Here is a 57,671-nt window from a genome sequence, read left to right on the forward strand (position 1 = left end):
AGGGCAAGGCCGCCGATCCGGACAAGACCGTCAACGAGATCCTCGACCAGCTCGAAGCGGCCGCCAATACCAAGAAAGCCTCCCCTGCGAAGAACAAGTTCTTCGCGGACGACGCGGCCGACGACAAGACGCTTTCCCCTTTCTTCTGCAGCCCGATCAACAAATGACCGATTTGACGTCCCTGACGCTCGCCGAGGCCCGCAAGGGTCTCGCGAGCAAGACCTTCACGTCGCTGGAACTCACCGACGCCCATCTCAAGGCGATCGAGGAGGCGCGGGCGCTCAATGCCTTCGTGATGGAGACGCCGGACCAGGCGCGCGCGATGGCGCGCGACGCCGACGCCAAGATCAATAGAGGCGAGGGTGGGCCGCTGGCCGGCATTCCGCTCGGGATCAAGGACCTGTTCGCGACCAAGGACGTCCGCACCACGGCCTGTTCGAAGATCCTCGGTAATTTCGTGCCGACCTACGAGTCGACAGTGACCTCGCAGCTCTGGCGCGATGGCGCGGTGATGCTCGGCAAGCTCAACAATGACGAGTTCGCGATGGGCTCGTCGAACGAGACCTCGTACTTCGGCCCGGTCGGCAACCCCTGGCGCCGCGAGGGCTCCAACACCACGCTGGTGCCGGGCGGCTCGTCCGGCGGCTCGGCGTCGGCGGTGGCCGCGCTGCTCTGCATGGGCGCGACCGCAACCGATACCGGCGGCTCGATCCGCCAGCCGGCCGCGTTCACCGCCACCGTCGGCATCAAGCCGACCTATGGCCGCTGCTCGCGCTGGGGCATCGTCGCCTTCGCTTCCTCGCTCGACCAGGCCGGGCCGATCGCGCGCTCGACCCGCGATGCGGCCATCCTGCTGCGCTCGATGGCCGGCCACGACCCGAAGGACACGACCTCGGTCGACATCCCCGTGCCGGACTACGAGGCTGCGATCGGGAAGTCCGTGAAGGGCATGAAGATCGGCATTCCCAAGGAGTATCGGCTCGACGGCATGCCGGCCGAAATCGAGAAGCTCTGGAGTGAGGGTCGCAAGTGGCTGGAAGCCGCCGGCGCAGAAACCGTCGAGGTGTCGCTGCCGCACACCAAATACGCTCTGCCGGCCTATTACATCGTGGCGCCGGCGGAGGCGTCCTCCAACCTCGCCCGCTACGACGGCGTCCGCTACGGCCTGCGCGTGCCCGGTAAGTCCATTGGCGAGCTCTACGAGAACACCCGCGCGGAAGGGTTTGGTGCCGAGGTGCGCCGCCGCGTCATGATCGGCACCTATGTGCTGTCGGCCGGCTATTACGACGCCTATTACATCCGGGCGCAGAAGGTCCGCACCCTCATCAAGAAGGACTTCGAGGACTGCTTTGCGAGGGGCGTGAACGCGATCCTGACGCCGGCGACGCCGTCGGCCGCGTTCGGCATCGGCGAGAAGGGCGGCGCTGACCCGGTCGAGATGTATCTCAACGACATCTTCACGGTGACGGTGAACATGGCGGGCCTGCCGGGCATCGCGGTGCCGGCCGGCAAGGACGGACAGGGGCTGCCGCTCGGGCTGCAACTTATCGGCCGTCCGTTCGACGAGGAGACGCTGTTCTCGCTCGGCGAGGTCATCGAGCAGGCGGCGGGACGCTTCACGCCGGTCCGGTGGTGGTAAGCGTCGCCGAGTTCAAGACGAGTCTCGCGGGCGACGCGCCCGCGGCCGGCCTGACGCCGGTGCTCACCGGCTTGTGGTGGCTGGCGAAGGGCGACTGGGACCGGGCGCACAAGATCATCCAGGACGAGACCGGCCGCGACGCGGCCTGGGTGCACGCGCATCTGCATCGCGTCGAAGGCGATCTCGGCAATGCCGCCTACTGGTATCGGCAGGCCGGGCAGCCCGTCGCCAAGGATGCATTGGATATCGAATTTGAGCGGATCGTCTCCGCGCTGATGGGGAGTTGAGGGCCATGACGGCAACCAGCGGCAAGCTGATGAAGGGCGCCACCGGCGACTGGGAGGTCGTGATCGGCATGGAGATCCACGCCCAGGTCACCTCGAAGTCGAAGCTGTTCTCGGGCGCCTCGACCGCGTTCGGCGGCGATCCCAACAGCCACGTCTCGCTGGTCGACGTGGCGATGCCGGGCATGCTGCCGGTCATCAACGAGGAGTGCGTGCGCCAGGCCGTGCGCACCGGGCTTGGTCTGAACGCCAAGATCAACCTGCGCTCGGTGTTCGACCGCAAGAACTATTTCTATCCCGACCTGCCGCAGGGCTACCAGATCAGCCAGTACAAGGACCCGATCGTGGGCGAGGGCGAGGTCACGGTCGAGCTCGACGGCGGCAAGACCGCCACGATCGGCATCGAGCGCCTGCACATCGAGCAGGATCCCGGGAAGATGCTGCACGACCAGTCGCCCTCGCTGTCCTATATCGACTTCAACCGCTGCGGCGTGGCGCTGATGGAGATCGTCTCCAAGCCTGATATCCGCGACGCCGAGCAGGCCAAGGCCTATGTGACCAAGCTGCGCTCGATCATGCGCTATCTCGGCACCTGCGACGGCGACATGGAGAAGGGAAGCCTGCGCGCCGACGTCAACGTCTCCGTGCGCAAGCCGGGCGGCCCGCTCGGCACCCGCTGCGAGATCAAGAACATCAACTCGATCAATTTCATCGGCCAGGCGGTCGAGGCCGAGGCGCGGCGCCAGATCGAGATCATCGAGGACGGCGGCGTGATCGAGCAGGAAACCCGCCGCTTCGATCCCGACAAGGGCGAGACGCGCTCGATGCGCTCCAAGGAGGAGGCGCACGATTACCGTTACTTCCCGGATCCGGACCTGCTGCCGCTCGAATTCAGCCAGGCCTTCGTCGACGAGCTGAAGGCTGCGCTGCCGGAGCTGCCGGACCAGAAGAAGGCGCGCTTCATCGCGGATTTCGGCCTGTCGCCCTATGACGCCTCCGTGCTGGTGGCCGAGCGCGAGAGCGCTGCGTTCTACGAGGCCGTCCTGGAGGCGCTGTCCGAGCGGGCACGCGATGGCAAGCTCGCCGCCAACTGGGTGATCAACGAGCTGTTCGGCCGGCTCAACAAGGAGGGCCGCGACATCGCGTCCTCGCCGGTGTCGGCTTCCCAGCTCGCGGCGATCGTCGCGCTGATCGGCGAAGGCACCATCTCCGGCAAGATCGCCAAGGATCTGTTCGAGATCGTCTGGAGCGAGGGCGGCGACCCCCGCGAGCTGGTCGAGAGCCGCGGCATGAAGCAGGTCACCGACCTTGGTGCCATCGAGAAGGTGGTCGACGAGATCATCGCCGCCAATCCGGACAAGGTCGCGCAGGCGAAGGCCAAGCCGCAGCTCGCCGGCTGGTTCGTCGGTCAGGTGATGAAGTCGTCGGGTGGCAAGGCCAACCCGCAGGCGGTCAACGATCTCCTGAAGAGCAAGCTCGGCATCTGAACGACGATCGCCCGTCTTCGTTCCAGCGGCGCGCACATGGTGCGCGCCGTTTGTCTTGGCGTCGCGGTCCGGCGAATCGCCGCACGCGATTCGCAAAAAAGCCACCATTGCCGAGCGTTCGAACGCACACGAGGGCGTGTGCAATGAAAATTTTTTCATTGCCAAAATTTACGACTCAGAGTCCGCGCGTTGCTCTCACCATGCGAGTCTGCACGCCGACACGCCGGCGTCGTCGCGTGCGCCGTGCCGTTCAGCCGTTCAGAAAAATACTTGCAGCACAGGCTTTTTGCGCAATCTCGATTAGTTGCGATCGCGGCCTTGCGCAGGGAGACGTTTGTATTTTCTCGATCGATCGACGCGCTGCTTCGCGCGTTTCGTCAGCCGCACACGCGCGCGCCTGTCAACACTTCCTTAAGCCGGAAGCTGTTTTTTTTCACTCGTTGGTGTATCGATGAGGAGTGCAGCTCGATTCCCGAGTGCACGCATCGACTAAGCCATCTCACATCGGAGGGCAACATGGCCAAGAAAGCGAAGAAGGCGAAGAAGGCAGTGAAGAAGGTCGCGAAGACCGCGGCGAAGAAGACTGCCAAGAAGACCAAGAAGGTCGCCAAGAAGAAGTAACTCTCGCAGTCCTCTGCGAGATGAGTCCGGCAACTGATGCCGGCACGTCGTTGGAACGCAGGTCGGCATAGCTCCTCGAGAGCCGGGCGGATCTCCTGAAGCTCCAACAGACGATAGAGGGTGTCGGCGAGACATCAGGTCAACGGTCGGATCGAACTCGAGAGCGGCTTCGCTCGCGGTACGGTCCGGCAGAAGAAACAGGATTTCTTCGTTCGGTGCAGATCGCGTTTCCGGTCTGCAATCTCACGAGCGGCTATCAGCCAGAGTGGGATCTGATCCTGACGTGTTCGCCGACGCCCTCGATCCTTGAGCACTGCGCCTTTGGCGACTGTGTGCCTCCAACCTTCCCATAGACGAACGGCATCATCATCGGCAGCTCGGCGCAGCCGTGCTCGTACCGCGCTGCGCAATCCCGCGCACGTGCTGTCGAGACGTGTCCAGTCCCGGTGCGGCTGTTGACCAACGGCGTGGTGCGCTCCGCGCCAGCGCGGTGAGGCGCTTTCGCGGATGGTTATGAGTTTGCCAAACAGAACGGTAAACCGCTCTTTGCCGAGTTGAAGAATCCATTTCGAATCAATGCATTGAAGCCGGCCCGGGAAAATGCGGGGCTCCGCGTTCAGGGCTCGTTCAGCACGATGTTTAAACTGCCTTTCAAACTTGATCGGTCATCCTTCGCGCATAAGCCGCGAGACGGCATGGGGATAACCAGGCGTTGAACAGTTGGACGGGGGCGTGCTCGGGTGACCGGCCGCCTCCTCGAGCGAAGGAGAGCGACGATGTTTCAGGGACAACTCAATTTTGATGACGTGACCACCGCGGAGCAGGGCGCCAGCGGCGATGTGCTGTTCGAGCTCGGCATGCTCTATGCGAGCGGTCGCGACGGCATGGTCGATCTGATCGCCGCGCACAAATGGTTCAATCTCGCCGCCCTCAGGGGGCGCGTCGACGCCGTGGCAATGCGCCGCGAGGTCGCCGAGCAGATGTCGGATGCCGAGATCGCGACCGCGCAGCGCGAGGCGCGCGCCTGGATGACCGCGCACTGAGCGAGCTAAGCCGCGGCTTGGCGGATCTCGCTTTCGGCGCGAGCATGCCGCACGCGCCAGTGTTGCCGGCCGCGAACCGGGGTGCTGGGGTGGCCACCCGCGCCCGATCGTTCATTCTCGTCGGAAGCGGGCCTCGTCGCGCGCCGATAAATCTCCTATCTGTCGTTCGGTGTGACGCAGGCAAGCGGGATTGACGGCATGGGCCAGGCACGGCGACAGGCGCGGCGGCAAGAGCTGATCGACTGCCATGACTGCGGCAGCGGTGTCTCCTTCAGCGCAGTGGCGTGCCCGCATTGTGGATCGACCGAGCCGGCCGGGCCTGCGGTGCAGAGCCGGCGCGAGTTGAAGCGTCTGCGGGTCGAGGCTCATAATGACCGCCGCCTCGTCGTGGTGACCGCCCTCTGTGCGGGTCTCGGCGCCATCTATGGTGCCGTGACGGGAGCAGGAGGCGCAGCGTCATGGTGGGCTGCGCTCGGCTATGGGTTCGTCGGCACCATCATCGGCGTGCCCGCCGCCTTCGTGATCAACATCAGCCGTGGCTTGTTCGATTGAACCGCGCGTGATTGAGCGGCAACCGTGATCACGACGGCCACGGTCCGTTGCGATCCGGCAGGTGCGTGAACGGCTCGGCGTTGAGGCGGATGATCAGGGGGAGGGGCTGTTGGCCGCGCCCACGGGCGGCTGGCGGAGACGGAGGGATTCGAACCCTCGATAGGGCTTTACAACCCTATAACGGTTTAGCAAACCGCCGCCTTCAGCCACTCGGCCACGTCTCCGGCGAGGGTCGGTATGCCCGACGCCGCGCTGAGCCGCAAGCGGCAGATTGCATGCGGTTTCGAAATCCTCACAGGGCCGCGGCTTCGCTGGACTGGTGTGGACGGTGCTCTTCACCTTCGGCCATCGATGCGAGCTGAGCCTGCCGTTGATCGGCCGCGGCACGGCGTGGAAGTCGACGGGCGGCGCCGGCCCTCTCGATGGTCCCTGACACGGAGGACCCCTAATATAGAGGGTCGTCTGCAAAGGCGGCCGGTGGCAGGGGCGCAGACGGCATCGTCCTCCAACCCGATTCTCGTTCAGCGCGTGGCTGGATTCGTGGCCCAGACGCCTGACTTGGGGCGGGTTCCTGGCGGGCGAGTGCTCGCGGCCTTGAGCACCCCAAATTGCGTTGTCACAAAACGACAACATAAACAACCACTTAGGTGTTCCCGCAGAACCACGGTTCCGTGCCTTTTGTGCAACACCGGTCCGAAAAGGCGCCGCTCGAGCGCCGCAATGATGGTTCCTTTGTTGCGTGTGCAAAGGCCTTCGGTAATTCTGCTCGCACGACGAAGGGGGGCATCCCAACGTCGTCCCGTTTAGGTCGTTCGCTCAAGTCCCTCGCGTTCATGCGGGTGTGTCCGATAGCGCGAAGCGGCTGAGCGACGGGTCGAAGAGGGATAACGGGTCCAACCCCAAGGGTGTCTCTCACCCAGCGGAGGCGGAACCTTCCCTGACTGAGCAACTTGGAGGTTTAACATTATGAACACGATCAAGAGCCTTGTCCTGGGCTCGGCGGCCGCTCTCGTCGCCATGTCTGGGGCTCAGGCAGCTGACCTTCCGATCAAGGCCAAGGCGGTCGAATATGTGAAGGTCTGCTCGCTTTACGGCGCTGGCTTCTACTACATCCCCGGCACCGACACCTGCATCAAGCTGGGCGGCTACCTGCGTGCTGAAACGTCGTTCGCCAGCAACGGCCAGTACAACAACGCCGTCAACGGCGTTGCCGGCGGCATGAACCGTAACAGCAACTACTACTACAGCCGCGCTCGTCAGGACCTCAACATCGACACGCGCACCGCGACCGAGTACGGCGTGGTCCGCACCTTTGCTGACCTGACGTTCACCTGGACCAGCGGCACCTACGCTGGCTCGGGCTCCGCGACCGGCGCGACCGCCTACTCGACGGCTGGCGCTCCTGGCGCTCAGGCCGACGGCAACATCGCCCAGGGCGGCATCGGCGTGTACTACGCCTTCATCCAGTTCGCTGGCTTCACGATGGGTAAGGCCGTGTCGCAGTTCGACGCGCCCTGGACCAACTACCCGGGCAACAACTTCGACGGCCTGTGGGGCGGCGGCGGCACCGTGACCGGTGTCAACCAGTTCACCTACACCGCCGACTTCGGCTCGGGCATCACTGCGGCGATCTCGGCGCAGGACGCGACCCAGTACTACACCACCAACATGTGGAACGTGTCGGGCATCACCGCGGCCGGCATCATCGGCGGCTCGTATGGCACCAACAACTTCGGTGGCAACGTTTCTCCGGACATCGTCGGCATGGTTCGTGTCGACCAGGCTTGGGGTCTGTTCCAGGCGTCGTTCGCGGCGCATGACAACCACACCGGCTACTACGGCGCCACCGAGCTCACCGGTCACCCGGCTGACAAGTGGGGCTGGGCTGCTCAGCTGGCCTTGTCGATCAAGAACATCCCGACCGGCCCCGGCGACACCATCAACATCCAGGGCGTCTACACCAACGGTGCGAGCCGCTACAACGCTCAGAGCCTGGTGCCGACCACCTACGCGATGTACGGCGGCAGCAGCACGGCTGGTGTCTACGGCACGCTCGGCTTCGCTGGCGTCAGCGATTCGGTCTTCGTGACCGGCGGTGAGCAGCAGCTGACCACGACCTACGGCTTCCGTGGCGCCTACACCCACAACTGGAGCCCGACCTGGAACTCGGCGATCTACGGTTCGTGGGCTGCCGTGAGCTACAACAGCACTGCCAAGGGCCTGATCTGCGGCAGCGCGGCGATGGGTGCGATCGCGGGCGCAGGCTTCACCTGCAACCCCGACTTCAACATCTCCTCGCTCGGTTTGATCACCCGTTGGACCCCGGTCAAGAACCTGACCTTCTCGGCCGACGTGGCCTGGACCAACCTGGACCAGAAGTACTCGGGCAACATCGTTTCTCCGGCCACGACCACGACCTCCAAGCCGGCTGCGGTCTATCAGCTCAAGGACCAGAACTCGGTGTCCTTGCTGCTCCGCGCTCAGCGCAACTTCTGATCCTGATCGTCTGATCGGGTTCAAGAGCCCCCGGCAGGAAACTGCCGGGGGTTTTTGCTTGTGTGCGGGCGCCCATTCCGGCGCGGCACCGGGTCTGGTTCGCTCAAGCAGCGATCGATGCCAAATCGGCGGATCGAGGCAATTGAGCAAGGGATCCAATTGCCTGTGGCTCGAAAATCGCATTCGTTTCAGTAGTTTGGCTGCGTGCTGGTATTTTTTTAAAAATGGTGTTGAAAACAGATGAGTTGATAAGCTAATTTTGTCACGCCTGAGTAATCATTCACCACCGACGCAAGACGACGATCATACGATGTTAGACCCCAGGAAGCCTCTGGCGATGCCCCGCCGGAGGCTTCTTCATGTCGGGATCTCCTCGCCGCCCAGCATCTGACGTTGCGTCTCGATTGCAGAGCCTCGGCGTGATCTCCGCAGGCCGTGCCGTCAGCGCAAACATCGATCGTCTCTCCAAAAATCGTTGCGCATCGGCTTGACCGGGAAATGCCGGATGGTCACCATGACCGCCAGATGACGGGGCCACACCGTCACGCCAGTGAGGAATGAGTCCAAAGATGAGTTCGGAAGGCTCTGTGGGAGTGCTGCGTCCGTGGTCCGACCAAGACGATCTGGCGGGCGCCATCACGCGGCTGCTGGAAGCGCGGCCCGAGGGCCGGGCCGAGCTTGCGGAATGTCTGGCGGTTGCGCAGCGGATCGAGGCCAGCGACGACGAGTCCTGGTACCGCGAGTGGATGCAATGCGCGGATGCGATGAAGGCTGCCGCCGCCGACGCCGTGAGCAGCGGCCGTCCCGAGCTGGCGTTTCGCAAATGGTCGCGCGCGATCGATTGTTATGAGGCTGCGGCCTGTCCGTTCAGCAGCTCACGCTCCCGCCAGGCCGTCGTGCTGTCCCGCATGCGCGAATGTGCGCGCGAATTCCTGCGCGGTGCCGATCCGCAAGGAGAGGTCGTCACAATTCACTGGCGCGCCGACTACGCGCTCGAAGCCTATTTCCTGCCGGCGCGTTGCGAGGCAGGCAGGGCGCCCACCGTCATCTGCATCGGTGAGCCCGGCCGTCGCAAGGAAACCTCCCTGTTCAAGCTTGCAGGCCATGCGGAGCAGCGCGGCCTGGCGCTGCTGGTGGTCGATCTGCTGGGCAGCGGACCGGACTGCCGCTTCGAGGAGATCGTCGGCCGTCGCGATCTCGAATCAGCCATCGCAAGCGTGATGGACTACGCGACGTCCCGTGACGACGTGGACGAAGGCCGGATCGCGATCCTGGCGGATGACTGGAGCTCGTCCTTCGTCGCGCGCGGCATCGCACTCGATCCGCGCTATGCTGCAGCGGTCTGCGACGCCGGCTTGTGGGATATTCACGAGCGCGTCTTCCTGTCGCGCCGACCCGGTGCGGGCGAGCGGGGCAGGCTGTCGATCGCCAGCGATGGGCTGGCGGCCCGGCAGATCATGTGTCCGCTGCTGGTGACGGTGCCGGAGCGTGGCTGGCTGCGGGCCGACATCGCAACCCGGCTGATCGCGCAGATCAAGCGCGAGCACCCGGACATCACTCTGAAGATCGTCTCCAGCGCGGGCGCCGATTGGCTCGAGGCCGATGCCTTCGTCTTCGACTGGATCGCCAAGCGTCTGGCCGGGTCTCAGCGGCCTCCAGGCTGACGCGACCGCATGTCTGTTCCAGCTCCCCCGTAAGAGGCGGTCGGGCCGTGACCGCCTCGGGGGGCTCAGAGTCCCATCGTGAGTCGCGCGCTGGCCTTCTCGAAACGGTCCTTGAGGCCAGCCAGCTTGTCCGTGAAGGTCGCCAGCTCGCGAGCGTCGAATTCCTCGAAGATGAAGCTGAAGATCTGCGCCTGCTGAGCTTCCAGCTCGGCGAACTGCTCCGAGGTCTTGGTGGTGAGCGACATCCGGACCACGCGCGCATCGTTGGGGGCGGGCTTGCGTTCCATGAAGCCCTTCTTCTCGAGCAGCTTCGACTGCGTCGTGACGAACGAAGGGTCGACGTGCAGCCGCTTGGCCGCCGCATTCACGGCGACTCCCTCGCCTTGATCCAGCTCGGAGATCGCCATCAGGATCATCCATTGCGGGCCACTGATGCCGATTCTCTTGGCCCAGAAGTACCTCAGCTCCTCCAGATGGACGTTGATCGTGGAGATCTCCCGGGCGAAGCGAAGAATGGCGTCGCGATTCTTCGGCAGATGTTCGACAGTCTTCGGTTGCGCGTCCGCTTCCACAGGTGCGGCAGACATGTTCTTCAAGGGCGCCATTGCTCAGGAGTTCCAGTACGAAGCTCGACCCTAAAGAAAAAAAATCCGCAACAAAATCACTTATCTAGGAGGACATCGGCCGTCCCCCGTGCGCTGCACAACAAGCTGCCATTGTGTTGCCCCCAAGACACATTTCGGCTTCATTCAATTACCTGACTGCATAAACTATTTTGCTTACCGAATGAGCGAAGGCATAGTTCCTGATGACGGTGGGGGGTTACTCGATCGTCCCGTGACAGGTGGTTCGCTTAAGTCCCTCGCGTGATGCGGGTGTGTCCGATGGCGCGAAGCGGCTGAAGCGGTTTTTCGGGAGCAGAGGAAGCGGATCGTCCTGGGGGATCTTGGTCCGGTTCTTTCTCAAAAGAGCAACTTGGAGGTTTAAATGAAGACGGTTAAGAGCCTTGTCCTCGGCTCGGCGGCAGTTCTGCTCGCCATGTCCGCGGCTCAGGCGGCCGACCTTCCGATCAAGGCCAAAGCGGTCGAGTATGTGAAGGTTTGCTCCCTGTATGGTGCGGGCTTCTACTACATCCCCGGCACCGACACCTGCATCAAGCTGGGCGGCTATCTCCGCGCTGAAACGGCGATCGCCACGAACAGCGACTTCAACGCGGCGTTCAGCGGCCAGGGTGGTGCGCATAACCGCCTGAGCAACTACTACACGGCCCGCGCTCGTCAGGACATCAACATCGACACGCGCACGGCGACCGAGTACGGCGTGGTCCGTACCTTCGCTGACCTGACCTTCAGCTGGACCTCCGGCGGCTATGCCGGCACGGGTTCGGCCACTGGTGCGACCGCTTACTCGACGGCTGGTGCGCCGGGCGCACAGGCCGACGGCAATATCGCGCAGGGTTCGGTCGGCGTGTACTACGCCTTCATCCAGTTCGCCGGCTTCACCATGGGTAAGGCCGTGTCGCAGTTCGACACGCCCTGGGTGAACTATCCGGGCAACAACTTCGACGGTCTCGCCGGCGGCGGCGGCACGGTCACCGGCGTCAACCAGTTCAGCTACACTGCTGACTTCGGCTCCGGCATCACGGCCACCGTTTCGGCTCAGGATGCGACCGCCTACTACCAGAACAACCTCTGGAACGTGGCGGGTTCGACGGCGGCTGGCGTGATCGGTGGTGCTTACGGCACCAGCAACTACGGCGGCAACGTCTCTCCGGACTTCGTTGGTATGGTCCGTGTCGACCAGGCCTGGGGTCTGTTCCAGGCGTCGTTCGCGGCGCATGACAACCATGTCGCTTACTACGGCGCGTCCGAGACCTCCGGCCACCCGGCCGACAAGTGGGGCTGGGCGGCTCAGCTGGCCCTGTCGATCAAGAACATCCCGACCGGACCTGGCGACACGATCAACGTGCAGGGCGTCTACACCAACGGTGCGAGCCGCTACAACATCCAGAGCCTGATGCCGAACAGCTATTCGATGTACGGCAGCACGGGTCTGGCTGGCGCCTATCAGAGCGTCGGCTTTGCCGGCGTGGGCGACTCGGTCTTCACGACCGGTGGCGAGCAGCAGCTGACCACGACCTACGGTGTGCGCGGTGCGTACACCCACAACTGGAACCCGGCCTGGAACACTGCGATCTACGGGTCTTGGGCTGCTGTCCGCTACAACGGCACGGCCAAGGGCCTGATCTGCACCAGCCCCGGCGTGGTTGCGGCCTTCAACGCGGGTTCGACCTGTAATCCGGACTTCGATCTGGCCACCATCGGCCTGATCACGCGCTGGACCCCGGTCAAGAACCTGACCTTCTCGGCCGACTTCGCCTACTCGTGGCTCGACCAGAAGCACTCGGGTTCGGTCACGGCCCCGGCTGCCGCCGCTGTCGCCAAGCCGGCTGCGGTGTATGAGCTGAAGGATCAGCAGTCGGCTGTCCTGCTGCTCCGCGCTCAGCGCAACTTCTGATCCAGACCGTCTCACGACGGTTTGACCAACCCCCGGCAGGCAACTGCCGGGGGTTTTTCTTTGCCTCGCCAGCGCGTGCTCCAGCACCGAGACCCGCATTCCTCACCGTGCCGCTTTGTCGCTGACAAACATGCTGCCGACCCGCCCGAGAACCACACCGCGCGGCCACGCGACGCAATACGATCTGGATGGAATTTCGCGACCGCCTCGTGGCCATGCGGCTCAAACATCCGTGAGAGGTGGTCGGCGGATTCGCTCGGTTCGACCGCGCGTTTGAGCCAAGCTTGGCCTGCGTGATCTCGGGCGGGCGAGGGCCCGTGCCACGATCGCCGGGATGACAGGGCCAGAGAGTTTGAGCCTCGCGCTCGCCGCGGTTCTCGACGTCCGTCCTGCTGCATTCCCGCCACGACCGCGACACGCATTCGGCGGCGAAAGTCTTCCCCGACACATTACTCTTGGAGATCCGGCGACCGCGTGCCGTGCCGCGGCCGTGCCACATGCGTGATCCGGCCGGTCACGAGAATGGTCCGATAAAGCACCAACTCTGCCTCGCGATCGTTCCCACTGCAACGCTATGCGCGGGCACTGTGGTGCAGCTGGAGACGGGCCGACCGTTGGGGCGGTCGTTCGATGTCGAGCCGGGCCGGTCTGAACTGAGCAATTTGGAGGTTAGTATGAAGACTGTGAGGAGCCTTGTTTTGGGCTCAGGGGCGGCGTTGCTCGCCATGGGTGGGGCTCAGGCCGCCGACCTTCCGATCAAGGCCAAAGCGGTCGAGTATGTCAGGGTCTGCTCGATGTACGGCGCCGGATTTTTCTACATTCCGGGCACCGACACCTGCATCAAGCTCGGCGGCTATCTGCGGGTCGAGGCCGGCTTCGGCACGAATACGATCTTCCAGAATGCCGTGAACGGCGTCGCCGGCGGGCGAAATCGTCTCAGCAACTACTACACGACGCGTTCGCGCGCCGACCTCAACATCGACACCCGCACCGCGACCGAATATGGCGTCGTGCGCACCTTCTTCGACGGTGTCTTCCAGTGGACCGGGGGCAGCTATGCCGGGACCGGCTCCGCCACGGGCGCAACTGCCTATTCGACGGCGGGCGCGCCTGGAGCGCAGGCTGACGGCAACATCGCGCAAGGCGGGATCGGCGTCTTCTATGCCTTCATCCAGTTCGCCGGCTTCACCATGGGTAAGGCCGTGTCGCAGTTCGACGCGCCCTGGGCCAACTACCCCGGCAACAATTTCGACGGTCTGACGGGAGGCGGCGGCACCATCACCGGCGTCAACCAGTTCACCTACACCGCGGACTTCGGCTCGGGCATCACGGCCGCGATCTCGGCCCAGGATGCGACGCAGTATTCGCAGTCGCAGATCTGGAATACGGCGGGACAGACGGCCGCCGGCGTGCTCACCGGCAGCTATGGCACGTCGAATTTCGGCGGCAACGTCGCGCCCGACATCGTCGGCATGGTGCGCGTAGATCAGGCCTGGGGCCTGTTCCAGGCGTCCTTCGCGGCGCACGACAATCACGCCGCCTTCTTCGGTGCCAACGAGACGACGGGGCATCCCGCAGATAAATGGGGCTATGCCGGTCAGCTCGCCCTGTCGATCAAGAACATCCCGACCGGCGCCGGCGACACCATCAATCTGCAGGGCGTCTACACCAACGGTGCCAGCCGCTACAACTTCCAGAGCCTCGCGCCGATCAACTATGCGATGTACGGCGGCAGCAACATGGCCGGCGCTTTCCAGAGCCTGGGCTTCGCCGGCGTGTCGGATTCGGTGTTCGGGGCGAATACCCAGCAGCAGCTGACCACCACCTACGGCTTCCGGGGTGCCTTTACCCACAACTGGGATCCGTTCTGGAATACGGCGGTCTACGGCTCCTGGAGCGGCGTCAGATACAACAACGCCGCGAAGGGACTGATCTGCAACGGTGCGGGCATGGTCGCTCTCGGAATCACGCCTGCGAATTGCAACCCCGACTTCAACATCTCGACGGTGGGTGTGATCACGCGCTGGACGCCGGTCAAGAATCTGACCTTCTCTGCGGACGTCGCTTGGACCCGGCTGGACCAGAAGTTCACCGGCGTGGCGAACGCACCGGCGGTCGCGGCGGTCGCCAAGCCGGCCACGACCTACCAGTTGAAGGACCAGGACTCGGTCTCGCTGCTGGTGCGTGCCCAGCGCAACTGGTAAGTGCGGGCGAATGGCGAATAGGGAGTAGCGAATAGCAGTTGACGACGGAGCGGAGCCCAGGTTTCGCTACTCGCTACTCGCTACTCGCTACTCGCTACTCGCTACTCGCTACTCGCTACTCGCTACTCGCTACTCGCTACTCCACCACAGCGCCGCGGCGCAGATCGGCCTCGATCTGCAGCCGCGAGCCGCCGCCGAAGCGGGCGCGATAGACCTGCAGGTTCTCCATCACCCGCTGCACGTAGTTGCGGGTCTCCGCGAACGGAATCAGCTCGACCCAATCCACCGCGTCCACCTTCGGATCGCGTGGGTCGCCATACCGCTCGACCCATTTCCGTACGCTGCCGCGGCCGGCATTGTAGGCCGCGAACGTCATGATGTAGGAGCCGCGATAGTCCTCGAGCAGGCCGCCAAGCTCGGCCGCGCCGAGCTGCGCGTTGTAGACCGGGTCGGTCTTCATCCGGTTCAGATCGAAGCTGACGCCGGCGCGCTTGCAGACGTAGCGACCCGCATCCGGCGTGACCTGCATGAGCCCGTAGGCCTGAGCCGGCGAGACCACGGCCTGGTTGAAGGCGCTCTCCTGGCGCGCGATCGAGAAGATCACGCTCTGTTCGACCTCCGGCCCGAGCGCCCGGAACGCGGGGATGCCCGTGACCGGATAGGCGTAATGATCGAACGGCAGTCCGCGATTGAGCGCGGCCTTGCCGACCAGCAGCATCGCTCGCGCATCGCTGTTTCGCGCGGCGATTTCCGCGATTCCGACCAGCACGTCGGGGTCGCCGTTGTCGCCCATGTCGGCGAAGATCGGGATCGCGACCTCGCCCTCGTCGAGCTCGTAGAGCAGTTGCACCGCGCGCACCACCTCGAGCCGTTCGACGCCGCGTCCGCGGCCGCTCGGCGCGGCATTGAGGCCGAGCTGCGGCAGGCCGAGCTTCGCGCGCGCCAACTGTCCGTAGTAGCTCGTGGACTGCTCGGCGGCCGACGTATAGGCCGCGCGCGCCTCCTGCATGCGCCCCATCGCTTCTGCCGCGCGGCCTTGCCAATAGCCGGCCCGCGCCAGGGTGGTCGGATTGACGCTGCCGACGCCGATCCGTGCAAAGTGCTGGGCCGCGGTGGCCGGATCGTTGAGGAAACGCAGCGCGATCCAGCCTGCGGTGAATTCCTGCTCGGTCTTGTAGATGTCGCGGTTCGGCAGCGCCGCGTCGCGCGCGATCAGGTAGGCGCTGCGATATTCGCCGGTGTCGATCATCTTGCGCGCCAGCAGTCGGCGCTCGATCCACCATTCGTCCAGATTGTGCAGGCGGCCGGGATCCTTGGGCGCGTTCAGCATCAGCTGCGCCGCCTCGGCGAATTTTTCATCGCGCCGCAGCAGTTGGATGCGGCTGAAGATGTAGCCTGCATCGCCGTGGAGTTCGCGCGGCACGGCATCGAGCAGGCTCTGGCTGTTGGAGGCTTTGCGGTAGGCCGCGATTCGCGCTTTTGCCAGCGCCACGTGGCCCGAGCCAAGCCGCCGGGCAGCGCGCATCGCGGCCTCGTGCTCGCTGCCATACAGCAGCGTGTCCATCCGCGCCTTGTGATCGCCGCCGGACAGCAGGGCACCGTACTGGTCCAGGATGTTGTTCTCGGTCTCCTCGGACATCGCGTCGTTGCGCCAGGCATCGCGCACCAGGCGCTCGGCATTGGCGCGGTCGCCGCGATTGAGCATCACCCGGGCCAGCGCGAACTTGCCCTTGGCCGACAGCGGCGATTCGTTCTCGAACCACGACCACACCACGGCATCGTCGCGCTTGTCGTCCCACAAGGCGGCCTCGAGCCGGCGCCGCAGGAAACTCTGTGACGGCCAGGACGGATTGGCGGTGATGAACGCGCGGTAGCGCTCCACGCTGGCATTGTTGTTGTCGCTGCGCAGGATCACCCACTCCGCGAGCTTGCGCGCCACGGGATCCGAGATCGCCTGCACGACCTCGGTGGCATCGCTGGGCTTGCGCTTGCGGACGAGCTCGATCACGTTTTCGAGCGCGTCCTTGTCGGACTGCGAGGTCGAGGACGTCACGGCGATCGCAGCCGGCACCACGAGCTTACGGGAGGCGGGCAGGGCGGCATGCTGGCGGGCCGGCAGGCTTGCAGCCGCCGCGCTGGGGGTGATGTCCCTCGGGGCCGCGCGCGGCGTCTCGCCGGCGCCCTTGGGGCTGTTCTTGACCTCGGCCTTCGCTTCGGCCCGCGCGTCGACCTCGCTCTTGGTCCCGGCGGCCTCGTGGGTGTTCGTCTTCGGAACCGCGCTGCGCGCGATCGGACGCGCCTTCGGCACCGGAACCTTGGTCGCGGGAGCCTTGGATCCCGAAACCTTGGACCCAGCGGCCTGGTCCTTGGCGAGAGCGCTATGTCCGGCGAGAGCCCATCCGAGTGTCAGGCCGGCGGCCAAGGACACCGAGAGTGACACCGACAGGGCGGTCGATCGCAATGCAGTGGCGCGGGCAGAAAAGGGCACGGCGTTCCTTTTGCGGCGGATGACTTCGATCCCCTGACCAACATGGGTCTATCGAAAAGGTGAACAAATCCTAAATATACCGGGAAGGACTGCAACCTGCGCCAACACCGCGGCGAAATCACGACCGAAGGGCGGCGTGCGGGCCGTGGGGCTTCAGCGAAGGGTGATCGCGGGCCTCGGCAAAGCGATTCGCGCGATTCGTGTGCCTGTTGAGAAGGCAGCCCAGCCGCGGGCGGGCCTTCCGCCCCGTCGGTAGACCCGGTATGAAGTGGCTCGCACAGGGGCCAAACGGCGTTTGGGAGGGAGTTTCATGGCAGCCAAGACGAATTTCCGGGGTTCTTTCACCGCCTTGGTCACTCCTTTCAAGAACGGGTCCGTGGACGAGGCCGCTTTTCGCAGCCTTGTGAACTGGCAGATCGACGAGGGCACCAACGGCCTCGTGCCGGTCGGCACGACGGGCGAGAGCCCGACGCTCAGTCATGACGAGCACAAGCGGGTGGTCGAGTGGTGCATCGCCGAATCCCGGGGACGCGTGCCCGTCGTCGCCGGCGCCGGCTCCAATTCGACCAAGGAGGCGGTCGAGCTCGCCCAGCACGCCGAGAAGGCGGGGGCGGACGCGGTGCTGGTGGTGACGCCCTATTACAACAAGCCGACGCAGGAAGGCCTGTATCAGCACTTCAAGGCGATCAACGATGCGATCGGCATTCCGATCATCATCTACAATATTCCGCCGCGCTCGGTGATCGACATGTCCGTCGACACCATGAAGCGCCTGTTCGAGCTGAAGAACATCGCCGGCGTGAAGGATGCCACCGCGAGCATGGTGCGGGTGTCGCAGCAGCGCGCCGCGATGGGCGAGGAGTTCAACCAGCTCTCGGGCGAGGATGCGACGATCATCGGCTACATGGCGCATGGCGGCCATGGCTGCATCTCGGTGACGTCGAACGTCGCGCCGCGGCTGTGCTCGGAATTCCACCAGGCCTGGCAGAAGGGCGATGTCGCGACGGCGCTGAAGATCCACGACAAGCTGATGCCGCTGCACACCAATCTGTTCATCGAGTCCAACCCGGCCCCGGTGAAATACGCGCTGTCGCTGCTCGGCAAGATCGAGGAGAAGCTGCGGCTGCCGATGGTGCCGGTGTCGGAGCCGACCCGGGTCGCGGTGCGCGAGGCGATGGTTCATGCCGGACTGATCAACTGAGCCGACGTATCTGAGGGGGACGCGAGCATGTTGAAGGAATTCCGTGAATTCGCGATGAAGGGCAACGTCGTCGACCTCGCCGTCGGCGTCATCATCGGCGCGGCCTTCGGCGCCATCGTCACCTCGCTCGTCGCCGATGTCATCATGCCGATCATCGGCGCCATCACCGGCGGCCTCGATTTCTCGAACTACTTCATCCCGCTGTCCAAGACGGTCAATGCGAGCAACCTTGCGGACGCGAAGAAGCAGGGTGCCGTGCTGGCCTATGGACAGTTCCTGACCTTGACCCTGAACTTCTTCATCATCGCTTTCGTGCTGTTCATGATCATCCGTGTGATAAACAGGTTGAAGCGGAACGAAGCGGCAGCCCCCGCGGCGCCGGCGAAGCCCTCGGCCGAGGTCGAGCTGTTGACCGAGATCCGTGATCTCCTGAAAAAATCCTGATGGCTGAAAAGAACGAACCCAAGATCACGGTCGCCGCCGAGAATCGCAAGGCGCGGTTCAACTACGCGATCGAGGACACCATCGAGGCCGGCATCGCGCTGACCGGCACCGAGGTGAAGTCGGTCCGCGGCGGCAAGTCGACGATCGCGGAATCCTATGCGGATTCGCGCAACGGCGAGATCTGGCTGATCAACGCCAACATTCCGGAATATCTGCAGGCCAATCGCTTCAATCACGAGCCGAAGCGGCCGCGCAAGCTGCTGCTGCATCGCAAGCAGATCAACAAGCTGATGGGCGCGGTCGAGCGCGAAGGCATGACGCTGATCCCGCTGAAGCTCTATTTCAACGAGCGGGGCCGCGCCAAGCTGCTGCTCGCCGTCGCCAAGGGCAAGAAGCTGCACGACAAGCGCGAGAGCGAGAAGAAGCGCGATTGGGGCCGCGAGAAGGGCCGGCTGCTGCGGGCGCGCGGCTAACGAGACCTTTGCCGCGCGCTCCTCGGCGGCACGCCTGAGCCTTGGGAAAGCATCCGATGAATCAGAAGAACCTCTTGGACGTCGACTGGAGCCGGATTCCGGCTCCGACCGACGACGGCGCAGCCGATCATCTGGTCGGGACGATCATTCCCGCGATCGGACTGCGTGCGACCGACGACACGCTGGTCACGTTGTCCGATCTGCCTGGACGGACCGTCGTGTTCGCCTATCCGCGGACCGGCGAACCCGGCAAGGTGTCGCTCGTCGAGGACTGGGACATGATCCCGGGTGCGCGCGGCTGCACGCCGCAGACCTGCAGCTTCCGCGACCTGTTCGGCGAGTTGAAATCGGCCGGCGCCGCGCATGTGTTCGGCCTGTCGACGCAGAGCAATGCCTATCAGACCGAGATGGCCTCGCGCCTGCACCTGCCGTTTCCGGTGCTGTCGGACGAAAAGCTCGAGCTGACCAATGCCCTGCGGTTGCCGACGATGGAGATCGCCGGGCTGACCATGATCAAGCGGCTTGCCATGATCGTGGACGACGCCCGCATCACCCACGTGTTCTATCCGGTGTTTCCACCGGATAGGAACGCGGGCGACGTGCTGGCGTGGCTGAAGGACAACCGCGCATCTGCCGCGTGAGGATAAGGGCGGGCCGAACTAATCCAGATCCGCCTTCACGCGCGCGAACACGGCGTGGAACATCTCGGTCGTGAGCACGCCGGTGTTCGTATTGTAGCGTGAGCAGTGATAGCTGTCGTACAGCCGGATCCCGCCGGCCTGGTGCACGGCGCCATGGGCGAACGGCGCCGCGACCGCGCGCAAGCCCAGCAGCTTCAGCAGCGTGTCGTGGGAGATGCGGCCGAGCGCGACGATGCTGCGCAGCCGAGGCATCGCGGCGATGGTGGCGCCGAGGAAGCTCCGGCATTGGTTGATCTCGGCCGGCAGCGGCTTGTTCTGCGGCGGCACGCAGCGCACCGCGTTGCTGATTCGGCAGTCCACCAGCGTCAGCCCGTCGTCGGGGCGGGCTTCGAAGCGGCCTTTTGCAAATCCGTAGTGCAGCAGCGTTCCGTAGAGCAGCTCCCCGGCATAGTCGCCGGTGAACGGGCGCCCGGTGCGATTCGCACCCTGCAGCCCTGGCGCGAGGCCGACGATCAGGAGGCGCGCGTCGGGATCGCCGAACGACGGCACCGGGGCGTTGAACCATGACGGCTCACGCGCGCGCTGCGCCTCGCGGAACTCAACGAGGCGAGGGCACAGCGGACAGTCTCGATCGGGATTGGTCGAAGACGGGGCAGGCGGCGCAGGCTGAGTGCCCGTCCGCCTAGTCCTCGAAATCGTCATCGTTGGGCGTGGTGGTGGTGGTGGTCGTGGCGCGGGCGGGCGCCGTGGTCGAGCGCTGCAGGAATTGCGGGGAATGGTGGCGCGGCTCGCGCGGGGCGGGGCGCTCCGACGGGTCGCGGCCGAGCTTGGACTGCAACTCCATGAGGTCGGTGAAGACGTCGGCCTGGCGGCGCAACTCGTCGGCGATCATCGGCGGCTGGCTGGAGATGGTCGAGATCACGGTGACGCGAACGCCGCGGCGCTGCATCGCTTCGACCAGCGAACGGAAGTCGCCGTCGCCCGAGAACAGCACCATCTGGTCGATATGCTCGGCGAGTTCCATGGCATCGACGGCGAGCTCGATGTCCATGTTGCCCTTGACCTTGCGCCGGCCGCTGGCGTCGATGAATTCCTTCGTCGCCTTGGTGACGACCGTATAGCCGTTGTAGTCGAGCCAGTCGATCAAGGGCCGAATCGACGAGTACTCCTGATCCTCGATGATCGCGGTGTAATAGAACGCGCGGAGCAGCGTGCCGCGGCTCTGAAATTCCTTGAGCAGGCGCTTGTAGTCAATGTCGAAGCCGAGCGTCTTGGCCGTGGCGTATAGGTTGGCGCCGTCAATGAAGAGCGCAATCTTGTTGGTCGAAGATGACATTCAGTGTCTCGCGTTCAGTTAGATTCTATTTTTGGCGCGACTCCAGTCGGTCGCGCATTCCATTTCAAGATACTGCCAAGGCGTCGGCGGTCCATCTGGTGTGAGGTTACCGCAAACAGGAGTGGTCGGGGCAACAAAGGCGCACTTGTGACGACGTAATGAAGCGTTTTCTTGTCCAAGGCCCGAATTCCACGGGTCTGGACGGAGCGCCAGTCAAGGTTGCCGAATTCGGTACTCCTTGCCCCTTACCGAACCCTGACGCCAGTTTTGCCTTGCGAAAGCCGGCCAGCCTCTATAACTAGCCCAGCATAATCAGCATATTAAGCACACAAAGGACCGGAGCGACAATGGCGCGCGTCACTGTGGAAGATTGTATCGATAAAGTCGACAACCGGTTCGACCTGGTTCTCCTGGCCGCGCATCGCGCGCGCATGATCTCATCAGGATCGCAACTTACAATTGATAGAGATAATGACAAGAATCCCGTCGTCGCACTCCGGGAAATTGCGGATTCGACCATTTCTCCCGAGGATCTGAAGGAAGAACTGGTGCATTCGCTGCAGAAGTTCGTCGAGGTCGACGAGCCGGAGCCGGACACGGTGCCGCTGATCGGTTCGGCCGGTGCCAGCGTCGATGCCGACGACACCGAGGTCGCCGTCGAGCGCATGACCGAGGAAGAGCTGCTGAAGGGCCTCGAGGGCCTCGCTCCGCCGGAAGAACAGCCGGAAGAGGACGAGTGACGGTCTCGTCACCGTCAGCGCGAGCTCCAGCTAACTTGTGAGAATGTGAAGGCCCGGACCACGTCCGGGCCTTTGCATTTGAACGTGATTCCGTGATTACCATAGGGCTGCGCCAAGCGCCTGCCATCCGGCAGATTTGGTCACGAAGATAAAGGTTTAGTCATTTTCCATGGTGGTTTCGGGCCACACTCCTCAGCAGATGCAGGCGGCGGCCGAATCGGCCGCGTTGGCGCCTCCGCCGCCGGCTGAGCGGCCGCGGCCGCCGAAGCCGCGCTCCCGCATGATGCGGCAGTACGATCTCGTGGAACGGGTCCGCTCCTACAATCCGGATACGAACGAGGATCTGCTCAACCGCGCCTACGTGTACGCCATGAAGGCGCATGGGTCGCAGACCCGCGCGTCGGGCGACCCGTATTTCACGCATCCGCTCGAGGTCGCGGCCATTTTGACCGACCTGAAGCTGGACGACGCCACCATCGTCGCGGCGCTGCTGCACGACACGATCGAGGACACCGAGGCGACCCGTGCCGAGATCGACCGCTTCTTCGGCCCCGAGATCGGTGCGCTCGTCGAAGGCTTGACCAAGCTGAAGCGGCTCGAGCTGGTCTCGCGCGAGGCCAAGCAGGCCGAGAATCTGCGCAAGCTCCTGCTGGCGATCGCCGACGACGTGCGTGTGCTGCTGGTCAAGCTCGCGGATCGCTTGCATAACATGCGCACGCTGGAGTTCGTGCCGGAGGCATCGCGGCGGCGGATTGCCGAGGAGACGCTCGACATCTACGCGCCGCTGGCGGGCCGGATGGGCATGCAGGAGATGCGCGAGGAACTCGAGGATCTCTCGTTCCGGACGCTCGACCCGCAGGCCTATAGCGTGGTGATGCAGCGGCTCGATGCGCTGGCGGAGCGCAACCGCAACCTGATCGGCGAAATCGAGAGCCAGCTGGCCCGCAAGTTTCGCGAACACGGCCTCACCGCGCGGGTGTTCGGCCGCCGCAAGCGGCCATTCTCGATCTGGACCAAGATGGAACGCAAATCCATCGGCTTCGAGCAGCTGTCCGACATCTTCGGCTTTCGCGTCATCATGCCGGATCTGGAATCCTGCTATCGTGCGCTCGGTATCGTGCATACGACCTGGCCTGTCGTGCCCGGCCGCTTCAAGGACTACATCTCGACGCCGAAGCAGAACGACTATCGCTCGATCCACACGACCGTGATCGGCCCGGGCAAGCAGCGCGTCGAGCTGCAGATCCGCACCGAGGAGATGGATCAGATCGCCGAGCTCGGCATCGCCGCCCACGCCTTCTACAAGGACGACCTCGCCTCGCCGACGGAACGGCTGAAGCGCGAATCGAACGCCTTCGCGTGGCTCCGCCACACCATCGGCATCCTTTCGGAGAGCGCCAACCCCGAGGAGTTCCTCGAGCACACCAAGCTCGAGCTGTTTCACGATCAGGTGTTCTGCTTCACGCCGAAGGGCAAGCTGATCGCGCTGCCACGCCACGCAAACGTGATCGACTTCGCCTATGCGGTGCATACCGACGTCGGCAACAGCGCCGTCGGCTGCAAGATCAACGGCAAGTTCGCGGCGCTGTCGTCGGAGCTGCAGAACGGCGACGAGGTGGAAGTGCTGACCTCGGATGCGCAGTCGGCGCCGCCCTCGGCCTGGGAAACGCTCGCCATCACCGGCAAGGCACGCGCCGCCATCCGGCGCGCCACCCGAACCGCCGTGCGCGATCAATATGCCGGGCTGGGCCGGCGCATCGTCGAACGTCTGTTCGAACGGACCAAGCTCGAATATGCCGACGACAAGCTCAAGGGCGCGCTGCCGCGTCTGGCGCGCGCCTCGATCGAGGACGTGATGGCGGCGGTCGGCCGCGGCGAGATCAAGGCCTCCGACGTCGCGCGCGCGATGTATCCGGACTACAAGGAAGAGCGCGTCGTGCGCTATGGCGCCAAGAAGACGGCCGCCGCGCCGGCGGCCAAGGCTGCCGCGCCCGCGGCCGAGCCCCACCGCGGCCCGTTCGCCATCCCGATCAGCGGGCTCAATTCCGGCCTGCCGGTGAAGTTCGCGCCGAACGGTGGCGCCGTGCCGGGCGACCGTATCGTCGGCATCGTGACGCCGGGCGAGGGGATCACGATCTATCCGATCCAGTCGCCGGCGCTGAAGGATTTCGAGGAGGAGCCGGAGCGCTGGCTCGACGTGCGCTGGGATGTCGACGAGACCTCGCCGCAGCGCTTTCCGGCGCGCATTCGCGTCGAGAACGTCAACGAGCCCGGCAGCCTCGCCCAGGTCGCCACCGTGATCGCCGAGCATGACGGCAACATCGACAACATCAGCATGAGCCGCCGCTCGCCTGATTTCACCGAGCTCACGATCGATCTCGAGGTCTACGACCTCAAGCATCTCTCGGCGATCATCAACCAGTTGCGCGCCAAGACCATCGTGGCGCGGGTCGACCGGGTGAATGGCTAATCTGCGGGGATGGCTGCGGCGTTCTGCTTCGGGATGCGCTAAACAAGCCGTAGTCTATTCGAAAGTCCTGCGAGCCGGCCCATGTCCGATCCGTCAAAGTCACATCCTCCGAAGCTGCGCCTCGGCGTCAACGTCGACCACATCGCCACCTTGCGAAATGCCCGCGGCGGCCGCAGCCCCGATCCGGTGCGCGCCGCGCTGCTCGCGATCGAGGCCGGGGCCGACGGCATCACGGCGCATCTGCGCGAGGACCGCCGGCACATCCGCGACGACGACATGGCGCGGCTGAAGGCCGAGATCTCCAAGCCGCTGAACTTCGAGATGGCGGCCACCGAGGAGATGGTGCGGATCGCGCTGGCGACGCGCCCGCATGCCTGCTGCCTGGTGCCGGAGCGGCGCGAGGAGCTGACCACCGAGGGCGGCCTCGACGTGGTCGGCCAGCACAAGGCGCTGGCGCCGGCGATCGCCCGGCTGAGCGATGCCGGCATCCGGGTGTCGCTGTTCATCGCCGCCGACCCGGCGCAGATCGAGATGGCGGCGCGGCTGCGCGCGCCCGTGATCGAGATCCACACCGGCGGCTGGTGCGATGCCATCACCGACGGCCACCACGACAAGGCGGAGGTGGAGTGGGAGCGGATCGTGACCGGCGCCCGACAGGCCTATGCGGCCGGGCTCGAGGTCCATGCCGGCCACGGGCTCGACTATGCCACCGCCGAGCGGATCGCGGCGTTGCCGGAGATCGTCGAGCTCAACATCGGCTACTTCATGATGGGGGAGGCGCTGTTCGTGGGCCTCGCCGAGACCGTCCGGACCATGCGCGCGGCCATGGATCGTGGCCGGGCGCGGCTGGGGACATCGGCATGATCATCGGCATCGGCTCCGACCTGATCGACATCCGCCGCGTGGCCGAGGTGATGGACCGGCACGGCGAGCGCTTCCTGAACCGGATCTTCACCGCGGCCGAGCGCGCCAAGGCCGAGCGGCGGGCCAAGAACGAGAAGATGGTGGTCGCCACCTACGCCAAGCGGTTCGCCGCCAAGGAGGCCTGCGCCAAGGCGCTCGGCACCGGCATCCGTCACGGGGTGTGGTGGCGCGACATGGGCGTCGTCAATCTGCCCGGCGGCCGGCCGACCATGCAGCTCACGGGCGGCGCAGCCGAACGGCTGAAGGCGCTGACTCCCGAGGGCCACGAGCCGCGCATCGACCTGTCGATCACCGACGACTGGCCGCTGGCGCAAGCCTTCGTCATAATTTCGGCGGTGCGCCGCGAGACATCCTGAAGGGCGGCCGCCCCGCAGGAAAAACAAAAATGCGATCGATTCCAGCGAGTTATGTAGTTTTGATACGGCGATTGATTGCGCGGCCCCGCGCAGTCGTCTAAAACCCGCCGGGATCGAACCGGCTGCATCACGGGCGGATTCTGGGTCAAACCGGAGTTGGCCTTAACCACCAGAATCAGGACAGACTCCCTTAAGCCGCGGAACGGTATGGTGTTCGCGGACGGAGGGGTGTTCGGCAACGGCTGGCGAATCGTCGGACCATTCGCCAAGGGACATTGAAAGAGCGATGAGCGTGACCTCCGGAACCAAGACTGAGAGCGGCCTCGGTGAAACCGTTCGTGTCGTCGTTCATGCGCTGCTGATCGCGTTGGTGATCCGCACCTTCCTATTCCAGCCGTTCAACATCCCCTCGGGATCGATGAAGGCGACCCTGCTGGTCGGCGACTATCTGTTCGTATCGAAATATTCGTACGGCTATAGCCACTACTCGATTCCGCTGTCGCCCCCGATTTTCTCGGGCCGCATCTTCGGCTCGGAGCCGAACCGCGGCGACATCGTCGTGTTTCGTCTGCCCAAGGACGACACCACCGACTACATCAAGCGGGTGATCGGCCTGCCTGGCGACCGCATCCAGGTGCGCGAAGGGCTGCTCTACATCAACGACAAGCCGGTGCAGCGCGAGCGGCTCTCCGATTTCATCGGCGAGGATCCCTGCGGGCAGCCGGACTCGACCGCGCGCGTCAAGCGCTGGAAGGAGACCCTGCCGAACGGCGTCAGCTATGAGACGCTGGACTGCGTCGACAATGGCTATGTCGACAACACCGCGGTGTATACCGTGCCGGCCGGCAACTTCTTCATGATGGGCGACAACCGCGACAACTCGACCGACAGCCGCTTCCTCAGCCAGGTCGGCTACGTGCCGTTCGAGAACATCGTCGGCCGTGCGCAGCTGATCTTCTTTTCCATTGCCGAAGGCGAGCATGCCTGGGCGTTCTGGCGCTGGCCGGTATCGGTGCGCTGGAATCGAATCTTCAAATTCGTGCGATGATCGACGACTCACCCGAAATCCAGACCACGCAGGCTGCCGCATCGAGCCCGCAACCCGGCACGGGTGCGCTCGAGGCAACGCCCAAGGCCGCGTCGCGGCCGAAGTCCGAGATCAAGCCTGAGCAGAAGAGCGAGCCCAAGGCCGAGCCCAAGACCGAGCCAAAGGCCGATTCCAAGACCGACGCGAAGCCGGTCTCCAAGCCAGACATGAAGACCGTCGAGTCTGAATCGGTGCCCGCTCGCCCGACCGAGGATGGGGCGGACCCGACCGCGCTCGTTGCCGAGGCCGATTCCGACGGCAAGCCGCGCAGCAAGGCGAAGGGCGGTCGCCGTACCAAGAGCGCGGGGACCAGCGCCGCCAAGGGCGCCAAGGCTGCGGACAAGGCCGCCAATGCCGCGATCGAGGCGCGCATCGGCCATCACTTTGCCGATCCCTCGCTGCTCAGCACCGCTTTTACCCACGTCTCGGCGCTGAAATCGTCCAAGAAGCGCGGCGACAGCTATCAGCGGCTCGAATTCCTCGGCGATCACGTGCTCGGCCTGATTGTGTCCGACATGCTGTACCGCTCGTTTCCGAGCGCGGACGAGGGCGAGCTGTCGAAGCGGCTCGCCGATCTCGTGCGCAAGGAGAGCTGTGCCGACGTCGCCAAGTCGCTCGGCCTGCTCGACGACATCAAGCTCGGCGCAGTCGGCGCCGGCGCCGGGGCGCGGTTGCGCAAGTCGGTGCTGGGCGACGTCTGCGAGGCGGTGATCGGCGCGATCTTCCTCGACGGCGGCTACACGGCCGCCGCTGGATTCGTCGAGCGCAACTGGACCGAGCGCATGCACAAGCCGCGGCGCCCGCTCCGCGATCCGAAAACGGTGCTGCAGGAATGGGCGCAGGGCAAGGGCCTGCCCACCCCGGTGTACCGGGAGGTGGAGCGCACCGGCCCGCATCACGATCCGCAGTTCCGTGTCGCCGTCGACCTGCCGGGGCTGGAGCCGGCCGAAGGCATCGGCGGCTCCAAGCGGGCGGCAGAAAAGGTGGCGGCATCGGTCATGATCGAGCGCGAAGGCGTCAGCGGCGGCAGCAATGACGGCTGAACAACAATCGGTGCCGGCTGCCGGGACCCGCTGCGGTTTCGTCGCGCTGATCGGCGCGCCCAATGTCGGCAAATCGACGCTCGTCAACGCGCTGGTCGGCTCCAAGGTCACGATCGTCTCGCGCAAGGTACAGACGACGCGGGCACTGATCCGCGGCATCGTCATCGAAGGCGCGTCTCAGATCATCCTGGTCGACACCCCCGGCATTTTCGCGCCGAAGCGCAGGCTGGACCGCGCCATGGTCACGACGGCCTGGAGCGGGGCGCATGATGCCGATCTCGTCTGCGTGCTGCTCGATGCCAAGAAGGGCATCGACGATGAGGCGCAGGCCATCATCGACAAGGCGGCTGCGGTCGCGCACGAGAAGATCCTGGTGGTCAACAAGGTCGACCTGGTGCCGCGCGAGAAGCTGCTGGCGCTGGTCGCGGCTGCCAACGAGAAGCTGTCGTTCGCGCGCACCTTCATGATCTCGGCGATCTCCGGCGACGGGGTCGACGATCTCAGGCGGGCCTTGGCGGAGATGGTGCCGCCCGGTCCGTTCCACTATCCCGAGGACCAGATGTCGGACGCGCCGATGCGGCACCTCGCGGCCGAGATCACCCGTGAGAAGATCTATTCGCATCTGCATCAGGAGCTGCCCTACCAGTCCACGGTCGAGACCGACAGCTGGACCGAGCGCAAGGACGGCTCGATCCGCATCGAGCAGACGATCTTCGTGGAGCGGGACAGCCAGCGCAAGATCGTGCTCGGCAAGGGCGGTGCGACGATCAAGTCGATCGGCGCGCAGGCGCGCAAGGAAATCGCAGAGATCACCGGCGTGCCGGTGCACCTGTTCCTGTTCGTGAAGGTGCGTGAGAACTGGGGCGATGATCCCGACCGCTACCGGGAGATGGGGCTCGAGTTCCCCAGGGAATGACAATGAGCGTGCCGCGCAACGTGTTGTGGTTCGAAGTGCTGCTCTACATCTCGCTGATGCTGGACGCGCTGTCGGTTGCCGTCTCCGACCGGACGCCGACCTTCGACGTAACCGAGGACATGATCACCGCGCAGACCGTGCTCAACGGGGTGGTCATCCTGCTGCTGTTCTATTTCGTCTATCTGGCGGCGCAGCGCCGCAGGAACTGGCCGCGCTGGGTGCTGCTGGGGGCGCTGGTGCTGTCCGACATCTCCCTGGTGCAGGTGATCGGGCAGAAGGGCATGACGCTCGATGCCGGCATCGAGGTCATTTCCTGCGCGCTGACGACGATGGGCTTGTACTATTCGTTCACGGGCGATGCGCGCGGCTGGTTCAACGCGTGATGGATGGAATGCAGATTGCGGGGTGGGCAAGCGCAGCGCGCCCCCCTGCGTTTGGCGCTTAACGATCATTCCGTCATTGCGAGCGCAGCGAAGCAATCCAGGGCTGCGCGTGAAACTCTGGATTGCTTCGCTGCGCTCGCAACGACGGTGTTTGTGGCGGCAGCATGCGCGAGCAACGTTGGAGCTTGATCGTCGACTGGCGCTCACGGCTTGGCGTCTGCGAGTGGTGGAGATCCCACACCGATGGAATGGACCGATGACGGCATCGTGCTGGGCGTGCGGCGGCACGGCGAATCCTCGGCGGTCGTCGAGCTGCTGACCCGCGAGCATGGCCGGCATCTCGGTCTCGTGCGCGGGGCGAGCGGCAAGCGCATGCGGCCGGTGCTGCAGCCGGGCAACACGGTGCGCGCGATCTGGCGCGCGCGGCTCGACGAGCATCTCGGCATGTACGCCATCGACGCGCTGACCTTGCGGGCGGCGGGGCTGATCTCCGCGCAACACGGCGCCTACGGCGTGACGCATCTTGCCTCGCTGGCCCGGCTGTTGCCGGAGCGCGATCCGCACGAAGACATGTACCTGCGGCTCGAACATGCGCTCGATGATTTCGAGGATGCGGGCGGCGCCGCCGCCCACATCGTGCGCTTCGAACTGGCGATCCTCGCCGAACTCGGCTTCGGGCTCGATCTCGACTCTTGCGCTGCGACCGGCGAGACCTCGGACCTGATCTACGTATCGCCGAAGTCGGGCGGCGCGGTGTCGCGCACGGCCGGGGCGCCATGGGCCGACCGGCTGCTGCCGCTGCCGCCCTTCCTGCGCGAGAGCGAGCAGGGCCATGGCTGGTCGCAGCAGGATCTGCTCGACGGTTTCCGGCTGACCGGCATGTTCCTTCTCCGTCACGTGTTGGAGCCGCGCGGGCAGGGCCATTCCGACGCCCGCGAGGGCTTCATCAACGCCGTGACGCGGGCAAGGCCCGCCTCGCGATAGGGCTCGTTTTCGACGTTCGTCGTCATGCGCCCGCGCGCTCGTTCGCCAACGTCGAGACTGACGACACACGCGCCGGCATCACGGCAAAGCTGATCCGGATACCGTCTCCGACTGTGACGTCATTCACATCCGCCTTCACATGACCGACGTAGGATCATGCAACAATCCTGGTTGATGAACATTTTCACATCATTTTGAAGTTGCGTCGTCCGCGGCTCATGGCGAAGATTGCAGCCCTTCGGCGAGATGCGTTTCGTGCGCGCCTTTTTTCATCACCGTGGGGCATTTCGATCATGAGCGATTTCGAGAACAGCAAATCCAGCAACGGGTTCACGTCCAAGCTGTGGCGTGGAGAGCGCATGACGATGATCGGCTTCGACGTCGCCGAGCCCGAACCCGATCTTGTCGGATACTCGATCGAGGTGAAGTCGCCGGGCGCGCGGGATTTTTCCCAGTTGCGCAACAGGATCGCGTTTTCCTATCCGGCCGGGGCCGGCGCGGAGGTCGACGGCAACCGGAATTTCCCGTCGACCGAGGCACCGTTCCAGAAATTCCGCTGGATCCACTTTCCCTACCGGCCCAAGGATGGCGTCTATACGTATCGCGTCGCCAAGCAGCACATGCGCAACGACGGCACGCTCGTGGCAGGGACCAGCCTCACGCTCGACATTGCGCAGAGCGCGGTCACCTATGATGGCCTCATCGACATCGGTTTCACCCGCAACTTCGCCTCGTCTCAGGCCTATCGCGATCAGTTCGGCAACAATGCCGAGATCATCCCCGTCGAGAGCCGCGACGGGCCGGGCTTCGACAAGCTCGACCTCACCAACGAGGCTGGCGACAGCGTCTATGAGTGGCTGGGGTTCGAGGCCTACGACCTCCTGTTCGGCTTTTTGAAAGACGCCCTGGCGGATCCCGGGCTCACGCTCGACGTGATGGCCTATGACCTCAATGAGCCCGACGTGATCGGCCTGCTGGAGCAGTTCGGTCCGCGGCTGCGCGCGATCATCGACGACTCCAACGCCAAGGATAACAGCCACAAGCTGCCCGGCAGCGCGGAATCGCGCAGCGCCAAGCGCTTCAAGCAGGCGGGTGCTGCCGTGCTGCGCACGCATTTCAGCAATCTCCAGCACAACAAGGTCCTGATCACGCGCCGCAACGGCAAGCCCGAGAAGGTGCTGTGCGGCTCGACCAATTTCACGTTCCGCGGCCTCTATATTCAGGCCAACAACATGCTGGTCTTTCATTCGCCTGATGTCGCCGGGCTGTTCGGCGAGATGTTCGACATCGCCTTCGAGGACCCCTCGCTCTTCCGGAAGAATGATTTCTCCAAGAAATGGCACGCCGTCCATTCCGAGGGAAAGCCGACCGTGCAGCTCTGCTTCTCGCCGCACCAGGCCACCGATCTCTCGCTCAATCCGATCCGGGCCGCGATCGATCAGGCCTCCTCGTCGGTGTTCTACTCGGTCGCGTTTCTGAGCCAGCTCGGCGACGGTCCGACCAAGGAGGCGTTCGACCGCGTGATGGAGCGGCCGATCTTCAGCTACGGCACGGTCGACAAGCGCGGCGCCCTGGAGCTGCGCAAGCCCGACGGCTCGATCGGTCTCGTCGATTTCGCCTATCTCGCCAGCAAGGCGCCGGAGCCGTTCCGCAGCGAATGGTCCGGCGGCAAGGGCCGCAACATCCATCACAAATTCCTGGTGACCGATTTCAGCCTGCCGACAGCGAAAGTGTTCACCGGATCGAGCAACTTCTCGCCGAGCGGCGAGAAGGGCAACGGCGACCATCTCATCATGATCGAGGACCGAAAGATCGCGACCTCCTATGCGATCGAGGCCACCCGCGTGTTCGATCACCTGCAGTTTCGCAATCGGATGCGCGACGCGTTCCACGGCAAGTCCGAGCGGCAGCGCGCTGCATCCGCGCCTGCCGCGATCACGCTGCGCAAGCCGACCGCATTGTCCGGCAAGCCGGCCTGGTTCGAGCGCTTCTATGTCGAGGGGTCGCAGGCTGAACGCGATCGATTGCTGTTCTCGTCCTAGATATCGCTACGGACAGAGTTGGAGACGACCATGCCATTGAATGACTATTCGCTTCTCAAGGGTCGGCCCATCAACAATCGTCTGGCGACGGGAAGCAGTCCGCACTATCAGGTGCAGGTCTCGGCCGGCGGTGAGCTCTATCGGATAGCCATCAATGTCCGCTCCCAGGATGGCAGCGAGGTCGAATTCCTGGTTCGCTCGCGCTTCGAACATCCAATCGTCGACGACCTGAAGGCGTTTTCGGAAGGGCTGCATCCGCTGGAGAGCAAGCCCGGCGGCGTGGCGCTCGATTTCATCCGGGGCAATCTGATGCAGCCATGGGAGCTGAAGCCGCTGCCACTGTCGGCCGCGGGCCCCGACAACGATCTCAACGAGAAGATCGACGCCTACGTTCAGCGCGCCATGTCCGACGAGATGGCTCTCATCTATGCCTTCGGCGTCGCATGGGGACCGGAGGAGAAGGCGGACCGCTATTTCGGCTTCAAGCCCGGCCGCGGTATCCACGACATCCATTTCAACCAGGGCAATCCGCCCGGCCAATATGCCAAGGACAACGGTCCCTGGCAGGATGGCGGACTGCTCTTCGAGTTTCCCGACCAGCAGCAATGGGTCGCCATCTTCCTGAAATTCCAGACCCAGGCCTGGCATTCGGACGATGCCAGCGGAGGGGTCATCCTTCCGCCCGATCCCGATTACCCGAACGCGCCGCATACGCCTCCCGACCGCGACCACATTCCGCCGCTCGACGTGCCCGACGGGCTGGTGCGGATCATCGCGGCCTATGTCAACGACGTGCGCACGCCCGAGCACGAGACGGTCACGCTGCTGAACACCGCCGATGTCGACGTCGATCTCACCGGCTGGCAGATCAAGGACAAGCAGAAGAACGCCATGCAACTGAGCGGCATGATCGGGCGCGGCGCCACCCTGGTGGTGCCCATCGTCGCGCCGGTCGCGCTGTCGAACCGGGGCGGCATCATCACGCTGTTGAATGCCGCGGGCGTGAAGGTGCACGGCGTCTCCTATACGCGGGAACAGGCGGCGCAGCCGGGGCGCACCATCCCGTTCCAGTCGTGACCGCGTGTTCGGCGGAGCCGTCTTCTCGGAGCGTGCTCTCTGCTGGCGCAGCGGCGGGGTGACGTGTACTCCTGTCACGTAAGGGCCCAGGCGAAGGGGCTGCAGGTTGCAGTCCTGCGCACAGGCCACGGTGTGAGAGGAGAGCGTCATGGGAGTCCTGGTCGACGGCCAATGGCACGACGTCTGGTACGACACGGCGGCGTCCGGCGGCCGTTTCATCCGCAAGGATTCGGCGTTCCGTAGCTTCGTCACGGCTGACGGCCGTCCGGGCCCATCCGGCACCGGCGGCTTCGAGGCCGAAGCGGGCCGCTATCATCTCTATGTCAGCCTGGCCTGCCCGTGGGCTCACCGCACCCTGATCATGCGCGCGCTGAAGGGGCTCGATGACATGATTTCGGTATCGGTCGTGCACTGGCTGATGCGCGAGCAGGGCTGGACGTTTGCCGAGGGTCCGGGCGTCGTGGCCGACAGCGTCAATCACGCCGGCCTTCTGCATCAGGTCTACACCGCCGCGGAGCCGCATTATTCCGGCCGCGTCACCGTGCCCGTGCTCTGGGACAAGCAAAACCGCACCATCGTCAACAACGAGTCGTCAGAGATCATCCGCATGCTGAACTCGGCGTTCGACGGCGTCGGCGCCAGGCAAGGCGACTATTATCCGCAAGCCCAGCGCGATGAGATCGACGCCATCAATGCGCGCGTCTACGACACGCTGAACAACGGCGTCTACAAATGCGGCTTCGCGACCACGCAATCCGCCTATGAGGAGGCGATCGGCCCGCTGTTCGCCACGCTCGACTGGCTGGAGGAGCGGCTGTCGGCGCGCCGCTTCCTGCTCGGCGACACCATGACCGAGGCCGACATCCGGCTGTTCACGACGCTGATCCGCTTCGATGCCGTCTATGTCGGCCACTTCAAGTGCAACATCCGCCGCATCGCCGACTATCCGAATCTTTCAGCCTACACGCGCGATCTCTACCAATGGCCGGGGATTGCCGCGACGGTGAATTTTGAGCACATCAAGCGGCACTACTACGAGAGCCATCGCACCATCAATCCGACCGGCATCGTCCCGGTCGGGCCGCGGCAGGATTTCACCTCGCCGCATGGGCGCGAGCGCCTGGCGGCGAACTGACGGGGATCCATGGCGGGCGGACGCAACCTCGATACGCTGCTGCGCACGATGGCTCCCGAGCTGCAGGACGGCGTATTCGTGTTCTGCACCGTCGATACGCATCACGACATCCCGGCCGAGCTGACGCCGTTGATGCTGTTTCGCGAGCGCGAAGGGATCACGCTGATCGTCCGGCGCGAGGACGCCGAGCAGGCCGGGCTGCCGTATCAGTTCGTCGCGCGCCTGATCACGCTGTCGGTGCGATCAGCGCTCGATGCGGTCGGCTTCCTCGCCGCAGTCACGACCTGCCTCGCAGGGGCCGGCATCAGTGTCAACGCGGTCTCGGCCTTTCATCATGATCACCTGTTCGTACCCGAAGCGCAGGCAGAGCAGGCAATGCGGGTTCTGGAGGAGATGTCGCGCCGCGCGGCCGTCGGATGATGGCGCAGGGCCACGCCCCGGTCAGGCTTTGCTCCTGGTATGACTTCGCGACCGGTTGCGCCGGGGTGCACCCGGCTTCTTGCGTGATCTCGGCCGAGATCGATGCGCGTTGCGTGCGGCGCGCGGAGCCGGCGGCCGGCGCGGTCCGGTCAGCATTTGCGCGGCTTGCGCGCGCACCATGTCCATCAGCATCATCGCCGCCGGCGACAGGGTGCGGCCCTTCAGGCGCAGGATGCCGAACTGCGCCAGCAGCAGGTCGGATGCGCGTGGCTCTTTCAGCTCGGCCACATTGAGCCGGACCAGCTGACCGGAGGCCAGCTCGTGGGTGACGACCGCATCCCCCGCGACGAGCACGACGTCCGAGCGGACCGCCATTTGCACCAGCAGGCCGGCGTTCTCGGATTCGAGGGCGACATTGAAACCGCGTCCCCGTGGCGCGGCGATCAGGTCGTCCAGCCGCCGGCTGAAGTCCGGCGGCAGCGCGACGGAGGCGAAGTGCTGGCCGGCCAGATCGCGCGCCGACAGCTCCCGTCGCCCCGCCAACGGATGGGTCGGCCGGCAGTAGAAGTAGCCGGGAAGGCTTCCGAGCGGCTCAAGGTCCAGGCTGTCGTCGGTCCTGATGTCGGTGATGTGCGCCAGGAAGAAATCGAGCTTGCCTTGTTGCAGCACGTCCATCAGGGCGCGCCAATTGTCCTGCACCAGCTTGATGCGCACGGATGGATGCTCGGCATACAGCTGCGCCATCGCATCCGGCAGCAGCACTAGGCCCGTGAACGCGCCGACGCCCACCGTCACCTGGCCGGCATCGCCCGAGCGCAACAGCCGCATCTCGCGGCCGAGATCGTCGGCGCCCGACAACAGCGAGCGCGCCCGCGCCACCAGCCGTTCGCCGACCGCCGTGATCTCCACCGAGCGCGAGCTGCGGTCGAACAGCCGCATCCCCGCTTCGTCCTCCAGGGTCTGCAGGCTGCGGCTCAGCGCCGACTGGGTGACATGGGCGCGCTTGGCGGCCCGGGCGAAATGCCGCTCTTCCGCGAGGTAGACCAGCTGCTGCAACTGACGCAACGTTGGTGTGTGCATCGATGACCCCAGCTCATTGATCAAAGCATAACAATTCATTGGATTTCTGAGACCGTCAATTCCAAAATGGCACAAATACAAACAGGGGAAATGCCATGGCGGGGCCGGCCAAGTCGCCCCGAGCTGCGGCAGTTTCCCCGCAACAGGCTTTTCTCATGCCCAACGGCGCACAAGCTCTGATACGGACCCTGGTCAATTCCGGCATTCGGGTCTGCTTCACCAATCCTGGCACCTCCGAGATGCATTTCGTCGCGGCGCTGGACTCCGCGCCGGAGATGCGCGCCGTACTGTGCCTGTTCGAAGGGGTGGCGACCGGTGCGGCGGACGGCTACGCCCGGATGACCGGCACGCCCGCGGCAACGCTGCTGCATCTCGGTTGCGGCCTCGGCAACGGCCTCGCCAATCTGCACAATGCGCGCAAGGGCAAGGTGCCCGTCGTCAACATCGTCGGCGACCACGCCACCTATCATGTCCCTTATGACGCGCAGCTCCAGTCCGATATCGAGACCGTCGCGCGCAACGTCTCGCCGGAATTCGTCTGGACCTCGCAGGTGACGTCGGAGCTGTGCCGCGATGCGGTGGCGGCCGTGAAGGCGGCGTGCTCCTGGCCCGGACAGGTCGCGACGCTGATCCTGCCGGCCGACGTGTCCTGGGGTGAGGGCGGCGTCGCCGAGCCGGCGCCGGTGATCGAGCCGCCGGCGCCTGCGGACGATGCGACCGTGCAGGCCGTCGCCGAGGCGATCAGGGCGGGCGGCCGCAGCGCTTTTCTACTCGGAGGCACGGCGCTGCACGAGGAGTCGCTGCTGGCGGCCGCGCGCATCGCCGCGACCTGCGGTGTGAAAGTCTATGCCGAAACGTTTCCGACACGCATGCAGCGTGGAGCGGGCCTGCCGGCCGTCGAGCGGATCGCCTATCTCGCCGAGATGGCGCAGATCCAGCTCAAGGAGATCGACACCCTGATCCTGGTCGACGCCAAGGCGCCGGTGTCGTTCTTCGCCTATCCCGGCAAGAAGAGCTATCTGCCGCATGACGGCTGCAAGGTGCTGACCTTGTCGACGCCGGCGCAGCACGCCGCGTGCAGCCTGACCAGGCTTGCCGCCGCCCTGGAGGCCGGGCGCGCCACGCCGGCATTGTCGCCGGCCTCGCGGCCCGGGCGTCCGCGCGGCAAGAAGCTGACCGCGGAAAAGGTCTGCAAGGCCGTTGGTCATCTCCTGCCCGAGAACGCCATCATCATCGACGAGGCGATCAGCTCCGGCCTGATGCTGTCGAAATTCACCGCGGGCGCGCCGCGCCACGATCTGATCACTTTGACCGGCGGCGCCATCGGGCAGGGGCTGCCGAATGCGATCGGGGCGGCGATCGCCTGTCCCGACCGGCCGGTGATCGCGCTGATCGGCGACGGCAGCTCGATGTACACGATCCAGTCGCTGTGGACGATCGCGCGCGAGCGGCTCAACGTCACCGCCATCATCTTCAACAACGCCTCCTACTCGGTGCTCAACGTCGAGCTGGAACGGGTCGGCGCCGAGGAGATCGGACCGAAGGCGCGGGCGCAGCTCGACCTGCACGGGCCGGTCCTCAAGCTCGCGCAGATCGCCGACGGCATGGGCGTGCGATCGACCCGCGTCACCACGCCGGACGAACTCACCAGCGCCTTGCAGGGGGCGCTGGCGCGGCCGGGGCCCCATCTGATCGAGGCGATGGTGCCGCCGGCGCTGACCGGCCTCAAGCTGAAGCTCCTGCCGCACCTCCTGGGATCGCTCGACCGCGTTCCGCTGCCGGTGGCGCGGATGCTCAAGCGCAAGATCGCGCCGTGACATGAGCGCGACGCTGCAATCCGATGTTGTCATCGCCGGCGGCGGTCTTGCCGGCATCGTCACCGCGCTGGAGGCACTGCGCGCCGGCAAGTCGGTGACGATCGTGGACCGGGACACGCCCGAGCGGCTCGGCGGGCTGGCGCTGTGGGCATTCGGCGGCATGGCGCTGATCGGCACGCCGTTGCAGGCGCGCATGAAGATCCCGGATACGCCGGAGATCGCGTTGCGCGACTGGATCAGGTTCGGCGAGCTCGATGCCGCCGAGCACTGGCCGCTGCAATGGGCGCGCTACTACGTCGCGCATTCCCGCAGCGAGGTCTACGACTGGCTGCTGGCGCACGGCGTGACGTTCATGCCGGCAGTGAACTGGGTCGAGCGCGGCCGGTACGGCGACGGTAATGCGCTGCCGCGCTATCACATCGTCTGGGGCACCTCGCAGCGGCTCACGCGCGTAATGATCGAAGCGATGCGCGCGGCCGACGGTGGCGGCAGGCTGACGGTGCTGCACCGTCATCGCGTCGTCAGCCTCGATCGCGCTGCCGGCGCGGTATCGGGCGTGGTCGCCGTCAACGAGGAGACGGGCGCCGAAATCCGCATCGCCGCGCCGCTGACGGTGCTGGCGATGGGCGGCCTCAATGGCAGCCATGCGGAGGCCCGCGCCAACTGGATCAAGGGCCGGCCGCTGCCGGCGGCGATGCTGAATGGCGCGCATCCGTTCTCCGACGGCAAGTTGCATCACCACGCGGCCGAGGCGTTCGGCGCCGAGATCACGCATGCCGGCGAGATGTGGAACTACGCCGCCGGCATCCCGCATCCGTTTCCGCATTTCGAGGGCCATGGCCTGTCGCTGGTGCCGTGCAAATCGGCGCTGTGGCTCAATCACAGGGGCGAGCGCATCGGGCCCGAGCCGCTGGTGACCGGCTTCGACACCCATGATCTGTGCCAGCGCGTCGCGGCGCAGGAGAAGCCGTATACGTGGCATCTGTTGAACTGGCGCATCGCCGCCAAGGAGTTCGCCATCTCCGGCGCCGAGCACAATCCGCGCATCCGCGACCGGCAGATGCCGATGTTCCTCAAGGAGACGCTGCTCGGCAATCATCGCCTGGTCAGGCAGATGCAGCGCGAGAGCCGGCATTTCCTGGTCGACGAGACGCTGACCGGTCTCGCCGCCAAGATGAATGCGCTGACCGGCACCGGCGACGTGAAGCCGGAGGTGCTGCAGGCCACCGCCGACGCCTTCGACGCGAACTTTGGGAATGGCGACAAGCTCCACAATGACGATCAGTTGCGCCGCATCCTGCACGCGCGGCAATGGGGCCCCGACAAGCTCCGCACCTGCAAGCCTGCGCCGCTGCAGGCCCCGGGCGCCGGGCCTTACATCGCCATTCATATGCAACTGATTACCCGCAAGAGCCTCGGCGGCCTCAAGACCGATCTGCAGAGCCGGGTGCTCGACACCACGGGTGCGCCGATCGGCGGGCTCTATGCGGTCGGCGAAGCCGCCGGCTTCGGCGGCGGCGGCGCGTCGGGCAAGCGTTCGCTGGAGGGCACGTTCCTGCCGGGTTGCATTCTCACCGCACGGGCGGCGGTGCGCGCGATGTGACGGCTACGGGAACCGTAGGAGTCGGCGGAACCGCCGCTGAATTTTTGCTCCGTCACTGTCGATCCGGTGCTGCGACGTTCGTCTTCAAGGCACAGGAGATGGAGACCCGTCATGAAGATTTACTGGATCAAGGCCCAGGCGCCGCGCCGCGTGCTCGCACTGGTCAAGCATCTCGGCGTGCCCGCCGAGTTCATCGACATCAGCCGCGGCCTGAAGACGCCGGAGTTCGCCGCGCTCAACCCGAATATGAAGGCGCCGGTGCTGGTCGACGGCGACACCGTGCTGTGGGAGTCGACCGCCATCATGGCGCACCTCTGCATCCGCGAGAGCTGCGACATGTGGCCGGCGCGCAATCCGCAGGAGCAGATCGAGGTGCTGCGCTGGCTGGCCTGGAACGACTGCCACTGGGCGCCGGCGGTCGGACCGTTCTATTTCGAGCACATCGTCCGCAAGACGTTCGGCCTCGGTGCGCCCGACCGTGCCGCGCTGGCCGGCAAGGTCGCCAACCTGAAGACCTTCGCCGCCGTGCTCGATGCGCATCTGCGGGCGCGCAGCCACATCGCCTGCGACCGGCTCACCATCGCCGATTTCGCGGCCGCCTCGATGGCGACCGACTGGCGCGAGGCCGAGATGCCGATGGAGTCGTTTCCGAACATCGTGCGCTGGCTCGATGGCCTGATGCGGCTGCCGGCGTGGGCCGAGCCGTGGCCGGAGAAACGCTCGGTCGCGGCCTGAGCGTCACGGCTGCGCGATGCCGTGGCCGAGCTGCTTGGAGATCTCGGCCGCACACGCGCGCAGCCGCGTCGCCAGCGGTGACTGCCAACCGGCGTCGAAGGTGCCGGCCGGGCCCATCGCGGTGATGACCAGTGCGACGTGGCCGGCGTGATCGAACACCGGCGCGGCGAAGGCGTTGACGCCGGGCAGCGGATCGCCGACGGCGCGCGCCAGCCCCTGCGCGCGCACCTCGGCCAGCATCTCGGCGACCTTCGGACTCTTCGGTGAGCGCTTGGGATTGTAGCCGACACCGAGATGATCGAGGCCGGTGTCGAGCGCGGCCTTCACGGTCTTCGGCGGCAGGAACGCCGCGAACGCGCGGCCCGTCGCCGTCTCCAGCAGCCCCATGATCGAGCCGACGCGCATCACGATGTGCACCGGATGGCTCGGCTCCTCAAGCCGCACCACGGTTGGGCCATTGGTGCCCCACACCGCGAGCGACACCGCGTGATCGATCGCGCCGGCGAGCGCTGCGATCTTCGGGGTGGCGATCCGGACCGCCGACAGCCGCCGCAGGCTGATCAGGCCGAGCTCGAGCGCCAGCGGGCCGATCTCGTAGCGGCCGGTGGTTTCGTCCTGCTCGATCAAACCGATGCGCGAGAAGCTGACGAGGTAGGGATGTGCCTTGGCCGGTGGCAGCCCGGCCTCGCGCGCGAGGTCGCGCAGCATCATCGGCTCGCCGCTGCGCGCCAGTGCCTGCAGCAAGGTGCCGCCGACCTCGATCGACTGGATGCCGCGGCTCTCTCGTCCCATGTCTTGTTGTGCCCCTGGTCCGGCGCCGTGCCTACACCGCCAGGAAGCCGCCGTCGACCGGCAGCGTGACGCCGTTGACGTAGGACGCCATGTCGGAGACCAGGAACGCCACCGGGCCAGCGAGCTCCTCGGGCTGGCCGACGCGGCCGAGGGGCGTGCGGCTCATGAAGCCGGCGAGCCGCTCGGGATCGTTGCGGGTCGACTCCGTCATCGCGGTGGCGATCACGCCGGGGGCGATGGCATTGACGCGGATGCCGTCCGCGGCGAGCTCGCGCGCCAGCGCCTGGGTCAGCGACTTCACGCCGCCCTTGGACGGCGAATAGCCGAGCGTGTTGCTGATGCCGACGAAGGAGGCGACGGATGCAATGTTGACGATCGTGCCGCGCGTCGCGCGCAAGGCGGCAAGGAAGGCGTAGGTGACGTTGAACACGCCGTTGAGATTGACGTCGAGCACGCGCTGCCAGTTCTGTGGCGCACGCGGCGAGTCGATGTTCTCGCGAATGATGATGCCGGCATTGTTGACGAGGATCGAGATGGCGCCGACCTCGGCGCGCAATTGCGCCGCCAATGCGGTGCATCCGGCGGCGTCGGTGACATCCAGCCGATGCGCCCACGCCTGGCGGCCGTGCTCGCGGATCTCGGCGGCGCAACGCTCGGCACCCTCCAAGTCGATGTCGGTGATGACGACATCGGCGCCGCGGCCGGCGAGGCCGAGCGCAATCGCGCGGCCATTGCCGTGCGCCGCCCCTGTGACCAGCGCAAGCTTGCCGGCCAACATCTGACTGTCGCTCATGCGGCGCTCCTTTGGCCAGCGCGTTCGGCGAGATGGCGGCCGGCAATGTAGCCGAAGGTCAGCGCCGGTCCCAGCGTGATGCCGGCGCCCGGATAGTTGCCGCCCATGATGCTCGCCATGTCGTTGCCGGCGGCATAGAGCCCCTCGATCGGGTGGCCCTGGGCGTCGAGCGCGCGGGCATGCGCATCGGTGCGGATGCCGGCATAGGTGCCGAGATCGCCGATCACCATCTTGATGGCGTAGAACGGCCCGTCCTTGATCGGCGCCACACACGGGTTCGGCCCGTGCAGCGCATCGCCCTGATAGCGATTGTAGGCGCGCGAGCCCTTGCCGAACGTGGGATCCTGGCCCAGCGCGGCATCGGCGTTGAACGCGGCGACGGTTGCTTCGAGCCCCCGCGGATCGATGCCCGTCGTGCTCGCGAGCTCGGCGAGCGTCGCGCCGCGCTTGAGATAGCCGGTGCTCAGATGGTGCCCGAGCGGCATCGGGAACGGCGGCACGCAGCCGAGGCCGTAGCGGCGCAACGAGCGGTGATCGGTGATCAGCCAGGCCGCGATCTCGCGGCCGGGCTTCGCCGCCTTGACCATCGCCTGCACGAAGTCGTGGTAGGAATTGCCTTCATTGGCGAAGCGCACGCCGTCCGCGGTCACTGCGATCACGCCGGGTTTGGCACGGTCGATGAAGTGCGGCATCACGCCCTTGCTGCCGTCCTTGCGCGTGGTGACGGAGACCGGCACCCAGGCCGCCGCGTGCGGCAGGCCGTCCTCGACCCGGCCGCCGACGGCCTCCGCCAGCCGCAGGCCGTCACCGGTGTTGCCGACGGGCCCGGGCGAGACATGCTCCTGTCCGGTCGGCGCATGCGGAAACATCGCCTTGCGCCTCTCGACGTCATGCGGGAAGCCGCCGCAGGCCAGCACCACGCCGAGCCGCGCATTGACCCTGATACGCTTGCCCTGCCGCGTCACCACGGCGCCGCGCACGGCCTCGCCGTCGCGGATCAGCTCGGCCACCGGCGACGACAGCCACAGGGGAATGCCGAGATCGAACGCGGATTTCGCCAGCCGCCCCGCCAGCGCATTGCCGTTGGTCAGCGTCATGCCGCGGCCATGGCGCAGCACGTCCAGCGCATGCTTCGACAGCCGCTTCGCGACGTAGAACGCCGACGCCAGCGACTTGGTCGCGCGCATGAAGTGGATGATCTCCTTGCCGGAGCCGAGCATCATGCCGAACACGGTGAGCTCGGGCAGCGGCTGGCCGAGATCCTCGATGTGACGCCCAAGCTCGCGACCGTCGAACGGCCGGGTCACCATCGAGCGGCCGCCTTGGGTGCCGCCCGGCGCCTCCGCGTGGTAGTCCGGAAAGGTCAGCGGCATGTCGAACTTCAGCGCGGTCTTGCTGGTGAAGAAGTCGACGGCCTCCGGCCCCTTGGTCAGGAACGCGTCGACGCGCGCCGCATCGAAACTGTTGCCGGCCTCATGGCGCAGATAGGTGCGTGCCAGCTCTGGCGGCTCATCGATGCCCCAGGCCTTGGCGAGCGATGTGCCCGGAATCCACAGCCAGCCGCCGGATCGCGCCGTGGTGCCGCCGAAGCGCGGCTCCTTCTCGGTCACGATGACCTTCAGCCCGGCATGGGCGGCGGTGACCGCCGCCGACAGCCCGGCGCAGCCGGAGCCGACCACCAGCACGTCGCAATCATGGGTGTCGCCGGCCGGGTGATCTGCTCCGCTCATGTGCGCGCTCCTACTTCTTCAGCAGCGGGCACTTGGATTCGGAGACCGGCCGGAACGCATCCTCGCCCTTCACGGTCTTGACGATCTCCAGATAGTCCCACGGCTCCTTCGATTCCGACGGCTTCTTGACGCGGGCCAGATACATGTCGCGGATGACGCGGCCGTCCTCGCGCAGCTTGCCGCCGTGAACGAACGTATCCTCGATCGGCAGCTCGCGCATCTTCGCCATCACCGCCTTCGGATCGTCGGTACCGGCCGCCTTGATGGCCTTGAGATAGTGCAGCACGGAGCCATAGACGCCGGTCTGGATCATCGTCGGCATCACCTTGGCGCGGGCGAAGAACTTCTTCGACCAGGCGCGGGTGTTGTCGTCCATGTTCCAGTACGACGCCGTGGTCATGTAGGTGCCTTGCGCGGCCTCGAGCCCGATCGCATGCACGTCGGTGTCGAACATCAGCAGGCCGACCAGCTTCTGGCCGCCCTTGACCAGGCCGAACTCGCCGGACTGCTTGATGGCGTTGTCGGTGTCCTGCCCGGCATTGGCGAAGGCGACAACGTCGGCCTTCGAGCTCTGCGCCTGCAAGGCGAAGGAGGAGAAGTCGGCAGTGTTGGTCGGATGCTTGACGCCGCCGAGGATGGTGCCGCCGAGCTCCTTGATGAAGCGCGTGGCGTCCTTCTCCAATTGCTGGCCGAAGGCATAGTCCGCGGTGATGAAGTACCAGGATTTGCCGCCCTGGCCGATCACGGCCGAGGTCGTCACCTTGGACAGCGCATAGGTATCGTAGGTGAAGTGCACGGTGTTCGGGCTGCACAGCTCGTCGGTCAGCGAGCTCGCGCCGGGCCCTGACAGCAGCGCGATCTTGTTGCGCTCGCGCACCATGTTGTGCACGGCGATCGCGATACCGGAGTTGGGGATGTCGACGACCGCGTCGACCTTGCCGTTGTCGAACCAGTCGCGTACGACCGTCGTTCCGACGTCGGTCTTCATCTGGTGATCGGCGCTGATGATCTCGATCGGCTTGCCGAGCACGGTGGGGCCGAACTCTTCGACCGCCATTTTCGCCGCCTCGACTGAGCCCGGGCCGCTGTTGTCGCGGCCCCAGCTCGAGAGATCGGTGAGCACGCCGATCCGCACCACGTCGTCAGAAACCTGGGCTGAAGCGCCTGTCGCGATGAATGATGTCGTTGCCAGGAACGCGCAGGCGAGCAGCTGCCGTCGCATGAAGATCCTCCCCGTTTTGCTCCGCTCTGTCGGCGGCGACGGGAGTTAGACATCGACGAATAGATTTGTCAATTGCGAACGGGTGGGACGTGGCGCAGGGGCTGGGGGGATGGACGCGGGAGGCCGGCGGCGCGTCAGGCGCGATCCGACATCCTCATGGTGAGGAGCGCCGCGTGCGGCGCATCTCGAACCAGGAGGTCCGGAAGTGAGCGCGTTGGGAATGCTCTACGACTGTAGGAAAGCCTGTGATCCGCTCTACATGCGCGGCATGATCTGCAGTTCGAGCAGCGCGAGCCGCTGCATCGCGGTGACGTCGCGCTCGCCGGCCTTGGCGGCGCGCAGCACGGCTTCCGCAAGCAGGTTCACGTTCGTCGAACTCACCGGCTCAGGCAGCGCGGCGACCGACGCGTTGAGGGCTTCGGTCATCAGCGCGATGACATCAGGCGAAAAGGATGCATCGGAAAAATTCTTCATGCAAAGATGCCCGCCAGCAGGTCGTGCTTCGGTTGATATCGCATACGCATTACGTTGATGCGGAGAGAACGCGCCTCGGGCGCCATCGGTTCCCGCGGTCGCGCCGAGCCTCAGCCGGTCCGGTTTCTGATATGCAGAATGGCGCGATCTCCCATGCGCCAATTGCCCGTCGAGCCAATCTGCCGCAGGGGGCTCGCCTTGTGTCGTCGGGCAAATCAGGACGATGTTTCCCGGCATCCCGCCTCCACAGGAGGGGCGCATCGCGATCGTCACGAGACGTAGGAAGCGGGGAGCGGTGGCCTGCCGGATCGCAGCGCGCATGTGCGCGCGGACGAACGAGTCCAGCAGGACGACGAAATCGCAGCGTCCTGGCGCCCCGATGCTGGCGCCAAGTCCGTGGGTGATGATCCCAGGGGCGACGGTGGCTCACAAGCCGGACACCGGGGAGACTGCGTATAACTCGTAAGCCCATCGCACAGGGAGGGCCGGGTCGTCCGGCTGAACCTGTGGTACCTGCCGCCTGCATTTTTTGAGCAGGCGGGCCACGGGCCTCAGTCGAGGTCCGGCCTTCCCTGTGCCCTCTGTCCGAAGAGGGTAATCGATCTTGATAGCTCGGGCGCGGAGCGCGTCGCGAGAAGGCAGGACGACGTCTCCAACGCGGAAATTGAGATAGTGGATCAATGGTAGCCCCGAACTCGTCGTGCCCGGGCTTGTCCCGGGCATCCACGTCGTTCGGCGTGTGCAGTGCTGCGTGGATGGCCGGGACAAGCCCGGCCATGACGAGCAAGATTTGAGATCTATCGCTTCATCGGCATCGGAATGCGCATTCGGCGAAGTGCAATGATCGAGCTACCCCCTGACGAACGCGAGCAGGTCCGCATTGATCACGTCGGCATGCGTCGTCGCCATGCCGTGCGGGAAGCCCGGATAGGTCTTCAACGTCCCATGCTTCAGCAGCTTGATGCCGAGGCGCGCGGAGTCGTCGATGGGCACGATCTGGTCGTCCTCGCCATGCATCAGCAGCACCGGCACGTCGATCGCCTTGAGGTCCTCGGTGAAGTCGGTTTCGGAGAACGCCTTGATGCAATCGTAATGCGCCTTGGCGCCGCCCATCATGCCCTGGCGCCACCAGTTGCGGATCACGCCTTCGGAAACCTTGGCGCCATTGCGATTGAAGCCGTAGAACGGGCCGGTCGGAATATCGAGGAAGAATTGCGCGCGGTTGGCGGCGAGCGCCGCGCGGAAGCCGTCGAACACCTCGATCGGCAGCCCGCCGGGATTGCTCTCCGTCTTCAGCATGATCGGCGGCACCGCGCCGAGCAGGGCAGCCTTGGCGACGCGGCCCTTGCCGTGCTTCGCCACGTAGCGCGCGACCTCGCCGCCACCGGTCGAGTGGCCCACATGGATCGCGTCTCGCAGGTCGAGCTTGGCGGCGAGCGCGGCGACATCGGCCGCATAGGTGTCCATCTCATTGCCGGTCTCCGTCTGGCTGGAGCGACCGTGACCGCGCCGGTCATGCGCGATGACGCGAAAGCCCTTGTCGAGGAAGAACAGCATCTGCGCGTCCCAGTCGTCGGACGACAGCGGCCAGCCGTGGTGGAAGACGATCGGCTGGCCCGAGCCCCAATCCTTGTAGAAGATCTGCGTGCCGTCCGATGTCGTCACGAATCCTGAGCTCATGGAGTGTCTGCCTTTCTCACTGGATGGAATCTGCCGCGTTCAAGGCGCGGCGTGATGGCGCGCCTCGTCGCGTCGGCCCGCAACCAAGGATGCCCGCTGCCACCTTAGCGACGGTGACGATCTCAGCAACACAGACTCGTGTGCGACAGCGTTGCACCTCAACGGGACGCGCGTTGGCTGCTCAATCCGTGAGCGGAGCCGCATGCACCGGCGGCGCGTGATCTGCATGATTTGCGGGCTACTTTGCGGTTCCGCGGCCGGACACCCGGCTTTTTCCTCCTGGAACCGGGCAGGGCCGTCATTGCGCCCCGGCGCGTCATCGCATAAAGCCTGTTCCCAAATCGTTCACGCCAGCTCAAGCTCCTGGGCTAACCCACTGAAAGCTAAACGCTAATGGGAAAATCACTGATTCCGCCGGAACCGGCGGAGATTCACGAGGTCGCGCTGCGCGAGGCGCTGGAGGAGCGCTATCTCGCCTACGCGCTCTCGACCATCATGCACCGCGCGCTGCCCGACGCGCGCGATGGCCTCAAGCCGGTGCATCGGCGCATCCTCTACGGCATGCGGCTGCTGCGGCTCGATCCCGGCACCGCGTTCAAGAAGTCCGCCAAGATCGTCGGCGACGTGATGGGCTCGTTCCATCCGCATGGCGACCAGGCGATCTACGACGCGATGGTCCGCCTCGCGCAGGACTTTTCCTCGCGCTATCCGCTAGTCGACGGCCAGGGCAATTTCGGCAACATCGACGGCGATAATCCGGCGGCCTATCGCTACACCGAAGCGCGCATGACCGACGTCGCGCGTCTGCTGCTGGACGGCATCGACGAGGACGGCGTCGAGTTCCGGCCGAACTATGACGGCCAGTCGAAGGAGCCGGTGGTGCTGCCCGGCGGCTTCCCGAACCTGCTTGCCAACGGCGCGCAGGGCATCGCCGTGGGCATGGCCACCTCGATCCCGCCGCACAACGCCGCCGAGCTGTGCGACGCCGCGTTGCATCTGATCGAGAAGCCCGACGCCAAGTCGCGCGCGCTGTTGCGCTGGGTGAAGGGCCCGGACTTCCCGACCGGCGGCACCGTGATCGACTCCAAGGAATCGATCATCGAGGCCTACACCACCGGCCGCGGCTCGTTCCGTGTCCGCGCCAAGTGGAAGCAGGAGGAGGGCAACCGCGGCACCTGGATCGTCGTCATTACCGAGATTCCCTATCTCGTGCAGAAGTCGCGCCTGGTCGAGAAGATCGCAGAGCTGCTCAACGAGAAGAAGCTGCCGCTGGTCGGCGACGTCCGCGACGAATCCGCAGAGGACGTGCGGCTCGTGATCGAGCCGAAGTCGAAGAACGTCGATCCGGCGCTGATGATGGAATCGCTGTTCCGGCTCACCGATCTCGAGAGCAAGATTCCGCTGAACCTCAACGTGCTGATCAAGGGCAAGATCCCGAAGGTGGTGGGTCTCGCCGAGTGCCTGCGCGAATGGCTCGACCATCTGCGCGACGTGCTGCTGCGACGCTCGAACTACCGCAAGAATCAGATCGAGAACCGGCTGGAGATTCTCGGCGGCTATTTGATCGCCTACCTCAACATCGACGAGGTGATCCGGATCATCCGCACCGAGGACGAGCCCAAGCCGGTCCTGATGAAGACGTTCAAGCTCACCGAGGTCCAGGCCGAGGCCATCCTCAACATGCGCCTGCGCTCTCTGCGCAAGCTCGAGGAAATGGAGATCCGCACCGAGGACAAGAACCTGCGCGGCGAGCTGAAGGGCATCAATGCGCTGCTGGGATCCGAGCAGCTGCAATGGGCCAAGGTCGGCGAGCAGGTCAAGACGGTCCGCGACATGTTCGGGCCGAAGACGCCGCTCGGCAAGCGCCGCACCAATTTCGCCGACGCGCCCGAGCACGATCTCGCCGCCATCGAGGAGGCCTTCATCGAGCGCGAGCCGGTTACGGTCGTCGTCTCCGACAAGGGCTGGGTGCGCACCTTGAAGGGCCACGTCGCCGACCTGTCGAACCTGCAGTTCAAGACCGACGACCAACTCGGCCAGGCGTTCTTCGCCGAGAACACCTCGAAGGTGCTGCTGTTCGCCAGCAATGGCAAGTTCTACTCGCTCGACGTCGGCAAGCTGCCCGGTGGCCGCGGCCATGGCGAGCCGATCCGCATGTTCATCGACCTCGACCAGGACGCCTCGATCGTGTCGATGTTCGTCGCCAAGGGCGAGCGCAAGTTCCTCGTGGCGGCCTCCGACGGCCAGGGCTTCGTGGTCAAGGAAGAGGACTGCGTCAGCAACACCCGCAAGGGCAAGCAGGTGCTCAACGTGACCGCGCCAGCGGAAGCGCGCGCGATCACCACCGTCGCGGGCGATCAGGTCGCGGTCATCGGCACCAACCACAAGATGGTGGTGTTCGGGCTCGACCAGGTGCCGGAGATGGCGCGTGGCCGCGGCGTCCGGCTGCAGAAATACACCAGCGCGCAGCTGTCCGACGTCACCACCTTCGAGCAGAAGCAGGGGCTGGCCTGGAAGGATTCCGCCGGCCGCGATCAGGGCCTGAGCTGGAAGGAATTGGCCGACTACCGGGGCAACCGCGCCGACGCCGGCCGCATCGCGCAGGGGCTGCCGAAGTCGAACAAGTTCAACCGGCCGATCGAGTGAGGCGCGGGAGAGTGAAGATCGAGCGCCCCTTCGGTCTGCCACTCATCGGGACGACACCAAGACTGTCGTCCCGGGCAAGCCATCGGCAACGCGTAGCGTTGTCCGATGGCGCCGACCCGGGACCCATAACCACAGGACGTGGGAATGGGCAGGCTGGAACGACGCGCGTGCCAACCGATTGCCGCCGGTGGCTATGGGTCCCGGCTTTCGCCGGGACGACATCGAGAGCGCTCATCAGCAGCGAGTAGTAGGTCAGATCGCATGGCGCACTCACACCAGCATCACGACGACCACCGCGACCATGATCATTCGCACGGCCACTCACATGCCCACGGCCACGCCGGCCACAGCCATGCGCCGGCGAGCTTCGGCGCGGCCTTCGCGATCGGCGTGTCGCTCAACACCGGCTTCGTCATCGCCGAGCTCGTTTTCGGCTACGCCGCGCATTCGCTGGCCCTGATCTCGGACGCGGTCCACAATCTGTCCGACGTGATGTCGCTGCTCCTGGCCTGGGGCGCCCTGTGGCTGTCGGGCCGGCGGCCGACCGACCGCCATACCTACGGCTATCGCCGCGCCTCGATCCTGGCGGCGCTGATCAATGCGGGGCTGCTGCTGCTGGTGGTCGGCGGCATCGCCGTCGAGGCGTTCGATCGCCTGCGCAATCCGGGCGAAGTGGCCGGCATCACCGTGCTGTGGGTCGCCGCGCTCGGCATTGCCATCAACGGCGCCACCGCGCTGCTGTTCATGCGCGGCCGCGACACCGACCTCAACATCCGTGGCGCCTACCTGCACATGGCCGCCGATGCCGCCGTGTCGTTCGGCGTGGTCGTGGCGGCACTGGTCACGATCTGGACCGGCTGGCTGTGGGTCGACCCGGTGGTCAGCCTTGTCATCGCGCTCGTCGTGCTGCTGAGCGGCTGGGATCTCGCCCGCGACAGCGTCAATCTGGCGCTCGACGCCGTGCCGCGCGACATCGCGCTGCCGGAGGTGCGCGACTATCTCGCCTCGCTCGACGGCGTCAGCGAGGTGCACGACCTCCACATCTGGGCGATGAGCACCAACGAGACCGCGCTGACGGCGCATCTGGTCCGGGCAGGCGGAACGGATGATGCGTTCCTGCATCGCGTCTGCGCCGAGCTGTCACATCGCTTCAACATCCAGCATCCGACCCTGCAGATCGAGGCCGATGGCTGCGCCTGCAAGCTCGCTCCTGCCGACGTGGTGTGAGCCGCGATGGGCAGCTCCTTCCTGCCAGTCTGCACATCGCGCCGGCGATTTCCCTCGACCGGCGGAGTTCCTATTCCGGCCGGCGGCGGCGCCGTGATAACAGTGACCATTTCCCGCATCGCGGCCGCGCCATCAGGCACACGATGTCTGGGGTGAGACGCACGGCACGGGAATGTGCCTTCGGAACGCAACGACTGGACAGCCCATGCCCGTGACGATCTTTCACAATCCGGCCTGCGGCACGTCGCGCAACACGCTCGCGATGATCCGCGCCTCGGGTGAGGAGCCTGAGGTGATCGAATATCTGAAGACGCCGCCGAGCCGCGAGCAGCTGATTGCGCTGATCAACGCGATGGGCGTCAGGGTGCGCGACGTGCTGCGTGAGAAGGGCACGCCCTATGCCGAGCTTGGGCTGGGCGATCCCAAATGGACCGACGACCAGCTGATCGAGGCGATGCTCGCGCATCCCATCCTGATCAACCGGCCGATCGTGGTGACCAGCAGGGGTGCGCGGCTCTGCCGCCCGTCCGAACTCGTGCTCGACCTGCTCGATCATCCCGTCTCCTCCTTCACCAAGGAGGACGGCGAGGTGGTGAGCCGGCCTGCCTGAAGCCTTCCGGATCGTGACGCGTTGGTGAGTTGAAACGATGGATACGGCGACCCGTCTCGAAGTGGCGAACTGGCTCGTAGGTCAGAGCCTGACCGGCGCGCCGGAAAACGAGATCCTGCGCGGCTTCTGCGAGCGCTGTCGCGCGGCCGGGCTTGAACTGTCGCGCAGCCTTGCGATCATCGATACGCTGCATCCGATTTTCGAGGGGCGTGGCTTCCGCTGGAACGATTTCGACACGAACGAAGCCGACAGCTTTGAATATGGCTCCAGCAATGAGGGAGAGGCGGCCCAGAATTGGCGGCGCTCGGTCTTCCACCACATGCTGGAGAACGGCCATGACGAGTTCAGCATTGACTTCATGAATTGTGCGCATCTCGATTTTCCGATCATCGAGGAGCTTTCCGCACAGGGACATCGGCACTATCTCGCCTTCGTGCACCGGTTCGGGGAAGCCGGCACGCTCGGCCAGATGGACTGCTTCTATTCGAACTGGCTGACGCGGCGTGACGGCGGCTTCACCGACACGCAGGTCGGCGCATTGCGCGACCTGGTCCCGCTGCTCGCGCTGACGATCAAATCCGCGCAGCAGGTCGACATCGTGCGAACCCTTGGCCGCGTCTATCTCGGCCGCGATGCGTCGGAGCAGGTGCTGCGCGGCCGGATTTCCCGCGGTGTCACCGAGCGCATCAATGCGGTGCTGTGGTTCTCCGACCTGCGCAGTTCGACCGCAATCAGTGAGAGCATATCGCCGGACGAGATCATCCCGCTGCTCAACGACTATGCGGAAGCCTCGATCGACGCGATCTACGAGTCCGGCGGCGACGTGCTGAAGCTGATCGGCGACGGCGTGCTGGCGATCTTCACCGGGGGCGACATGGCCTCGGCCCGCCGGGCTGCGCTGCGTGCCGAGCATCGCTTTCGGCTGAACATCCTGAAGCTGAACGCACGGCGCGCCGGCGAGGGACGGCCCGTCACCTCGGCCTATGTCGGCCTGCATGTCGGCGAGGTGTTCTACGGCAATATCGGCAGCGAGGACCGGCTCGACTTCACCGTCGTGGGACCGGCCGTCAACGAGGTCAGCCGCATCGCCTCGATGTGCCGCTCGGTCGATCGCGAACTGTTGGCGTCCGCCGAATTCTGCGAGGGGCTCGACGACGAAGGTCGCCGCTACCTGGTGTCGACCGGCCGCTACGCGCTGCGCGGCATCGGCCGCGCGCAGGATCTCTTCACGCTCGATCCGGAAATTGCCGGCAGCGCCTTGGCCACGCGGGCCTACGAGAACTACCTGGCGGACGAGATGTCGCACCCTTGACCCACGTCAATGCCCAGCCGAAGCGAGTCTGCCCAGCATCCCTCTGCCGGGAGATGAAAGCTCATGTACAAACATATTCTGCTGCCGACCGATGGCTCCGATCTGTCCAAGGCCGCGATCAAGCACGGCATTGCGCTCGCCAAGGCGACCGGCGCAGAGGTCACGGCGCTGGTGGTGTCGACGCCGCTGCATTCGCTGGTCGTCGATCCTCACGCTGCGACCAAGGCGCTCGCGCAATACAAATCGCTGGTGGCCGATCAGACCGCGAAATATCTCGATCATGTGAAGGACGATGCCGAGCAGGCCGGCGTCGCCTGCGCCACGCTCTGCGTCGAGCACGACAAGCCCTATGAGGCGATCGTCGAGACCGCCCGCAAGCAGCATTGCGATCTGGTGCTGATGGCCTCGCATGGGCTGCGCGGCGTCTCCGCGATCCTGGGCAGCGAGACCTTGAAGGTGCTGACGCATTCGACCGTGCCGATCCTGGTCTATCGCTAGGCGGGCTGCGGCTCCGGCTGCCGCGCGATCGCCACGACCGGCGAGGCGAGGATGACGAGCGCCTGCAGGCCGAAGATGGCGGCGACGAGGTAGAGACACGTGTCGGCGCCGTAGCGGCCGCCGACGACCGCGCCGAGCAGGGAGCCCAGCGGACGGGCGCCGTAGCTCAGGATGTTGATGGCCGACACCCGCCCGAGCAGGCCGGCCGGCGTCACCGACTGCCGCAGCGTCGTGGTCGAGATCACCCAGAGGATCGGCCCGGCGCCGAGCAGGAAGAAGCTGAGCCCGGCAAGGACAGGCGAGGGAACGAACGTGGTCAGTGCCATCACGAGCGCTGCGGCGAAGCCGGTGACGGGGCCGAGCCCGATGACGGTGCCGAACGGCAGAAGCCGCATGATGCGCGTCGCCAGCAGCGCGCCGCACACCATGCCGACGCCGAACATCGACAGCACCGTGCCGACGCCTCCTGCCGATAGGCCGAGCCGGTGGACTGCATAGGGCACGAACACCGCGAGCAGCAGGAAATGGGCCGTGTTGAAGATGAACTGGGTGGCGAACACCGGCCGCAGCAGCGGATGATGCAGCACGAAGGCGGCGCCTTCCCTGATGTCGGCCAGCGGATGGCGGCGCGGCACGGGCGCGCGGGCGGGCTCGGCGATGCCGGCCAGGCAGACGGCTGCGACCAGCGAGAGCGCCGCGGCGCAGCCGAAGGCGGGCGCGCCGCCGATCCAGCCGACCAGCACGCCGCCGAGCGCGGGCCCCGCGGCGAAGGCGATGGTACGGGCAAGCTCAATGCGCGCATTCGCAGGCGCCAACTGGGTGGGGGCGACCAGGCTCGGCACCAGGGCCGGCGCGGCGACGCTGAACACCACCGTGCCGCACACCGCTGCGAATCCAAGCGCCGCCAGCAACGGCAGCGTGAGCGCGCCGGCCGCGAAGGCGATGAGGATCGCGAGCAGCGCCAGCGCGCGAAACATCTCTGCCAGGGCCATCAGCAGCCGTCGCGACATCCGGTCGGCGAGCAGCCCCGCAGGGATCGCGAACAGCACGAAGGGCGCGGTCAGTGCCGTCTGCAAGAGTCCAGTCTCGCCCTCGCCGACACCGAGCGCGAGCACCGCGACGATCGGCGCTGCGGCGAGCGCGATCTGCTCGGCCGATTGCGCGGTGAGGTTCGACCAGGCAAGGCGGTGGAAGGCGGCGGGCAGGGCGGGCGAGGGAGTCATGAAGAGGAACCTGATGTGATGATGTGGCCATCATCGCCGCTCAGCCTCCCTGCGCCCACCCGCTTCCTGATCTCCGGCATCGGCCGTCGTGCTGCGGACGGCCTATGCCGTGGTCGGTGCCTCGGCCAATCCCCATTCCGGCGGCAGCGTGCGGAACGCCAGATGCGTGCCGGCATTCAGCGGCGCCGTCTTGAAGCCGAACCGGTGCCAGGCCAGCGCCAGCGCATGCTGGGTGTAGATCGAGATGTGGCCGTTGCGCGGCGCGATGTACCACCAGGACATGCCCTGGCTGTCGAAGTCGTCCGGCTGGGTCAACGTCGAGTAGAACACCGCGCCCGGTTCGGCCACGCAGGCCGCCATGGCTCCGATCGTCTCCAGCGGATCTGGCACGTGCTCCAGCGTCTCGAAGCAGGTGACGAGATCGAACTTGCGATCGGGTCGGGTTGCGTGCTCGGCCACCATCGGATCATAGGTGACCGCTTCCGCGAAGCCTTGAGCGCGCAGGCCGGTGCAGAACAAGTCGTTGCCGCCGCCGAAGTCGAGCACCCGCATTCCGGCCTTGTGTGGCGCCCAGAAGCGGGCCACGGCCGCCGCATTGTCGGTTGGCCGCTTGACCCGATAGTCCGGATCCACGGCTTCGTAGCCGTCGTTGTAAATGTGGGTCTTGAACTGCTCGATGCTCCAGTGGTCGAAGGCGTCCGTGAACAGGAAGCCGCAATCCGCGCAGCGCCGGTAGTAGATGGGCACGCCGGCCAGCGGCGGGCGACGGGCATGGGCCGTCTGGCAGGGGCGGTTCATGTCGACCACGCCGTAGAGATTGGCAGGACCGTCACAGATCTTGCAAGGCACGGGCGCGTTCGTGACCGGTCGGAGCCCGAGTTGGGTAGAGAGCATGGTGGATCCCGTCAGTGGGGTAGTGGGACCCGTCGCCGATGGGCCGCCTCGAGGAGGCGGGCCGCGAATCGGCAGGGACGAGCTTTCGCAATGATGAAGCGGTATCGGAGGATTTCCAGCATCTCTATGTGGCACCGCCACATGGGCAAGTCGCACTTGCAAGTAAGTTGCATTAAACGTCAGTTTCGTCCAGGATAGCGCCATGGACGCAAAATCGTCAGACCTTTCGCAACTGCACGCCATGGTTCCGCCGAGCGACCGCCTGAACGGAGGCTGGCGCGGTGAGCGCGGCGATCCGTCTCTCGGCGACATGTTCGCGACGGTACGAACCGCGACAAAAGGGTCGCTCTGGCGCAAGCTGCTGGCCTTTCTCGGACCCGGTTACCTCGTCGCCGTCGGCTATATGGACCCCGGCAATTGGGCAACGTCGCTGGCCGGCGGTGCCAAGTTCGGCTACGTCCTGCTCTCGGTCGCGCTGCTGTCCAACCTGATGGCGATCGTGCTGCAGTCGCTGTGCACGCGGCTCGGCGTCGCCACCGGCCGCGACCTCGCCCAGGCCTGTCGCGACTCTACCCCGCGCTGGGTCTCGGTGCCGCTTTGGCTGTCGGCGGAGATCGCGATCACGGCCACCGACCTCGCGGAAGTGATCGGTACTGCGATCGGTCTCAGCCTGCTGTTCGGGCTGCCGCTGTCGATCGGCGTCTGCGTCACCGCACTCGATGTCTTCCTGATCCTGGCGCTGCAGGCGTTCGGCTTCCGCTGGATCGAGGCGTTCGTGGTCGCGCTGCTCGGCATCATCGCGCTGTGCTTCGCGATCCAGATCGCGATGGCGCAGCCGGACTGGGCCGAGGTGGTGAAGGGCTTCGTTCCCAGCGGACAGCTGATCGCCAATCCGGAGATGCTCTATCTGGCGCTCGGCATTCTCGGCGCCACCGTGATGCCGCACAATTTGTATCTCCACTCGGGCCTGGTCCAGACTCGCGGCTACGGCGACAGCCCAGAGGACAAGCGCGAGGCGATCACGCTCTCCACGATCGATTCCACCATCGCGCTGTGCCTGGCGCTGACCATCAACGCCTCGATCCTGATCCTGGCGGCGGCGACGTTCCACCGCACCGGACAACGCGACGTCGCCGAGCTTGACCAGGCGTATTCCTTCCTGGCGCCGCTGCTCGGGTCGACGCTGGCGCCGACGCTGTTTGCGATCGCGCTGTTGTGCTGCGGCCTGAATTCGACGATCACCGCGACACTGTCCGGCCAGATCGTGATGGAGGGCTTTCTTCACTGGCGGGTCGCGCCCTGGCTGCGCCGGCTGATCACCCGCATGATCGCAATCGTGCCGGCCGTGGTGGTGACGATCTGGGCCGGCGAGAAGGCGACCGGGCAGCTCCTGATCCTCAGTCAGGTCGTGCTCAGCCTGCAACTGCCGTTCGCCATCGTGCCGCTGGTGCTGCTCACCGCGAGCCGGGCCAAGATGGGGCAGTTCGTGGCGCCGCGCTGGCTGACGGCGATTGCGACCTTGATCGCGGTGGTGATCATCGCGCTCAATGCCAAGCTGGTGTGGGATCTGGCCACGGGCTAGAGGTGGCGCGCAGGGAGGAGCGAACAGGAGATTTCGAAGGACCTCTACTCCCCACTCGCTACTGCATCCCTCTAGTCCTGCGGCTCGGGTGCGATGTCGCCTTCGGCATCCACGCGCAGCCAGCCGGCAGCCGCGAGCCGTTGTTGCGGCAGATAGCGGCTCTTGTAGTCCATCTTCTTCGAACCCTCGATCCAATAGCCGAGATAGACGTAGGGCAGGCCCTGGCGCCGCGCCCGGGCGATGTGGTCGAGGATCATGAAGGTGCCGAGCGAGCGCGTGGTCTCCGACGGGTCGAAGAACGAGTACACCATCGACAGGCCATCGCTGAGCACGTCGGTCAGGGCGACCGCGACCAACTCGCCGCCCCTGGCGTTCGGACCGTTGCTCAGATTGCGGCGGCGGTACTCGATGATTCTCGTCTCGACATGGCTGTCCTCGACCATCATGGCGTAATCGAGCACCGTCATGTCGGCCATGCCGCCATGGCGATGGCGCTGATCGAGATAGCCGCGGAAGATCGAATATTGCTCGGAGGTCGGCACGGCGCTGCGCTGCTCGCCGACCAGATCGGAGTTGCGCGCGAGCACCTTCCGGAAGTTGCGCGAGGGGCGGAATTCGTTGGCGATCACGCGGACGGACACGCAAGCGCGGCACTGGTCGCAGGCCGGCCGGTAGGCGATCGACTGGCTGCGACGGAAGCCGCCATGGGTGAGAAGGTCGTTGAGATCGGTCGCCTTGTCGCCGACCAGATGCGTGAACACCTTGCGTTCCTGCCGGCCCGGCAGATACGGGCAGGGCGAGGGCGCGGTCAGGTAGAATTGCGGGGTGTCACGCGAATGCTGGGTCAAGGAACGTCGTGAGCCTCCGAGGCGATCATCAACAGAATTGCGCTCCGGAGGCGGCCGGTCAATCGCTTTTGCTGTGCCACCGGACGTCTCATCAGGTACGAGCCGGTTCAGTCAGTTGCGAGCGCACGGACGTGTTGATCACGACGGTGCCGAGCACGAAATCGTGCAGCAGCCGGCGGCGGCTGTTGAACAGTCCGACCAGCAGCACGAGCGGCGACAACACCGAGACCGAGATCCA

At 65.5% G+C, this 57,671-nt stretch carries 51 protein-coding genes and 1 tRNA gene (2 of these 52 running past the window's edge); 36 read left to right on the plus strand and 16 right to left on the minus strand.

The window, feature by feature from the left end; all coding sequences use genetic code 11:
• The 6 genes from QW887_RS20045 to QW887_RS20070 form a co-directional block, all read left to right on the plus strand.
• On the plus strand, positions 1-167 hold the 3' portion of the coding sequence (locus QW887_RS20045) for a hypothetical protein (protein WP_315711368.1). 70 nt of this gene lie to the left of the window's left edge; 167 of the gene's 237 nt are visible here — the last part of the coding sequence; its start codon lies beyond the left edge, outside the window; its stop codon occupies positions 165-167.
• A complete protein-coding gene (gene gatA, locus QW887_RS20050; protein ID WP_316194870.1) occupies positions 164-1,639 on the plus strand; it encodes an Asp-tRNA(Asn)/Glu-tRNA(Gln) amidotransferase subunit GatA in 1,476 nt (491 codons plus the stop codon). The genes QW887_RS20045 and gatA overlap by 4 nt, the downstream gene beginning before the upstream one ends.
• Positions 1,630-1,926 carry a hypothetical protein gene (locus tag QW887_RS20055; RefSeq protein WP_316194871.1) on the plus strand — a complete coding sequence of 99 codons (297 nt, stop codon included), beginning with the start codon at positions 1,630-1,632 and terminating at the stop codon, positions 1,924-1,926. Before gatA ends, QW887_RS20055 begins: the two co-directional genes overlap by 10 nt.
• A gap of 5 nt (positions 1,927-1,931) precedes the next feature.
• On the plus strand, positions 1,932-3,410 hold the full coding sequence (gene gatB / locus QW887_RS20060; RefSeq protein WP_315827234.1) for an Asp-tRNA(Asn)/Glu-tRNA(Gln) amidotransferase subunit GatB: 1,479 nt from the start codon (positions 1,932-1,934) through the stop codon (positions 3,408-3,410).
• A gap of 1,397 nt (positions 3,411-4,807) precedes the next feature.
• On the plus strand, positions 4,808-5,074 hold the full coding sequence (locus QW887_RS20065; protein WP_315711373.1) for a hypothetical protein: 267 nt from the start codon (positions 4,808-4,810) through the stop codon (positions 5,072-5,074).
• Positions 5,075-5,272: 198 nt separating this feature from the next.
• On the plus strand, positions 5,273-5,626 hold the full coding sequence (locus QW887_RS20070; protein WP_316194872.1) for a hypothetical protein: 354 nt from the start codon (positions 5,273-5,275) through the stop codon (positions 5,624-5,626).
• 130 nt (positions 5,627-5,756) lie between these two features.
• Here the strand turns inward: QW887_RS20070 and QW887_RS20075 are convergent.
• Positions 5,757-5,850: transfer RNA gene (locus QW887_RS20075), tRNA-Ser, on the minus strand.
• A 742-nt stretch (positions 5,851-6,592) separates the two neighbouring features.
• On the opposite strand from QW887_RS20075, the gene QW887_RS20080 reads away from it, so the two are divergent.
• Together QW887_RS20080 and QW887_RS20085 are read left to right on the plus strand one after the other, a co-directional pair.
• Positions 6,593-8,122, plus strand: coding sequence for a porin (locus tag QW887_RS20080; protein WP_315752951.1), 1,530 nt, complete (start codon positions 6,593-6,595; stop codon positions 8,120-8,122).
• Between the two features lie 569 nt (positions 8,123-8,691).
• Entirely contained in the window at positions 8,692-9,786 is a 1,095-nt protein-coding gene (locus QW887_RS20085) for a hypothetical protein (protein ID WP_316194873.1), read from the plus strand.
• Positions 9,787-9,851: 65 nt separating this feature from the next.
• Here QW887_RS20085 and QW887_RS20090 read toward each other — a convergent pair whose 3' ends face one another.
• Complete coding sequence (locus QW887_RS20090) at positions 9,852-10,373, minus strand: MarR family winged helix-turn-helix transcriptional regulator (RefSeq protein ID WP_316165147.1); 522 nt, start codon at positions 10,371-10,373, stop codon at positions 9,852-9,854.
• A gap of 400 nt (positions 10,374-10,773) precedes the next feature.
• Here QW887_RS20090 and QW887_RS20095 point away from each other — a divergent pair, with 400 nt between their 5' ends.
• On the plus strand, positions 10,774-12,303 hold the full coding sequence (locus tag QW887_RS20095) for a porin (protein WP_316175172.1): 1,530 nt from the start codon (positions 10,774-10,776) through the stop codon (positions 12,301-12,303).
• A 674-nt stretch (positions 12,304-12,977) separates the two neighbouring features.
• On the plus strand, positions 12,978-14,507 hold the full coding sequence (locus QW887_RS20100; protein ID WP_316194874.1) for a porin: 1,530 nt from the start codon (positions 12,978-12,980) through the stop codon (positions 14,505-14,507).
• A gap of 136 nt (positions 14,508-14,643) precedes the next feature.
• On the opposite strand, the gene QW887_RS20105 is transcribed toward QW887_RS20100, so the two are convergent.
• Entirely contained in the window at positions 14,644-16,995 is a 2,352-nt protein-coding gene (locus tag QW887_RS20105) for a lytic transglycosylase domain-containing protein (RefSeq protein ID WP_316194875.1), read from the minus strand.
• A 310-nt stretch (positions 16,996-17,305) separates the two neighbouring features.
• On the opposite strand from QW887_RS20105, the gene dapA reads away from it, so the two are divergent.
• From dapA to QW887_RS20125, 4 genes are read left to right on the plus strand one after another with little or no spacing between them, the layout of a single operon-like run.
• Entirely contained in the window at positions 17,306-18,196 is an 891-nt protein-coding gene (dapA, locus tag QW887_RS20110; protein ID WP_315711383.1) for a 4-hydroxy-tetrahydrodipicolinate synthase, read from the plus strand.
• Between the two features lie 27 nt (positions 18,197-18,223).
• The gene (mscL, locus tag QW887_RS20115; protein WP_315711385.1) at positions 18,224-18,640 is read left to right on the plus strand and encodes a large conductance mechanosensitive channel protein MscL; all 417 of its coding nucleotides are present in this window, start codon (positions 18,224-18,226) and stop codon (positions 18,638-18,640) included.
• Positions 18,640-19,113, plus strand: a complete 474-nt coding sequence (gene smpB / locus QW887_RS20120; protein WP_315711387.1) for an SsrA-binding protein SmpB — start codon at positions 18,640-18,642, stop codon at positions 19,111-19,113. Before mscL ends, smpB begins: the two co-directional genes overlap by 1 nt.
• A gap of 56 nt (positions 19,114-19,169) precedes the next feature.
• On the plus strand, positions 19,170-19,754 hold the full coding sequence (locus QW887_RS20125) for a peroxiredoxin (RefSeq protein ID WP_315711388.1): 585 nt from the start codon (positions 19,170-19,172) through the stop codon (positions 19,752-19,754).
• Positions 19,755-19,772: 18 nt separating this feature from the next.
• On the opposite strand, the gene QW887_RS20130 is transcribed toward QW887_RS20125, so the two are convergent.
• Positions 19,773-20,456 carry a uracil-DNA glycosylase gene (locus tag QW887_RS20130; protein WP_315711389.1) on the minus strand — a complete coding sequence of 228 codons (684 nt, stop codon included), beginning with the start codon at positions 20,454-20,456 and terminating at the stop codon, positions 19,773-19,775.
• Positions 20,437-21,090, minus strand: coding sequence for an NYN domain-containing protein (locus tag QW887_RS20135; RefSeq protein ID WP_315711390.1), 654 nt, complete (start codon positions 21,088-21,090; stop codon positions 20,437-20,439). Before QW887_RS20135 ends, QW887_RS20130 begins: the two co-directional genes overlap by 20 nt.
• 347 nt (positions 21,091-21,437) lie before the next feature.
• Between QW887_RS20135 and rpoZ the strand changes: the two genes are divergently transcribed.
• From rpoZ to QW887_RS20200, 13 genes are all read left to right on the plus strand, one after another.
• On the plus strand, positions 21,438-21,830 hold the full coding sequence (rpoZ, locus tag QW887_RS20140; RefSeq protein ID WP_006612728.1) for a DNA-directed RNA polymerase subunit omega: 393 nt from the start codon (positions 21,438-21,440) through the stop codon (positions 21,828-21,830).
• A gap of 169 nt (positions 21,831-21,999) precedes the next feature.
• A complete protein-coding gene (locus QW887_RS20145) occupies positions 22,000-24,300 on the plus strand; it encodes a bifunctional (p)ppGpp synthetase/guanosine-3',5'-bis(diphosphate) 3'-pyrophosphohydrolase (protein ID WP_315711393.1) in 2,301 nt (766 codons plus the stop codon).
• An 81-nt stretch (positions 24,301-24,381) separates the two neighbouring features.
• Positions 24,382-25,164 carry a pyridoxine 5'-phosphate synthase gene (locus QW887_RS20150; protein ID WP_315752944.1) on the plus strand — a complete coding sequence of 261 codons (783 nt, stop codon included), beginning with the start codon at positions 24,382-24,384 and terminating at the stop codon, positions 25,162-25,164.
• Entirely contained in the window at positions 25,161-25,580 is a 420-nt protein-coding gene (gene acpS, locus QW887_RS20155) for a holo-ACP synthase (RefSeq protein ID WP_315711397.1), read from the plus strand. The genes QW887_RS20150 and acpS overlap by 4 nt, the downstream gene beginning before the upstream one ends.
• A 286-nt stretch (positions 25,581-25,866) precedes the next feature.
• Positions 25,867-26,628, plus strand: coding sequence for a signal peptidase I (lepB, locus tag QW887_RS20160; RefSeq protein WP_315711399.1), 762 nt, complete (start codon positions 25,867-25,869; stop codon positions 26,626-26,628).
• Positions 26,625-27,710 carry a ribonuclease III gene (gene rnc, locus QW887_RS20165; protein ID WP_316188499.1) on the plus strand — a complete coding sequence of 362 codons (1,086 nt, stop codon included), beginning with the start codon at positions 26,625-26,627 and terminating at the stop codon, positions 27,708-27,710. Before lepB ends, rnc begins: the two co-directional genes overlap by 4 nt.
• Entirely contained in the window at positions 27,700-28,626 is a 927-nt protein-coding gene (gene era, locus QW887_RS20170) for a GTPase Era (RefSeq protein ID WP_315711401.1), read from the plus strand. The genes rnc and era overlap by 11 nt, the downstream gene beginning before the upstream one ends.
• A 2-nt stretch (positions 28,627-28,628) precedes the next feature.
• Positions 28,629-29,009, plus strand: a complete 381-nt coding sequence (locus QW887_RS20175; RefSeq protein WP_315752942.1) for a hypothetical protein — start codon at positions 28,629-28,631, stop codon at positions 29,007-29,009.
• 243 nt (positions 29,010-29,252) lie between these two features.
• Positions 29,253-29,993: a DNA repair protein RecO gene (gene recO / locus QW887_RS20180; RefSeq protein WP_315827223.1), complete on the plus strand. Its 741-nt coding sequence runs from the start codon at positions 29,253-29,255 to the stop codon at positions 29,991-29,993.
• Between the two features lie 293 nt (positions 29,994-30,286).
• Entirely contained in the window at positions 30,287-32,035 is a 1,749-nt protein-coding gene (locus QW887_RS20185; RefSeq protein WP_316188497.1) for a phospholipase D-like domain-containing protein, read from the plus strand.
• A gap of 30 nt (positions 32,036-32,065) precedes the next feature.
• The gene (locus QW887_RS20190; protein ID WP_315711407.1) at positions 32,066-33,112 is read left to right on the plus strand and encodes a DUF2278 family protein; all 1,047 of its coding nucleotides are present in this window, start codon (positions 32,066-32,068) and stop codon (positions 33,110-33,112) included.
• 148 nt (positions 33,113-33,260) lie between these two features.
• Positions 33,261-34,247 (plus strand): glutathione S-transferase family protein, encoded by a 987-nt coding sequence (locus QW887_RS20195; protein ID WP_316188496.1) that lies wholly within the window; start codon positions 33,261-33,263, stop codon positions 34,245-34,247.
• A gap of 9 nt (positions 34,248-34,256) precedes the next feature.
• Positions 34,257-34,667, plus strand: a complete 411-nt coding sequence (locus QW887_RS20200) for an ACT domain-containing protein (protein ID WP_316188495.1) — start codon at positions 34,257-34,259, stop codon at positions 34,665-34,667.
• Positions 34,668-34,688: 21 nt separating this feature from the next.
• On the opposite strand, the gene QW887_RS20205 is transcribed toward QW887_RS20200, so the two are convergent.
• The gene (locus QW887_RS20205) at positions 34,689-35,747 is read right to left on the minus strand and encodes a LysR family transcriptional regulator (RefSeq protein WP_315711411.1); all 1,059 of its coding nucleotides are present in this window, start codon (positions 35,745-35,747) and stop codon (positions 34,689-34,691) included.
• Between the two features lie 155 nt (positions 35,748-35,902).
• Between QW887_RS20205 and QW887_RS20210 the strand changes: the two genes are divergently transcribed.
• From QW887_RS20210 to QW887_RS20220, 3 genes are all read left to right on the plus strand, one after another.
• The gene (locus tag QW887_RS20210) at positions 35,903-37,564 is read left to right on the plus strand and encodes an acetolactate synthase large subunit (protein WP_315711412.1); all 1,662 of its coding nucleotides are present in this window, start codon (positions 35,903-35,905) and stop codon (positions 37,562-37,564) included.
• Between the two features lies 1 nt (position 37,565).
• Positions 37,566-39,167, plus strand: a complete 1,602-nt coding sequence (locus QW887_RS20215; protein WP_315711413.1) for an FAD-binding protein — start codon at positions 37,566-37,568, stop codon at positions 39,165-39,167.
• A gap of 111 nt (positions 39,168-39,278) precedes the next feature.
• Positions 39,279-39,902 (plus strand): glutathione S-transferase family protein, encoded by a 624-nt coding sequence (locus QW887_RS20220; protein WP_316165158.1) that lies wholly within the window; start codon positions 39,279-39,281, stop codon positions 39,900-39,902.
• Between the two features lie 3 nt (positions 39,903-39,905).
• Here QW887_RS20220 and QW887_RS20225 read toward each other — a convergent pair whose 3' ends face one another.
• The 6 genes from QW887_RS20225 to QW887_RS20250 form a co-directional block, all read right to left on the minus strand.
• Positions 39,906-40,694: an IclR family transcriptional regulator gene (locus QW887_RS20225; RefSeq protein WP_316194876.1), complete on the minus strand. Its 789-nt coding sequence runs from the start codon at positions 40,692-40,694 to the stop codon at positions 39,906-39,908.
• A 31-nt stretch (positions 40,695-40,725) separates the two neighbouring features.
• Positions 40,726-41,487 (minus strand): glucose 1-dehydrogenase, encoded by a 762-nt coding sequence (locus QW887_RS20230; protein ID WP_316175187.1) that lies wholly within the window; start codon positions 41,485-41,487, stop codon positions 40,726-40,728.
• Positions 41,484-43,217: an FAD-dependent oxidoreductase gene (locus QW887_RS20235; protein ID WP_316187303.1), complete on the minus strand. Its 1,734-nt coding sequence runs from the start codon at positions 43,215-43,217 to the stop codon at positions 41,484-41,486. Before QW887_RS20235 ends, QW887_RS20230 begins: the two co-directional genes overlap by 4 nt.
• 10 nt (positions 43,218-43,227) lie before the next feature.
• A complete protein-coding gene (locus QW887_RS20240) occupies positions 43,228-44,439 on the minus strand; it encodes an ABC transporter substrate-binding protein (protein WP_316187302.1) in 1,212 nt (403 codons plus the stop codon).
• A gap of 255 nt (positions 44,440-44,694) precedes the next feature.
• Positions 44,695-45,150: a hypothetical protein gene (locus QW887_RS34940; protein ID WP_410051258.1), complete on the minus strand. Its 456-nt coding sequence runs from the start codon at positions 45,148-45,150 to the stop codon at positions 44,695-44,697.
• A 612-nt stretch (positions 45,151-45,762) separates the two neighbouring features.
• Positions 45,763-46,593, minus strand: coding sequence for an alpha/beta hydrolase (locus tag QW887_RS20250; protein ID WP_316194877.1), 831 nt, complete (start codon positions 46,591-46,593; stop codon positions 45,763-45,765).
• 393 nt (positions 46,594-46,986) lie between these two features.
• Between QW887_RS20250 and parC the strand changes: the two genes are divergently transcribed.
• From parC to QW887_RS20275, 5 genes are all read left to right on the plus strand, one after another.
• Positions 46,987-49,239: a DNA topoisomerase IV subunit A gene (gene parC, locus QW887_RS20255; RefSeq protein WP_315711422.1), complete on the plus strand. Its 2,253-nt coding sequence runs from the start codon at positions 46,987-46,989 to the stop codon at positions 49,237-49,239.
• A 261-nt stretch (positions 49,240-49,500) separates the two neighbouring features.
• Entirely contained in the window at positions 49,501-50,466 is a 966-nt protein-coding gene (locus QW887_RS20260) for a cation diffusion facilitator family transporter (protein ID WP_316194878.1), read from the plus strand.
• A gap of 205 nt (positions 50,467-50,671) precedes the next feature.
• Positions 50,672-51,076 carry an arsenate reductase (glutaredoxin) gene (arsC, locus tag QW887_RS20265; protein ID WP_315711425.1) on the plus strand — a complete coding sequence of 135 codons (405 nt, stop codon included), beginning with the start codon at positions 50,672-50,674 and terminating at the stop codon, positions 51,074-51,076.
• Between the two features lie 37 nt (positions 51,077-51,113).
• Positions 51,114-52,388, plus strand: a complete 1,275-nt coding sequence (locus tag QW887_RS20270) for an adenylate/guanylate cyclase domain-containing protein (protein ID WP_316191345.1) — start codon at positions 51,114-51,116, stop codon at positions 52,386-52,388.
• Positions 52,389-52,451: 63 nt separating this feature from the next.
• The gene (locus QW887_RS20275) at positions 52,452-52,886 is read left to right on the plus strand and encodes a universal stress protein (RefSeq protein WP_316194879.1); all 435 of its coding nucleotides are present in this window, start codon (positions 52,452-52,454) and stop codon (positions 52,884-52,886) included.
• Here QW887_RS20275 and QW887_RS20280 read toward each other — a convergent pair.
• Together QW887_RS20280 and QW887_RS20285 are read right to left on the minus strand one after the other, a co-directional pair.
• Entirely contained in the window at positions 52,883-54,109 is a 1,227-nt protein-coding gene (locus tag QW887_RS20280; RefSeq protein ID WP_316194880.1) for an MFS transporter, read from the minus strand. The two genes, QW887_RS20275 and QW887_RS20280, sit on opposite strands and share 4 nt — an antisense overlap.
• 102 nt (positions 54,110-54,211) lie before the next feature.
• Positions 54,212-55,003 carry a class I SAM-dependent methyltransferase gene (locus QW887_RS20285; RefSeq protein ID WP_316194881.1) on the minus strand — a complete coding sequence of 264 codons (792 nt, stop codon included), beginning with the start codon at positions 55,001-55,003 and terminating at the stop codon, positions 54,212-54,214.
• A 202-nt stretch (positions 55,004-55,205) separates the two neighbouring features.
• Between QW887_RS20285 and QW887_RS20290 the strand changes: the two genes are divergently transcribed.
• Positions 55,206-56,585 (plus strand): Nramp family divalent metal transporter, encoded by a 1,380-nt coding sequence (locus QW887_RS20290; RefSeq protein ID WP_315711430.1) that lies wholly within the window; start codon positions 55,206-55,208, stop codon positions 56,583-56,585.
• Positions 56,586-56,656: 71 nt separating this feature from the next.
• Here QW887_RS20290 and QW887_RS20295 read toward each other — a convergent pair whose 3' ends face one another.
• Both QW887_RS20295 and QW887_RS20300 read right to left on the minus strand, forming a co-directional pair.
• Positions 56,657-57,433: an arginyltransferase gene (locus QW887_RS20295; RefSeq protein WP_315711431.1), complete on the minus strand. Its 777-nt coding sequence runs from the start codon at positions 57,431-57,433 to the stop codon at positions 56,657-56,659.
• Positions 57,434-57,524: 91 nt separating this feature from the next.
• Positions 57,525-57,671 carry the final stretch of an RDD family protein gene (locus QW887_RS20300; protein ID WP_315711433.1) on the minus strand. It continues 387 nt past the right edge of the window, so the window shows 147 of its 534 coding nt (coding positions 388-534); its start codon lies beyond the right edge, outside the window — the gene reads right to left on this strand; the stop codon is at positions 57,525-57,527.

This window comes from Bradyrhizobium sp. SZCCHNRI3052 (assembly GCF_032484895.1).
GTDB lineage: Bacteria > Pseudomonadota > Alphaproteobacteria > Rhizobiales > Xanthobacteraceae > Bradyrhizobium.

Coding starts and splice junctions, on each gene's coding strand:
- gatA (WP_316194870.1), top strand. CDS start 164: ATGACCGATTTGACGTCCCTGACGCTCGCCGAGGCCCGCAAGGGTCTC.
- gatB (WP_315827234.1), top strand. CDS start 1,932: ATGACGGCAACCAGCGGCAAGCTGATGAAGGGCGCCACCGGCGACTGG.
- QW887_RS20065 (WP_315711373.1), top strand. CDS start 4,808: ATGTTTCAGGGACAACTCAATTTTGATGACGTGACCACCGCGGAGCAG.
- QW887_RS20070 (WP_316194872.1), top strand. CDS start 5,273: ATGGGCCAGGCACGGCGACAGGCGCGGCGGCAAGAGCTGATCGACTGC.
- QW887_RS20080 (WP_315752951.1), top strand. CDS start 6,593: ATGAACACGATCAAGAGCCTTGTCCTGGGCTCGGCGGCCGCTCTCGTC.
- QW887_RS20085 (WP_316194873.1), top strand. CDS start 8,692: ATGAGTTCGGAAGGCTCTGTGGGAGTGCTGCGTCCGTGGTCCGACCAA.
- QW887_RS20090 (WP_316165147.1), bottom strand. CDS start 10,373: ATGTCTGCCGCACCTGTGGAAGCGGACGCGCAACCGAAGACTGTCGAA.
- QW887_RS20095 (WP_316175172.1), top strand. CDS start 10,774: ATGAAGACGGTTAAGAGCCTTGTCCTCGGCTCGGCGGCAGTTCTGCTC.
- QW887_RS20100 (WP_316194874.1), top strand. CDS start 12,978: ATGAAGACTGTGAGGAGCCTTGTTTTGGGCTCAGGGGCGGCGTTGCTC.
- dapA (WP_315711383.1), top strand. CDS start 17,306: ATGGCAGCCAAGACGAATTTCCGGGGTTCTTTCACCGCCTTGGTCACT.
- mscL (WP_315711385.1), top strand. CDS start 18,224: ATGTTGAAGGAATTCCGTGAATTCGCGATGAAGGGCAACGTCGTCGAC.
- smpB (WP_315711387.1), top strand. CDS start 18,640: ATGGCTGAAAAGAACGAACCCAAGATCACGGTCGCCGCCGAGAATCGC.
- QW887_RS20125 (WP_315711388.1), top strand. CDS start 19,170: ATGAATCAGAAGAACCTCTTGGACGTCGACTGGAGCCGGATTCCGGCT.
- QW887_RS20130 (WP_315711389.1), bottom strand. CDS start 20,456: ATGACGATTTCGAGGACTAGGCGGACGGGCACTCAGCCTGCGCCGCCT.
- QW887_RS20135 (WP_315711390.1), bottom strand. CDS start 21,090: ATGTCATCTTCGACCAACAAGATTGCGCTCTTCATTGACGGCGCCAAC.
- rpoZ (WP_006612728.1), top strand. CDS start 21,438: ATGGCGCGCGTCACTGTGGAAGATTGTATCGATAAAGTCGACAACCGG.
- QW887_RS20145 (WP_315711393.1), top strand. CDS start 22,000: ATGGTGGTTTCGGGCCACACTCCTCAGCAGATGCAGGCGGCGGCCGAA.
- QW887_RS20150 (WP_315752944.1), top strand. CDS start 24,382: ATGTCCGATCCGTCAAAGTCACATCCTCCGAAGCTGCGCCTCGGCGTC.
- acpS (WP_315711397.1), top strand. CDS start 25,161: ATGATCATCGGCATCGGCTCCGACCTGATCGACATCCGCCGCGTGGCC.
- lepB (WP_315711399.1), top strand. CDS start 25,867: ATGAGCGTGACCTCCGGAACCAAGACTGAGAGCGGCCTCGGTGAAACC.
- rnc (WP_316188499.1), top strand. CDS start 26,625: ATGATCGACGACTCACCCGAAATCCAGACCACGCAGGCTGCCGCATCG.
- era (WP_315711401.1), top strand. CDS start 27,700: ATGACGGCTGAACAACAATCGGTGCCGGCTGCCGGGACCCGCTGCGGT.
- QW887_RS20175 (WP_315752942.1), top strand. CDS start 28,629: ATGAGCGTGCCGCGCAACGTGTTGTGGTTCGAAGTGCTGCTCTACATC.
- recO (WP_315827223.1), top strand. CDS start 29,253: ATGGAATGGACCGATGACGGCATCGTGCTGGGCGTGCGGCGGCACGGC.
- QW887_RS20185 (WP_316188497.1), top strand. CDS start 30,287: ATGAGCGATTTCGAGAACAGCAAATCCAGCAACGGGTTCACGTCCAAG.
- QW887_RS20190 (WP_315711407.1), top strand. CDS start 32,066: ATGCCATTGAATGACTATTCGCTTCTCAAGGGTCGGCCCATCAACAAT.
- QW887_RS20195 (WP_316188496.1), top strand. CDS start 33,261: ATGGGAGTCCTGGTCGACGGCCAATGGCACGACGTCTGGTACGACACG.
- QW887_RS20200 (WP_316188495.1), top strand. CDS start 34,257: ATGGCGGGCGGACGCAACCTCGATACGCTGCTGCGCACGATGGCTCCC.
- QW887_RS20205 (WP_315711411.1), bottom strand. CDS start 35,747: ATGCACACACCAACGTTGCGTCAGTTGCAGCAGCTGGTCTACCTCGCG.
- QW887_RS20210 (WP_315711412.1), top strand. CDS start 35,903: ATGCCCAACGGCGCACAAGCTCTGATACGGACCCTGGTCAATTCCGGC.
- QW887_RS20215 (WP_315711413.1), top strand. CDS start 37,566: ATGAGCGCGACGCTGCAATCCGATGTTGTCATCGCCGGCGGCGGTCTT.
- QW887_RS20220 (WP_316165158.1), top strand. CDS start 39,279: ATGAAGATTTACTGGATCAAGGCCCAGGCGCCGCGCCGCGTGCTCGCA.
- QW887_RS20225 (WP_316194876.1), bottom strand. CDS start 40,694: ATGGGACGAGAGAGCCGCGGCATCCAGTCGATCGAGGTCGGCGGCACC.
- QW887_RS20230 (WP_316175187.1), bottom strand. CDS start 41,487: ATGAGCGACAGTCAGATGTTGGCCGGCAAGCTTGCGCTGGTCACAGGG.
- QW887_RS20235 (WP_316187303.1), bottom strand. CDS start 43,217: ATGAGCGGAGCAGATCACCCGGCCGGCGACACCCATGATTGCGACGTG.
- QW887_RS20240 (WP_316187302.1), bottom strand. CDS start 44,439: ATGCGACGGCAGCTGCTCGCCTGCGCGTTCCTGGCAACGACATCATTC.
- QW887_RS34940 (WP_410051258.1), bottom strand. CDS start 45,150: ATGCCGGGAAACATCGTCCTGATTTGCCCGACGACACAAGGCGAGCCC.
- QW887_RS20250 (WP_316194877.1), bottom strand. CDS start 46,593: ATGAGCTCAGGATTCGTGACGACATCGGACGGCACGCAGATCTTCTAC.
- parC (WP_315711422.1), top strand. CDS start 46,987: ATGGGAAAATCACTGATTCCGCCGGAACCGGCGGAGATTCACGAGGTC.
- QW887_RS20260 (WP_316194878.1), top strand. CDS start 49,501: ATGGCGCACTCACACCAGCATCACGACGACCACCGCGACCATGATCAT.
- arsC (WP_315711425.1), top strand. CDS start 50,672: ATGCCCGTGACGATCTTTCACAATCCGGCCTGCGGCACGTCGCGCAAC.
- QW887_RS20270 (WP_316191345.1), top strand. CDS start 51,114: ATGGATACGGCGACCCGTCTCGAAGTGGCGAACTGGCTCGTAGGTCAG.
- QW887_RS20275 (WP_316194879.1), top strand. CDS start 52,452: ATGTACAAACATATTCTGCTGCCGACCGATGGCTCCGATCTGTCCAAG.
- QW887_RS20280 (WP_316194880.1), bottom strand. CDS start 54,109: ATGACTCCCTCGCCCGCCCTGCCCGCCGCCTTCCACCGCCTTGCCTGG.
- QW887_RS20285 (WP_316194881.1), bottom strand. CDS start 55,003: ATGCTCTCTACCCAACTCGGGCTCCGACCGGTCACGAACGCGCCCGTG.
- QW887_RS20290 (WP_315711430.1), top strand. CDS start 55,206: ATGGACGCAAAATCGTCAGACCTTTCGCAACTGCACGCCATGGTTCCG.